General features: G+C 70.4%; 46 protein-coding genes and 1 riboswitch (1 of these 47 running past the window's edge). Of the genes, 34 read left to right on the forward strand and 12 right to left on the reverse strand.

The window, feature by feature from the left end:
• Window positions 1–95: 95 nt before the first annotated feature.
• The gene (locus tag IPN47_01225; GenBank protein ID MBK9406669.1) at window positions 96–2210 is read right to left on the reverse strand and encodes a pyruvate dehydrogenase; all 2115 of its coding nucleotides are present in this window, start codon (window positions 2208–2210) and stop codon (window positions 96–98) included.
• Between the two features lie 413 nt (window positions 2211–2623).
• Between IPN47_01225 and IPN47_01230 the strand changes: the two genes are divergently transcribed.
• The 7 genes from IPN47_01230 (at window position 2624) to IPN47_01260 (ending at window position 9311) form a co-directional block, all read left to right on the forward strand.
• Window positions 2624–3493 carry a HEAT repeat domain-containing protein gene (locus tag IPN47_01230; GenBank protein MBK9406670.1) on the forward strand — a complete coding sequence of 290 codons (870 nt, stop codon included), beginning with the start codon at window positions 2624–2626 and terminating at the stop codon, window positions 3491–3493.
• A 103-nt stretch (window positions 3494–3596) separates the two neighbouring features.
• Entirely contained in the window at window positions 3597–4952 is a 1356-nt protein-coding gene (locus IPN47_01235) for a peptidylprolyl isomerase (protein ID MBK9406671.1), read from the forward strand.
• Window positions 4953–5066: 114 nt separating this feature from the next.
• Entirely contained in the window at window positions 5067–5858 is a 792-nt protein-coding gene (locus IPN47_01240; protein MBK9406672.1) for a 2-(1,2-epoxy-1,2-dihydrophenyl)acetyl-CoA isomerase, read from the forward strand.
• A gap of 34 nt (window positions 5859–5892) precedes the next feature.
• The gene (locus IPN47_01245) at window positions 5893–7059 is read left to right on the forward strand and encodes a 3-hydroxybutyryl-CoA dehydrogenase (GenBank protein MBK9406673.1); all 1167 of its coding nucleotides are present in this window, start codon (window positions 5893–5895) and stop codon (window positions 7057–7059) included.
• Complete coding sequence (paaI, locus tag IPN47_01250) at window positions 7056–7511, forward strand: hydroxyphenylacetyl-CoA thioesterase PaaI (protein MBK9406674.1); 456 nt, start codon at window positions 7056–7058, stop codon at window positions 7509–7511. The genes IPN47_01245 and paaI overlap by 4 nt, the downstream gene beginning before the upstream one ends.
• Window positions 7504–8718 (forward strand): 3-oxoadipyl-CoA thiolase, encoded by a 1215-nt coding sequence (pcaF, locus tag IPN47_01255; protein ID MBK9406675.1) that lies wholly within the window; start codon window positions 7504–7506, stop codon window positions 8716–8718. Before paaI ends, pcaF begins: the two co-directional genes overlap by 8 nt.
• Complete coding sequence (locus IPN47_01260) at window positions 8715–9311, forward strand: transferase hexapeptide repeat family protein (GenBank protein ID MBK9406676.1); 597 nt, start codon at window positions 8715–8717, stop codon at window positions 9309–9311. The genes pcaF and IPN47_01260 overlap by 4 nt, the downstream gene beginning before the upstream one ends.
• Before the next feature lie 35 nt (window positions 9312–9346).
• Here IPN47_01260 and ggt read toward each other — a convergent pair whose 3' ends face one another.
• A complete protein-coding gene (gene ggt, locus IPN47_01265; GenBank protein MBK9406677.1) occupies window positions 9347–11185 on the reverse strand; it encodes a gamma-glutamyltransferase in 1839 nt (612 codons plus the stop codon).
• Window positions 11186–11327: 142 nt separating this feature from the next.
• Window positions 11328–11813, reverse strand: coding sequence for a hypothetical protein (locus IPN47_01270; protein MBK9406678.1), 486 nt, complete (start codon window positions 11811–11813; stop codon window positions 11328–11330).
• A 313-nt stretch (window positions 11814–12126) separates the two neighbouring features.
• Here IPN47_01270 and paaZ point away from each other — a divergent pair, with 313 nt between their 5' ends.
• The 10 genes from paaZ to infA all read left to right on the forward strand — a co-directional run bounded on the left by paaZ (window position 12127) and on the right by infA (window position 23566).
• Window positions 12127–14160: a phenylacetic acid degradation bifunctional protein PaaZ gene (gene paaZ / locus IPN47_01275; protein ID MBK9406679.1), complete on the forward strand. Its 2034-nt coding sequence runs from the start codon at window positions 12127–12129 to the stop codon at window positions 14158–14160.
• Window positions 14161–14264: 104 nt separating this feature from the next.
• A complete protein-coding gene (locus IPN47_01280; GenBank protein MBK9406680.1) occupies window positions 14265–15008 on the forward strand; it encodes a response regulator transcription factor in 744 nt (247 codons plus the stop codon).
• A 27-nt stretch (window positions 15009–15035) separates the two neighbouring features.
• A complete protein-coding gene (locus tag IPN47_01285) occupies window positions 15036–16532 on the forward strand; it encodes a DUF4118 domain-containing protein (GenBank protein MBK9406681.1) in 1497 nt (498 codons plus the stop codon).
• A 176-nt stretch (window positions 16533–16708) separates the two neighbouring features.
• The gene (locus IPN47_01290; protein MBK9406682.1) at window positions 16709–17914 is read left to right on the forward strand and encodes an aminotransferase class I/II-fold pyridoxal phosphate-dependent enzyme; all 1206 of its coding nucleotides are present in this window, start codon (window positions 16709–16711) and stop codon (window positions 17912–17914) included.
• A 138-nt stretch (window positions 17915–18052) separates the two neighbouring features.
• Window positions 18053–18958, forward strand: coding sequence for a zinc metallopeptidase (locus IPN47_01295; protein ID MBK9406683.1), 906 nt, complete (start codon window positions 18053–18055; stop codon window positions 18956–18958).
• Window positions 18959–18969: 11 nt separating this feature from the next.
• Window positions 18970–20163, forward strand: coding sequence for a P1 family peptidase (locus tag IPN47_01300; GenBank protein ID MBK9406684.1), 1194 nt, complete (start codon window positions 18970–18972; stop codon window positions 20161–20163).
• A gap of 159 nt (window positions 20164–20322) precedes the next feature.
• A complete protein-coding gene (locus IPN47_01305; protein MBK9406685.1) occupies window positions 20323–20955 on the forward strand; it encodes an OmpW family protein in 633 nt (210 codons plus the stop codon).
• 149 nt (window positions 20956–21104) lie between these two features.
• Window positions 21105–21578 carry a hypothetical protein gene (locus IPN47_01310; protein ID MBK9406686.1) on the forward strand — a complete coding sequence of 158 codons (474 nt, stop codon included), beginning with the start codon at window positions 21105–21107 and terminating at the stop codon, window positions 21576–21578.
• A gap of 125 nt (window positions 21579–21703) precedes the next feature.
• Window positions 21704–23101: a M20/M25/M40 family metallo-hydrolase gene (locus tag IPN47_01315; GenBank protein MBK9406687.1), complete on the forward strand. Its 1398-nt coding sequence runs from the start codon at window positions 21704–21706 to the stop codon at window positions 23099–23101.
• Window positions 23102–23320: 219 nt separating this feature from the next.
• Window positions 23321–23566: a translation initiation factor IF-1 gene (infA, locus tag IPN47_01320; GenBank protein ID MBK9406688.1), complete on the forward strand. Its 246-nt coding sequence runs from the start codon at window positions 23321–23323 to the stop codon at window positions 23564–23566.
• A 195-nt stretch (window positions 23567–23761) separates the two neighbouring features.
• On the opposite strand, the gene IPN47_01325 is transcribed toward infA, so the two are convergent.
• A complete protein-coding gene (locus IPN47_01325; protein ID MBK9406689.1) occupies window positions 23762–24346 on the reverse strand; it encodes a hypothetical protein in 585 nt (194 codons plus the stop codon).
• Window positions 24347–24631: 285 nt separating this feature from the next.
• Between IPN47_01325 and IPN47_01330 the strand changes: the two genes are divergently transcribed.
• The 5 genes from IPN47_01330 to IPN47_01350 all read left to right on the forward strand — a co-directional run bounded on the left by IPN47_01330 (window position 24632) and on the right by IPN47_01350 (window position 32240).
• A complete protein-coding gene (locus IPN47_01330) occupies window positions 24632–25288 on the forward strand; it encodes a 1-acyl-sn-glycerol-3-phosphate acyltransferase (protein ID MBK9406690.1) in 657 nt (218 codons plus the stop codon).
• Entirely contained in the window at window positions 25288–26151 is an 864-nt protein-coding gene (locus IPN47_01335) for a hypothetical protein (GenBank protein MBK9406691.1), read from the forward strand. The genes IPN47_01330 and IPN47_01335 overlap by 1 nt, the downstream gene beginning before the upstream one ends.
• 42 nt (window positions 26152–26193) lie before the next feature.
• On the forward strand, window positions 26194–28263 hold the full coding sequence (locus IPN47_01340) for a hypothetical protein (protein ID MBK9406692.1): 2070 nt from the start codon (window positions 26194–26196) through the stop codon (window positions 28261–28263).
• A 213-nt stretch (window positions 28264–28476) separates the two neighbouring features.
• The gene (locus IPN47_01345) at window positions 28477–31371 is read left to right on the forward strand and encodes a S9 family peptidase (protein MBK9406693.1); all 2895 of its coding nucleotides are present in this window, start codon (window positions 28477–28479) and stop codon (window positions 31369–31371) included.
• A gap of 341 nt (window positions 31372–31712) precedes the next feature.
• A complete protein-coding gene (locus IPN47_01350; protein MBK9406694.1) occupies window positions 31713–32240 on the forward strand; it encodes a hypothetical protein in 528 nt (175 codons plus the stop codon).
• 151 nt (window positions 32241–32391) lie between these two features.
• On the opposite strand, the gene IPN47_01355 is transcribed toward IPN47_01350, so the two are convergent.
• Complete coding sequence (locus tag IPN47_01355; protein MBK9406695.1) at window positions 32392–33168, reverse strand: oxidoreductase; 777 nt, start codon at window positions 33166–33168, stop codon at window positions 32392–32394.
• The gene (locus IPN47_01360; GenBank protein MBK9406696.1) at window positions 33161–33766 is read right to left on the reverse strand and encodes a sulfite oxidase-like oxidoreductase; all 606 of its coding nucleotides are present in this window, start codon (window positions 33764–33766) and stop codon (window positions 33161–33163) included. Before IPN47_01360 ends, IPN47_01355 begins: the two co-directional genes overlap by 8 nt.
• Before the next feature lie 251 nt (window positions 33767–34017).
• Window positions 34018–34121, forward strand: a riboswitch (TPP riboswitch).
• On the opposite strand from IPN47_01360, the gene IPN47_01365 reads away from it, so the two are divergent.
• Window positions 34113–36296: a TonB-dependent receptor gene (locus IPN47_01365; GenBank protein MBK9406697.1), complete on the forward strand. Its 2184-nt coding sequence runs from the start codon at window positions 34113–34115 to the stop codon at window positions 36294–36296. (Overlaps the previous riboswitch by 9 nt.)
• Window positions 36297–36392: 96 nt before the next feature.
• On the opposite strand, the gene IPN47_01370 is transcribed toward IPN47_01365, so the two are convergent.
• Complete coding sequence (locus IPN47_01370; GenBank protein ID MBK9406698.1) at window positions 36393–38183, reverse strand: M28 family peptidase; 1791 nt, start codon at window positions 38181–38183, stop codon at window positions 36393–36395.
• A gap of 205 nt (window positions 38184–38388) precedes the next feature.
• On the opposite strand from IPN47_01370, the gene IPN47_01375 reads away from it, so the two are divergent.
• From IPN47_01375 to IPN47_01385, 3 genes are all read left to right on the forward strand, one after another.
• Window positions 38389–40008 carry a D-aminoacylase gene (locus IPN47_01375; GenBank protein ID MBK9406699.1) on the forward strand — a complete coding sequence of 540 codons (1620 nt, stop codon included), beginning with the start codon at window positions 38389–38391 and terminating at the stop codon, window positions 40006–40008.
• Between the two features lie 99 nt (window positions 40009–40107).
• Window positions 40108–42024 (forward strand): ATP-dependent DNA helicase RecQ, encoded by a 1917-nt coding sequence (locus tag IPN47_01380; GenBank protein MBK9406700.1) that lies wholly within the window; start codon window positions 40108–40110, stop codon window positions 42022–42024.
• 50 nt (window positions 42025–42074) lie between these two features.
• The gene (locus IPN47_01385) at window positions 42075–42674 is read left to right on the forward strand and encodes a CbrC family protein (protein MBK9406701.1); all 600 of its coding nucleotides are present in this window, start codon (window positions 42075–42077) and stop codon (window positions 42672–42674) included.
• A 56-nt stretch (window positions 42675–42730) separates the two neighbouring features.
• Here the strand turns inward: IPN47_01385 and IPN47_01390 are convergent, their stop codons facing one another.
• Window positions 42731–42979, reverse strand: coding sequence for a hypothetical protein (locus tag IPN47_01390; GenBank protein MBK9406702.1), 249 nt, complete (start codon window positions 42977–42979; stop codon window positions 42731–42733).
• Between the two features lie 193 nt (window positions 42980–43172).
• Between IPN47_01390 and IPN47_01395 the strand changes: the two genes are divergently transcribed.
• The 4 genes from IPN47_01395 (at window position 43173) to IPN47_01410 (ending at window position 47070) form a co-directional block, all read left to right on the forward strand.
• A complete protein-coding gene (locus tag IPN47_01395; protein ID MBK9406703.1) occupies window positions 43173–43679 on the forward strand; it encodes a (2Fe-2S)-binding protein in 507 nt (168 codons plus the stop codon).
• 9 nt (window positions 43680–43688) lie between these two features.
• Window positions 43689–45935, forward strand: coding sequence for a xanthine dehydrogenase family protein molybdopterin-binding subunit (locus tag IPN47_01400; protein MBK9406704.1), 2247 nt, complete (start codon window positions 43689–43691; stop codon window positions 45933–45935).
• 176 nt (window positions 45936–46111) lie between these two features.
• Window positions 46112–46579: a nuclear transport factor 2 family protein gene (locus tag IPN47_01405; protein MBK9406705.1), complete on the forward strand. Its 468-nt coding sequence runs from the start codon at window positions 46112–46114 to the stop codon at window positions 46577–46579.
• An 8-nt stretch (window positions 46580–46587) separates the two neighbouring features.
• Window positions 46588–47070 (forward strand): nuclear transport factor 2 family protein, encoded by a 483-nt coding sequence (locus IPN47_01410; GenBank protein MBK9406706.1) that lies wholly within the window; start codon window positions 46588–46590, stop codon window positions 47068–47070.
• 35 nt (window positions 47071–47105) lie between these two features.
• Here the strand turns inward: IPN47_01410 and IPN47_01415 are convergent, their stop codons facing one another.
• Entirely contained in the window at window positions 47106–48008 is a 903-nt protein-coding gene (locus IPN47_01415) for a pirin family protein (GenBank protein MBK9406707.1), read from the reverse strand.
• Window positions 48009–48316: 308 nt separating this feature from the next.
• Here IPN47_01415 and IPN47_01420 point away from each other — a divergent pair, with 308 nt between their 5' ends.
• The 4 genes from IPN47_01420 to IPN47_01435 all read left to right on the forward strand — a co-directional run bounded on the left by IPN47_01420 (window position 48317) and on the right by IPN47_01435 (window position 53249).
• Window positions 48317–48811 carry a hypothetical protein gene (locus tag IPN47_01420; GenBank protein ID MBK9406708.1) on the forward strand — a complete coding sequence of 165 codons (495 nt, stop codon included), beginning with the start codon at window positions 48317–48319 and terminating at the stop codon, window positions 48809–48811.
• Window positions 48812–49043: 232 nt separating this feature from the next.
• Entirely contained in the window at window positions 49044–49703 is a 660-nt protein-coding gene (locus IPN47_01425) for an ABC transporter ATP-binding protein (protein ID MBK9406709.1), read from the forward strand.
• A gap of 2 nt (window positions 49704–49705) precedes the next feature.
• A complete protein-coding gene (locus IPN47_01430; GenBank protein MBK9406710.1) occupies window positions 49706–52069 on the forward strand; it encodes an ABC transporter permease in 2364 nt (787 codons plus the stop codon).
• Window positions 52070–52073: 4 nt separating this feature from the next.
• A complete protein-coding gene (locus tag IPN47_01435) occupies window positions 52074–53249 on the forward strand; it encodes an HlyD family efflux transporter periplasmic adaptor subunit (GenBank protein MBK9406711.1) in 1176 nt (391 codons plus the stop codon).
• 62 nt (window positions 53250–53311) lie between these two features.
• Here IPN47_01435 and IPN47_01440 read toward each other — a convergent pair whose 3' ends face one another.
• The 3 genes in view from IPN47_01440 to IPN47_01450 are tightly spaced (each overlapping or abutting the next) and all read right to left on the reverse strand, a layout consistent with a single transcriptional unit that may run on beyond the window.
• Complete coding sequence (locus tag IPN47_01440; GenBank protein ID MBK9406712.1) at window positions 53312–54061, reverse strand: amino acid ABC transporter ATP-binding protein; 750 nt, start codon at window positions 54059–54061, stop codon at window positions 53312–53314.
• Window positions 54058–55632: an ABC transporter permease subunit gene (locus IPN47_01445; protein MBK9406713.1), complete on the reverse strand. Its 1575-nt coding sequence runs from the start codon at window positions 55630–55632 to the stop codon at window positions 54058–54060. Before IPN47_01445 ends, IPN47_01440 begins: the two co-directional genes overlap by 4 nt.
• On the reverse strand, window positions 55605–57671 hold the 3' portion of the coding sequence (locus IPN47_01450; GenBank protein ID MBK9406714.1) for a hypothetical protein. 966 nt of this gene lie beyond the right edge of the window; 2067 of the gene's 3033 nt are visible here — the last part of the coding sequence; its start codon lies beyond the right edge, outside the window; its stop codon occupies window positions 55605–55607. Before IPN47_01450 ends, IPN47_01445 begins: the two co-directional genes overlap by 28 nt.

The raw sequence follows: 57671 nt of genomic DNA on the forward strand, positions 1-57671 counted from the left end.
TCGCGCGCGCGAGAGGCGCGTGACACGGCGCCTACGCACGCGCGAGAGGCGCGTGACACGGCGCCTACGCACGCGCGAGGCGCGCGACACGTCGCCTACGCGCGCACGAGCTGCTCGATGCGATCGGCGATCGTCGTCGCGGAGGGGAGCACGGCGTCGAGCAGGTTCGGATGATACGGCATCGGGACGTCGTCGACACACAGGCGCTCGACCGGCGCGTCGAGGAACCAGAAGGCCTCCTGCGCGAGCACGGCACCGATTTCCGCGCCGAAGCCGGCGGTCCGCGTGTCCTCATGCACGATGAGGCAGCGTCCCGTCTTGCGCACCGACTCGAGGACACGCGCCTTGTCCCAGGGCGCGATGGAGCGCAGGTCGATCAGTTCGACCGAGGCGTCGGTCATCGCCAGCGCGTCGACGCACCGATGCACCATCGCCCCCCAGCTGACGACGGTGACGTCGTCACCCGTGCGCAACGTCTTGCCGACCCCCAGGGGGACGATGAAGTCGTCGCCGGGATAACGGGCGCTGCCATCGCTGGTCATCAACAGCGAACGATGCTCGAAGAAGATCGTGGGGTTGGGCGATCGCATCGCCGCGCGCAGGAGCCCCACGGCGTCTGCGGCGTTGGACGGAATCGCCACCTGCCAGCCGACTGCGTGCGCCCACACCACTTCGGCGCTCAGCGAATGCCACGGATCGCCAACGTCCTTGCCGAAGCCACCCGGCATCCGCACGACGATGGGGGCGCAGAATCGGTTGGCGGTGCGCCACCGCATCGTCCCGGTGTTGTTGAGCTGCTCCGTGGCCGGATCGGCGTACTTCCTGAACTGGATCTCGGCGACAGGGACGAGGCCGGAAATGGCCAGCCCGACCGAGCGCCCGATGATCCCTTCCTCCGAGAGCGAGGTGTCGAAGACGCGCCCGGCGCCGAACTGCTTCTGCAGTCCTTCCGTAACGAGGTGCACTCCGCCCTTGAGCCCGACGTCCTCCCCGAAGACCACGACCTTGGGATTGACCTCGAGTTCACGTCGCAGCGTCCGGCGAATCGCCTCCTGGAATCGCAGATGCTCGCCGCCCTCCTGCGCCTCGGTGTTGCCCCCCAGTGCCGCGCGCTCTGCGGAGCTGAGCCCTCCCATCGCCTCGTCGGCGGGGGCATCGGGTTCGGCGTACAGGTGGCGCCGGACGGTGCTCCCCTGCGGCGCCGGTCGGCCGCGTGCGCCCGCGAGGCCGGCGGCGACGTCGCGCGCCACGTCGGCTTCGAGCGTCTCCCAGTCCGTCGCGCTCAGCTGCGCCGGGACCAGGAAGTCGCGCAAGCGCGGGAGCGGGTCGCGCGCGGCGTCGGCGGCGATCTGGGCGTCGGTGCGGTAGCCCTTCTGGTTGTCGGGGCCCGAGTGCGACGAGAGGCGCGGGACCGTCAGGCGCACGAGGGCGGGGCCGTGGCCGGCGCGCACGTGATCGACGCATGCCTTGATCTTCGTGGCGGCGTCGGCGGGGTCGGTCCCGTCGCCATCCTGCACGAACAGGTTGGAGAACGACGCCAGGTTGCGGGCGATGTTCCCCCCTGGCGTCTGCATGTCGCCACTCACGGAAATCCCGAGGTGGTTGTCCTCGATGTAGAAGAGCATCGGGAGCTTGAGCGTCGTCGCCATCGTCAGGGACGACCAGAAGCCGTTGGTGGCGACGGAGCCGTCACCGCCTAACGTGACGGCGATCGCACCCTGCCACGCGGCGTCGCCCAAAATGTCGCGATGGTAGGTGATGGCCTGCGCCCACCCGGCCGCCGGGGTGTACTGCGATCCCACGTCGCCGGCCATGGGGAGGACCTTGGGGCCGTGGCGGTTGGGGAAGTTGCAGACGACGCCGATGTCGCGCCCGTCGCTGAACCCCCCAGCCCGTCCGAGCGGGGAGCCGAGGGCGTCCTCGATGGACAGCCCGATCGAGAGGAGGAGAGGGCGCGAGCGGTAGTAGGCGCCGACACCGTCGTTGGCACTGGTGAGAAAGCTCCCCAGGATCGACTGCGCCATGTCGTGCCCGCGCGCCGAGAACTGGTACAGCACCACGTGGTCCTTCGGGACCTGGGCGCGATTGCGGTTGGTCTGCTCTTCGATGTCGTCGAGGGCGCGCGACACGAGGGTGTTGTACGCAATCCGGCGCCAGTCGAGGCTCGTCAGGCCGGAGCCGGATGCGTTGCCCTGATTGGGGGACGACATGGTCCCGTTCCCCTTGGAACGTCCGGCCGCGCGGGCGGTCGTCGGGGTGGGCGAATCCGGGAGGGGGGCGGTCTTGGATCGCGACATGATGGGCGACCGAATATCGAGAGGAGGGTGACGCGTCCTGCGGCGCCACCAGGCCTGAACGTGGGACGGATGGAAGCGACGGAAATCTATCGGGGAGGACTGCTCGAGGGAGCGTGACGAAACCGGGAGCGACGATGTAAACGGTGCCACCGCGGGCGGTGGCATCGACGGGTGGTGGGCACCCCATGGCGGTGGCCTCGACGGCGGCCGTTCGCACGCGGCCACGGCCACCGGTGCAAGTCCGCGCTCGCTGGTGCACATTTCGGCGCGTCGGCCCCGCATCGGGCGGGGAGGCGCGCGATCGACCCTCATCGCCCCGGTTCCGCATGACGCTGTTCGTTAGGCACGGTGCCCGCGCGACGACGCGCTGGCTCTCGGCCGTTTTCACGAGGTCCGTTCCACGCACGCTCGCCGCGTGGGGGGTGGTGGCGGCGCTGGCGTGTGCGACGCGCGCCATCGGCGCGCAGAAGGTCTCGCCGGTGCGCCCCGGGACTCGGCCGGCGGGGACGGGGGTGGGGGCCGCGGGAGCGAGCGGAGCCGCGCTCTCGGCGGCCGAACGCAGCGCCCTCGTCCGGGTGATTGCGGCTGAGGATGCGCGCCCTCGCGATGACGCAGGGACCGCCCCGATCCTGACGGCGCTCGGCGACAAGTCGCCGACCGTACGTCGCGTGGCGGTGCGGGCGCTAGGGCGGCTGCAGCGCCCGACGCTGCTCGATTCGATCACGCCGTCGCTCGCCGATGCCGACCCTCGCGTGCGTCTCGAGGCGGCCAACGCGATCGCCCAGGCGCTGCAAGGGCTGCGCAGCGCTGACGCGACCGCCGATCAACGGCGCGCTGCCATCGACAACGCCGTCGACGCCTTGGTGCGCACGGCGGAGCGCTTTCCCGATCCGGCCTTCCTGGGCGCGGCGGCCCGCACGCTCGGGCGACTGCCGTATGCCGATTCGGTCGTCCCGCGCGAGGTGGAGCGCGTGATCGTGGAGATGGGGGAGCGTCCCGGGGTGGGGGGGCGCCCGCTGGTGCGCGGCGACGCGCGGGTAGCGCAGGGGATCATGCACGGGCTCTACTCGCTGGCGCGCGCTCGGCGGCAGACCGGGGGGACGTCGCCGCGGGCGCTGGCGGCGATGCGCTGGGCGACGACGTTCGGGCTGGACTCGTCGGCCCCGCGGGCGGGGAGCCGCCGCCGCCGCCGGTGACCTGGGCCCCTCGGTCCGCCGGCTCGCGTACCTGGGACTCATTGCGGCTGGCGATACGTCGTCCGAACTCGTCAGGCGCGCACGCCAGGATGGCGACGAGCAGGTGCGGCGACTGGCGGTCGTGGCGTCGCAGGCGTTGCGTGACACGGCGGTACGTCGCGCGGTGGTCACGGCGTCGCTTCGCGATCCGTCGTTCGTGGTGCGCTTCGAGGCGGTGCGGGCTTATCGCACCCTGCCGTCCCCGCGCCCGTGCGCGCCGCTCATCGCCATGACGTACGATCCCAACCCGCACGTGCTGCTGGCCGCGATCGACGCGTTAGGCACGGGATGCGACGAGCGACAGGTGGCGGCCGACACGCTGCTCGGCGTCATCGACATGCGCAACACGCAGCGCGCGATCCGCCCCAAGGGGGGGACCAGCTGGCATCCGCACGCCCACGCGCTGGTGGCGCTGGCACGTGTGGCGCCGGCCACGGCGATCCCGCTGCTGCGCCGGGACGCCCGGCACCCGCTGTGGCAGGTGCGGCTCTATGTGGCGCGCGCCGCGGCGGCGGTGAAGGACACGCTGACGCTCAGCGCGCTCGCGTACGACACCAACGGCAACGTGCGCGAGGCGGCGCTCGCCGGGATTTCGTCCACGGTGGGACACGTGGCCGATCGTGTCTTCACCGCGGCGCTCGCGTCGACCGACTATCAGGTGGTGCTGCAGGCGGCCACGGCGCTCAAGGGGGCGCCGTTCCCCGACTCGGTGGTGCCGGCGCTCCTGGCGGCGTTCGACCGGCTGAGCGCGGAGCAGCGCGAAAACGCGCTCGATCCGCGCCTGGCGATCCTGGATCGGTTGGGCGAACTGGGGGGGCCGCGTCAGGCATCGCGGCTCGCCGCCTACGCCGCCGACTTCGACTCCACGGTTGCACGTCGAGCGGCGACGATCCTCGAGCGCTGGACGTTGCGGCGGGTGGCGGCGACGCCACGGCCGCTCCCGCGCCCCGGGGAGCAGGTTGCCTCGCTCCTGGGCGGAGAGCTTCGGCTGCTGGTGAAGATGTCCTCGGCGAGCGGGGGCGGCTCGTTCGTCGTGCGGCTCCTGACCGACGAGGCGCCGGTGACGGTCGCACGCCTCGTGCGCCTGGCGCGTGCGGGCTACTACGCGGGGCTGACCTTCCATCGCGTGGAACCGACCTTCGTCATCCAGGGGGGGAGTCCGGCGGCGACCGAGTACGTGGGGGATGGCCCCTTCATGCGCGACGAGGTGGGGCTCCCGAGCCACGTGCGCGGGACGCTGGGGATCTCGACGCGGGGGCGCGACACCGGCGACGCGCAGCTCTTCGTCAACCTCACCGACAACTTCCGTCTCGACCACGACTACACGGTGTTCGGCGAGATCATCCAGGGGCGCGAGGTGGCGGAGGGGATCATCGAGGGCGATGTGATCGAGCGGGTGGACGTGGTGCGGGCGCGGTGAGCGCGGCTAGGTTCCACCCATCGTCCCGCGCGGTTGGTCAGTGGAGGCCACTGGAGACCGGCGGGGCGCCGACGTTGGACCACACACGCGACCTTCGGCCACGACAGGCACGGCATGACTGAGACGGCAATCCTGCACGAGGTGTCGGGAGGGGTGATGCGCATCACCCTGAACCGCCCGGACGTGCTCAACTCGTTCCACATGGCGATGGGCCGTCAGTTGCAAGACGTGCTCGACCGTGCGGCGGACGACGGCGCGGTGCGCGCGGTGCTGCTCACCGGCGCGGGGCGTGCGTTCTGCGCCGGCCAGGACCTGGGGGCGGTGTCGCTCGACGACCCGGCGGGGCTCCCCGACCTGGGCGACGTGGTGCGCGAACTCTGGAATCCCATCGTGCGCCGGTTGCGGCAGCTGGAGAAGCCGGTGGTGGCGGCGGTCAACGGCGTCGCGGCGGGGGCGGGGGCCAACCTGGCGCTGGCGTGCGACATCGTCCTCGCGTCGCGATCGGCGTCGTTCATCCAGGCGTTCAGCAAGCTGGGGATCATTCCGGACAGCGGAGGGACCTTTTTCCTTCCGCGCCTCGTGGGGATGGCGCGGGCGACGGCCCTGACCTTCCTGGCCGAAAAGGTGTCGGCGCAACAGGCGGCGGAGTGGGGGATGATCTGGCGGGTCTGCGAACCGGAGGCGCTGATGGCGGAAGCGGAGGCGCTGGCGCTGCAGCTGGCGACGCAGCCCACGCGTGGCTTCGCCCTCACGAAGCAGGCGCTCAACGCGTCCGTGACCCACGATGTGGTCGCCCAGCTCGAGGTCGAGGAACAGCTGCAACGTGCTGCCGGGCGCACGCGCGACTTCGTGGAGGGGGTGCGCGCCTTCCGCGAGAAGCGGGCACCGGAGTTTCGCGGTGAGTAACGCCACGGGCGGTGCCGCCGAGACGGCGGACGGGATGGTGGTCGGCGTGGTCGGTGCCGGCGCCATGGGCTCGGGGATCGCGCAGGTCGCGCTGGCGCGCGGGCATCGCGTGCTCCTGACCGATGCCGTGTATGCGACCGTACGCCGGGCGCAGGAGGCGATCGCCGCCGGCCTTGCGCGGGAGGTGGAGAAGGGGCGCATGACGGCCGAGGCGCGCGACGCGGCACTGGCGCGCTTGCAGCTGGTGGAACCCGACCATGGCGTCGGCCCGTTCCGCGAGTGCGGGATCGTGATCGAGGCGATCGTCGAGAAGCTCGAAGTGAAGCAGGCGACGTTCCGGGCCATCGAACTCGTCGTCGCGCACGACTGCATTCTCGCGACCAACACGTCGTCGCTGTCGGTGGCGTCGATCGGCGGCGGGTGCGCGTCGCCCGAACGGGTCGTGGGCGTGCACTTCTTCAATCCGGCGACGGTGATGCCGCTCGTGGAGATCGTTCCCGGTGTGCGCACCGATCCTGCGGTGGTCGAGCGGGCGACGCGACTGGTGACGTCGTGGGGGAAGGTGACGGTGCGCGCGGCTGACACGCCGGGCTTCATCGTCAATCGCATCGCGCGCCCGTTCTACGGCGAGGCGCTGCGCATGCTCGAGGAGGGGGTCGCCGACGTCGCGACGATCGACTGGGCGATGAAGACGATCGGCGGCTTCCGTATGGGACCGTTCGAGCTGATGGACTTCATCGGCCATGACGTGAACTACATAGTGACGGAGAGCGTCTGGACGTCGATGTACTACGACGCGCGCTATCGCCCGTCCCTCACGCAGAAGCGCCTGCTCGAGGCGGGGCTGCTCGGACGCAAGCGGGGGCGCGGCTTCTACGACTACACCGACGGGGCCACGTCGCCGGCGCCGGTCAAGGACGAGACGCTGGGGACGATCATCTTCCGGCGCACGCTGGCGATGCTGGTCAACGAGGCGGCCGACGCACTCTACCTGCGAATTGCCACCGCGGCCGACATCGAGCTGGCGATGACCAAGGGGGTCAACTACCCCAAGGGGTTGCTGGCCTGGGGGAACGAGATCGGGCTCGAGAAGCTGCTGGAGCATCTCGAGGCGCTGCAGGCCGAGACGGGGGAGGATCGCTATCGCCCGTCGCCGCTGCTGCGCCGCATGGTGCGCAACGCCGACCGCTTCGCCCTATGACCGCTTCGACCAACGATCCGCAGCGACTTGCCGAGCGGGTGGTGGAGGGGATGATGGCCACCGACGCGCTCAGCCGGTGGCTGGGACTGGAGGTCGTCGCGGTGGCGCCGCGGCACGCGACCTGTCGCATGACCGTACGCCCCGAGATGGTGAACGGCTTTGGCGTGGCGCACGGCGGGATCGTCTTCTCGCTCGCCGACTCGGCCTTTGCCTGCGCGTGCAACACCCACGGCACGGTGACCGTGGCGGTGGACAACACGATCACCTATCCCGCGGCGATCCACCCCGGCGACGTGCTGACGGCGGTCGCCGACGAAGAAGCGGGCTCCAATCGACTGGGCTACTATCGCGTGGTGGTGACCAACCAGCACGACCGCGTGGTGGCGCTCTTCAAGGGGACCGCGTACAAGACGTCGCGCCCTCACTTTCCCGACGAGACCAGCCATGCGTGATGCCTTCATCGTCGACGGCGTACGGACGCCGATCGGCTCCTTTGCCGGCGCCCTGAGCGGCGTGCGTCCCGACGACCTGGCGGCGCTCACGATCCGCGAGCTGCTGCGCCGTCAGTCGCGCGTGGAGGGCGAGAAGATCGTCGACGTGATCCTCGGCTGCGCGAACCAGGCGGGCGAGGACAACCGCAACGTGGCGCGCATGGCGTCGCTGCTGGCGGGACTCCCGACCAGCGTCCCCGGGGAGACGGTGAACCGGCTGTGCGCCTCGGGGCTGAGTGCGGTGGCCAACGCGGCCCGTGCGGTCAAGCTCGCCGAGGGCGGGCTCTACATCGCCGGTGGCGTGGAGAGCATGTCGCGCGCGCCGTACGTGATGTCGAAGGCGACGACCCCCTTCGCCCGCGACGCGCAGCTCTTCGATACGTCGCTGGGTTGGCGCTTCGTGAATCCGGCGATGAAGGAGCAGTACGGGATCGACGCGATGGGGCAAACGGCCGAGAACGTGGCCGACCAGTGGAAGATCTCTCGCGAGGACCAGGACGCGTTCGCGTTGCGCTCGCAGCAGAAGGCGGCGGCCGCGCGCGAGGGCGGGCGATTCGTGGAGGAGATCGTCCCGGTGCAGGTGCCCGGGGCCAAGCGCGGGACGACGGCGGAGGTGGCGGCCGACGAGTTCATCCGCCCCGACACGACGCTCGAAGGGCTGGCCCGGCTCAAGCCGGCCTTCCGCACCGACGGCAAGGGGTCGGTCACCGCCGGGAACTCGTCGGGGATCAACGACGGGGCGTGCGCGCTGCTGCTCGCGTCGGAGCCGGCGTGCAAGGAGGAGGGGCTGTCACCCATCGCGCGGGTCGTGGCGGCCGGCGCGGCCGGTGTGGAGCCGCGCATCATGGGCATCGGACCGGTCCCGGCCACGCAACTGGTGATGCAGCGCTCCGGTCTGTCGATCGATGAGATGGACGTGATCGAACTCAATGAGGCGTTCGCCGCGCAGGGCCTGGCCGTCCTGCGCGAGCTCGGCGTGGCCGACGACGATCCGCGGGTGAACCCGAACGGCGGCGCGATCGCGCTCGGTCACCCGTTAGGCATGTCGGGGGCGCGGCTGGCGCTCACCGCGGCGCGCGAGCTGCAGCGGACGGGGAAGCGGTATGCGCTGTGCACGATGTGCATCGGGGTCGGGCAGGGGTTCGCGATGATCCTCGAGCGCGCGTGATCTACGCCTTCGACGGCATCATCCCGGTCGTCGACCCGACCGCCTTCGTCCATCCGCAGGCGGTCGTCACCGGGCACGTGACCATCGGGCGCGACGTGTATGTCGGTCCCGGGGCGGCGCTGCGCGGCGACTGGGGGGCCATCGAGGTCGCCGACGGCTGCAACATCCAGGAGAACTGCACCGTGCACATGTTCCCCGGTGTGACGGTCGTCCTGGAGGAAGGGGCGCACATCGGGCACGGCGCGATCATCCACGGCGCCCGCATCGGCCGCAACGCCCTGGTGGGGATGAATGCGGTGGTGATGGACAACGCCGTGATCGGCGCCGGTTGCATCGTCGGCGCCCTCTGCTTCGTCCCCGCCGAGATGCAGGTCCCCGATCGCAAGGTGGTGGTGGGGAATCCGGCGAAGATCGTGAAGGACGTCTCCGACGAGATGCTCGCCTGGAAGACCGAGGGGACCGCGCTCTACCAGGCGCTCCCGGCGCAGCTGCACGCCACGCTGCAGGGCGTGGATCCCCTGCGTGAGAAGCCCGCCGGCTGGGGGACGCGCCCGTTCCCCGCGCTCAAGCCCTGGAGCCGCACGAAGGAGTAGGCCGGGGCCGCGCCGTGGCCTACTCCTTCGTGCGGCTACCGCTTCGCGCGGCTACCCTTGGCTCGGGGGGCGCTCGCCTTCGAATCCGGTGTGCGCGTGTCGTTGGCTCCGTACGCGGTCCGGGTCGTCGCGTCGTACCAGATGCTGTGGGCATCACCCTGCGAGCGGACGGGGCCCTGTCGGATGACGTGCCCCATCGCCTCGAGTTCCTGCTTCGTGGAGTCGGGGATCGCGCCGGCCTCGTAGCGGGTCTCGTCGGGGAGCCACTGATGATGCAGGCGCGGCGCGTCGACGGCGGCGCGCACGGAGAGCTTGAACGCCGTCACCCCCAGCACGACGTCGAGGACGGTGTTGGGGATCGTGCGACCGCCGGGTGAACCGGTCACCAGGACGAGGGCGCCATCCCGGGCGACGATCGTCGGAGTCATCGAACTGAGCATGCGCTTGCCTGGCGCCACCACGTTGGGGGGGGTGCCGATGTCGCCGCGTGTGGACGTGTAGCCGGGCTTCTTGTTGAAGTCCCCCATCTCGTTGTTGAGGAGGAAGCCGGCCCCGCGCACCACGACCCCCGAGCCGTACCCGCCTTCGAGCGTGTAGGTGACCGAGACCGCGTTGCCCTCGGCGTCGACCACCGAGTAGTGGGTGGTCTGCATCGTCTCGCTCGTGCTGACCAGCGACCCGCCTAACGCCACCGAGTTGGAGGCCCGGTTGGGATCGATGCTGCGGGCGAGCGAGTCGGCGTAGCTCTTGGCGGTGAGGCGGTCGACCGGGATGGGGCCGAAGTCGGGGTCGCCCAGGAAGCGCGCGCGGTCGAGGTAGGCGCGGCGCGCCGCCTCGATGCGCAGGTGCAGGAAGTCGCTCGACGTGCGCGTGAAGCGCTCGGCGTTGAGCGCCTCGAGCTGGTTGAGCACTTCGAGCAGCACCGTGCCGCCGGAGCTGGGCGGCCCCATGGCGATGATCTCGTACCCCAGGTAGGAGCCGTGCAGCGGCGGTCGTTCCACGGCGCGGTAGTCGGCCAGGTCCTGCCTCGTGATGGCCCCGCCGTGCGCGCGCATCTGGGCGTCGAGGGAGTCGGCGATCCACCCGGTGTAGAAGGCGTCGGCCCCGCTGTCGGCGATGGTGCGCAGCGTGCGCGCCAGGTCCGGGAGCCGCAGCAGGTCACCGGCACGCCACGGTTTGCCGCCGCGCTTGCCGTACGCCGCGACCGAGGCGGGGAAGGGGGCGAAGGTGGTGCGCAGCTGTTCGTTGAGGTCCGCGGCCAGCGCACGGGAGAGCGGGAAGCCGCGCGCCGCGAGCTGTGCGGCCGGGAGGACGACGTCGCGCCACCGCAGCCTGCCTAACGCCTTGTGTGCCATCTCCATCCCCCGCACGGTCCCCGGAACGCCGGGGGCGAGCCAGCCGGAGTCGGTGCGGGCATAGGCGATGGAGCCGTCGGTGTTGAGGAACATCGTCGCGGAGGCGCTGCGCGGGGCCTTCTCGCGAAAGTCGAACGTCGTCGCCTCGCCGGTCGCCTTGCGCACGACCATGAAGCCGCCGCCGCCGATGTTCCCGGCCGACGGGTGCGTCACGGCGAGGGCGAAGGCGGTGGCGACGGCGGCGTCGACCGCATTGCCGCCGCGCGCGAGGACGTCGGCGCCAATGTCGGAGGCGACGTTGGAGACCGAGACGACGATCCCGCGAGTCGAGGCGACGGCGCCGGTGCCGCCGGGGGGGACGCGCGTCGCGGCCGGCACGGCGCGTGTTGTCGAGCGGGTGCCCTGCGCCGCCAGCGGGAGGGCGAGCGTCGTCGCGGCGACGAGGAGGGTGACGGCGAGGCGGGGACGCGAGGCGCGGCGAGCGAGGGCGCCCGACGGGGATCGATGCGGAATCGGCATGGGGAGACGATACCGCGAACGCCGTGGGGCGGCTACCAGACGGTGCACGGGCGCCCCGTGCTGGGTGCCGCCACGCGCCAGACGACGAACCGGTGGCCCCCCGAGGGGTGCCACCGGTCGACCTGCGTGTCGTGCTGCGGGGTTACACCTTCTTCATCCCCGTGTGGAAGTGTTCGTCGTTCGCGTGCTCCCAGTCCCACGCGCCATCGGGGTGATGCGTTCTCCAGAGGAAGCGCCCCATGACGAAGGCGCCGATGATGTTGCCGATCAGCCCGTACAGCCATGCGCCGCCACCGAAGATCGGGTTCTGCGAGGCCAGGCCGGTGAGGTTGAGCAGGATCAGTTCAAGGACGACGACCAGCATGATCAGGCCGAAGGCCAGCGATGGCTTCCTTTCAGCACCGTTGTACAGCCAACTCGCGACCATGCCGATGCCGATGACACCGATGTAGAGCGCCACCAACCAGGTGACGATGTGTGCCCCGAAGCCGCGCCCGCCGAAGCCGGCGCCTAACGCCTCGTAGATCCACGCCCCGATCAGCGCCCCCGTGACGCCGATCCGGTCGGTGAACGCGTCGACGGCGAGGGTCCACCCGGCAATCGCGGTGGCCCCGAGAGCGCCGGCCATTACGCCCTCACGGAGTGGATTGCGACTCAGCATTGAGCCTCCTGATGTTGAGGGGTCCACGGCCCCTCCCGGAGGTCGCCTCCTTCGGGCCACGCGCCGGGAGACACCGCACCTCCACGCTTGTGGTCGGACCTCTGCGGCAAAAGAGCGAAGCGCCGACGGCGTCGTACGGGATTCCGCCGCCCCCTGTCCGCCGGAGCGGCAACCCGACCGTTAACTTATCCCGCTCGGCGTGTCGACCGGAGGCGACTCCTGGTGTCCGCCGGCAGCCGGGAGCGTCCCCGCGCCCCCTCCCTCCACCGCCATTCCCCGCATGCGACTCCAGAACTTCGCCCTCGGCCAGTGGGTGCAGGGCACCGGATCCGCGACCGATCTCTTCCACGCCGTCACCGGCGACAAGGTGGCCGAAGCGAGCAGCGCCGGTCTCGACTTCCAGGCGATGCTCCACTACGCCCGCACCGTCGGCGGCCCCGCGATGCGTCGCCTCACCTTCCATCAGCGCGCGCTGATGCTCAAGGAGGTCGCCAAGTACCTCGGCGAGCGAAAGGAGGCGTTGTACGCGCTCTCCACCGCCACCGGGGCCACCAAGGCGGACTCGTGGGTCGACATCGACGGTGGGATCGGGACGTTCTACGTGTACGCCAGCAAGGGGCGTCGTGAGCTTCCGAACGAGACGTTCTACGTCGATGGCGGTGCGGAGGCGATCTCCAAGGGGGGGACCTTCGTTGGGCGCCACATCTGCGTCCCGCTGGAAGGGGCGGCGGTGCACATCAACGCCTTCAACTTCCCCGTCTGGGGGATGATGGAGAAGCTCGCGCCGTCGTTGCTGGCGGGCGTCCCCTGCATCGTGAAGCCGGCCACGCTGACCTCGTACCTGACCGAGGCGGCGTTCCGCATGATCGTCGAGTCGAAGATCCTCCCCGAGGGCGCCATCCAGCTCATCTGCGGGAGCGCGGGCGACCTGCTCGACCATCTCGAGTGCCAGGACGCCGTCGCCTTCACCGGGTCGGCGTCGACAGGGCGGATGCTCAAGGAGTCGAAGCGCGTGGTGCACAACGCGGTGCGCTTCAACATGGAGGCCGACTCGCTCAACTGCTCCATCCTTGGCCCCGATGCGGTCCCCGGCACCGAGGAGTTTGACCTCTTCGTCAAGGAGGTCGTGCGGGAGATGACGTCGAAGGCGGGGCAGAAGTGCACCGCCATCCGCCGCACGATCGTCCCCGACAACGTGATGGGCGACGTGATCGCCGCGCTGCGCAAGCGGCTGGGCGACGTGAAGGTGGGCGACCCCACCGCCGAGGGGGTGAAGATGGGGCCCCTCGCCGGACGCGCGCAGGTGCGTGAGGTGGGCAAGGCGGCCGAGGGGATTCGCGCGGGAGCCGAGGTCGTCTTCGGCGGTGCACTCGGTGCGCTGGTCAACGCCGACGCCGAGAAAGGGGCGTTCTATCCCATCACGCTGCTCGCCTGCAACACACCGTTTGCCAACTCGGCACCGCACGACATCGAGGCGTTCGGCCCGGTCAACACGGTGATGCCGTACGCCACCGTCGACGACGCCATCGCGCTGGCGCGCCTGGGGAAGGGGTCGCTCTGCGGGTCGCTCTTCACCGCCGACCACCGGGTAGCGCGCGACATCGTCCTGGGGACGGCGGCGTACCACGGCCGGCTCTACGTCGCCAATCGGCACAGCGCGAAGGAGGCGACGGGGCACGGATCGCCGCTTCCGCACCTGGTGCACGGGGGGCCAGGGCGCGCGGGGGGCGGTGAGGAGATGGGGGGGATGCGCGGCGTGATGCACTACATGCAGCGCACGGCGGTGCAGGGGGCGCCGGAGACCATCACCCGCATCACGAATGAGTGGATTCCGGGTGCCAACCAGCCCACCGACCGCATCCACCCCTTCCGGAAGTACTTCGACGAGTTGGAGATCGGCGACTCGCTCACCACGCATCGCCGCACGGTGACCGAGACCGACATCGTCAACTTCGCTGGCCTGAGCGGCGACCACTTCTACGCCCACATGGACGAGATCGCGGCGAAGGAGTCGATCTTCGGGAAGCGGGTGGCGCACGGCTACTTCGTCATCGCCGCCGCGGCTGGGTTGTTCGTCGACCCGGCGCCCGGACCGGTCCTGGCCAACTACGGCATGGAGAACCTGCGATTCACCAAGCCGGTCTATGCCGGGGATACGATCCAGGTGAAGCTCACCTGCAAACAGAAGACGCTGAAGGAGACACCGGCCGATGGCGTCCCGCAGGGGGTGGTGGCGTGGGACGTGTGTGTCAACAATCAGGAGGGCGAGATGGTCGCGACGTACACCATCCTGACCCTCGTCGCCCGACAGTAGCCCGAGACGGGCTGCGGGGCGGCGTCCGTCCCGTCGGCGTTCTCCCCGAGCGCCGCCGCTCGCTGTATCGTTCGCCACAGCCTTTGCGCGACAGGATGGGAGTCATGACTACGACAATTCCCGTTGGCCATCAGCGCTTCGTCGTTCCGACCGAGCAGTTGGACGCGTTGGTGCTCATCATCGACGACGAGCCGCAGATTCGAAAGGCGTTGGCGCAGGTGCTCGAGGAGCGTGGCGCTCGTGTCCTCGACGCCCCCACGGGTGCCGACGGGCTGGCGCTGGCGGCCTCTCGCATGCCCGACCTCGTCATCCTCGACATCGGGCTCCCCGACATGGCGGGGGACGTGGTCTGCCGCGAACTGCGCGCGTGGAGCCAGGTTCCCATCGTGGTGCTCTCGGCACGGCACTCCGAGGCGGAAAAGGTGCGGATGCTCGACCTCGGCGCCGATGACTATCTCACCAAGCCCTTTGGGTCGGCCGAATTGGTGGCCCGCGTGCGGGCGCACCTGCGGCGCGCGACCGTGGTCGAGAGCGACCTGCCGGCGGTGATTCGCGCCGGGGACATCGAGATCGACTTCCATCGACGCGGGGCCTTTCGTGGTGGCGAGCGGTTGCACCTGACGCCGCTCGAGTGGTCGCTGCTGCGCACCATGGCGACCCAGGCCGGGCGCACGCTCACGCATCGCCAGCTGTTCGACGCGGTGTGGGCGCGCTCGCACGGGAACGCCTCGCAATACCTGCGCGTGTTCATCACGGCGCTGCGGAAGAAGATCGAGCCCGATCCGTCGTCGCCGCAGCTGATCGTGACCGAGCCCGGCGTCGGTTACCGTTTCGAGGTTCCCCGCTAGGGCGGGGCGGGGATCGGGAGGCGGCGCATGGCCGGATCGTCACGGGACTCCCTCGAGGTGGAGCGGGGGACCACGCGCCTCGAGCGCCGGGCCTCCTGGTTGGGCGGGACGGTGGCGTTGCTCCTGTTCGTGAGCGTGATGGCGCCGTACCGGACGACGGTCGACGAGGTGCACGTCGTCCTCCCGATGCTGCTACTCATCCTGCTGGCGAGTTCGATTGGCGGGGAGCGACTGGGCTTCTTCCTGGCAGGCGTGGGCTTCGTCGCCATCGACGTGATCTTCCAGCCGCCGTTTGGCCGCTTTTCGCTCAACAAGCCGCACGACCTCACCGTCCTCATCTCGTTCTTCGTGACGGCGGCGGTGGCCACCCGCCTGCTGTCCCGGGCGCAGTACAAGGCGGCCGAGGCACGGCAGCGCAGCACCGAGCTGCAACGCATGGCCGACCTGGGGGCCGAGATGTTGTCGACCTTGAGTCCCGCGGCGGCGGTGGAGCGCGTGGCGGTGGCGATGTGCGAGCTGCTGGGGGCGGAGCGGTGCATCATCCGTCGGGGGAGCGGGGCCGATGGTGGGGAGGTGGTGGCGTCGGTCCTGGTGGCCCCGCACGACGTCGCTCGCCAGGTGCAACCCGAGGCGCTGCACTTCCCGCTGCAGGCCGATGGCCTCGTGATCGGCGACATGCGGGTGGAGGGCGTGTCCACGTCGTCGCTGCGCGGGACGCGCGCCACCACGTTGCGCGCCATGGCGCAGTACGCCGCGCTGGGGCTGGACCGCATGCGGCTGGCGGCCGATGCGTCCCACGCCGACGCGCTGCGCGAAGCCGACCGGATGAAGGACATGGTGCTGGCCTCCGTGTCGCACGACCTGCGCACGCCGCTCACCACCATCAAGCTGCTCGCCGCGTCGCTCGTCAGGCGCGGCGACGGCGCCGCGCAGCAGATCGAGGAGGAGGCCGACCGGCTGTCGCGCATGGTGGGTGACCTGCTCGACCTCTCGCGGGCGCGGGCGGGGGAGATGTCGCTCGCCCTCGACGTGAACACGCTGGAGGACCTCGTGGGGGCCGCCATGCGGCAGCTCGCTCCCCTGCTGGGCGATCGCCGCGTGCAGCGCGTGGTCGTCGACGACGACGGCCCGCTGGTGGGACAGTTCGACTTCGTCGCCTCCATGCGCGTGCTCGTAAACCTGCTGGAGAACGCGGCGAAGTATTCGCCCTCCGACGCGCCGATCGAGCTGGTGGCACGCCGCGGCGAGGGAGAACTGGTCATCGAGGTGCGAGATCGTGGGGCTGGGGTGGCCGAGGAGGATCGCGAGCGCATCTTCGCCCCGTTCTTTCGCGCCAAGCACCGGTTGGCCGACGTGGGGGGGGCTGGGCTGGGGCTGGCGGTCGCGCGCATGCTCGCCGAGGCGCAGGGGGGGCGGCTCAGCCACGAGCCGCGCGCCGAGGGGGGGAGCATCTTCCGCTTCACGCTGCGCGCCCTCGACGCGAGCTTCGAGCCGGTCTTCGACGAACCCGAACCGGCCAGCTGATCGGTCGGGGGAGGGGGCAGTCGAGCGGGGGGGGAGCGTGCGGGGGAGCGGACCGGGGATCCGGCGCCGCGATGCTCGGCGTCGCGCACCCTTCGGTGGCGCCGTGGCTCGGCTGGCGGGCTAGATTGCCGGGCAGTTCGCGTCCCGCCCGACCACCGACTCACCGTTCCCGTCGCGTGCCTCGATTCTCCGATCGATTCGGGCAGTTGCCCGCCTATCCGCTCGCCCACGTCCCCCAGCGCAAGCGCGAACTGCTGCAGGCGGGGGTTGATGTCATCGACCTCGGCGCGGGCGACGCCGACCTGGCCGCGCCTCCAGCTGCAGTCGATGCGCTCCAGCGCGCGGCGGCCGTCCCGTCGTTCGGGCGCTACGGCTTCGGGATCGGGCACGTCCCCTTCCGCGAGGCGATCGTGGCGTGGATGGCGCAGCGCTTCGGGACGACGTTCAACCCGATGACCGAGGTCGTCCCGCTCCTGGGGTCCAAGGAAGGGCTGGCGCACATCGCTTTCGCCTATCTCGGGCGCGGCGATGTCGCCGTGATTCCGGAGCCCGCGTATCAGGCGTACCAGGGCGGGACGCTGCTGAGCGACGCCACACCGCACGTGTATCCGTTGCGGCCGCGTACCAACTTCCTCGTGGAGCTCGAGGAACTCCCCGCCGAGGTGATCGCGCGTACGCGCGTGGTGTACCTCAACTACCCGAACAACCCGACCACCGCGATCGCCCCGCGCGACTACCTGGAGCGCGTCGTGCGCTTCTGTCGCGACCGCGACGTGCTGCTCGTGTACGACAACGCCTACTCCGAGCTCGCCTTCGATGGCTACGTGCCGCCGTCCATCTTCGAGGTGGACGGGGCGCGCGAGGTGGCGATCGAGTTCCACTCGCTGTCGAAGACGTACAACATGACCGGGTGGCGGTGCGGCTGGGCGGTGGCCAAACCGGAGATTGCCGGGGCGCTGGCCAAGGTCAAGACCTTCGTCGACACCGGGACGTACATGGGGATCCAGGCGGCAGGGGTCGCGGCCATCGAGAGCTGGCGCGACTTCGTCCCGGGCAACGTGGCGATCTTCCAGGAGCGCCGCGACGCGGCGGTCGCGGCCTTTCGCGCGGCGGGGTTCGCGGTGTCGTCGCCCGCCGCGACGATGTACCTGTGGATCCCCCTCCCCGAGGGCATTCCGAGCAAGGCGTTCGCCGATCGCCTCATGAACGACGAAGGGGTGATCGTCCTCCCCGGCTCGGGCTTTGGTGCTGGCGGGGAGGGGTTCTTCCGGATCTCCTTCATCGTGCCGCCGGCGCGGCTGGCGGACGCCGCGCAGCGCGCGGGGCGAGTCCTCGCCCGGATGCGCGACGAGGGAGCGTCCGCCCCCGATCGCACGGGGTAGTATCCTGCTCGAATGGGGTCCCCCCCCCGTGCGCGGGGTGAGCACCCCGCTCGCCCCCTCTGAGGGGGACGCGCCCGTCGGCGCCGCACCGTCGCCGTCACACTGCCTCAACAGCCAGACCTGAACCAGGAGCAAGGGATGCGTATCAACCCGCGTGGACGCAGCGAGAACCTCGAGGATCGTCGTGGGGCGTCGAGCGGCGGCGGTGGTGGGGGTGGCTTTGGTGGTGGTGGTGGCCTGGGCGGCGGTGGACGCGGCTTCGGCGGCGGGAAGCTGGGCCTTGGCGGCATCGTCATCCTCCTCATCCTGAGCGCGGTCTTCAAGCAGGACTTCCTCGGACTGGCCGGCGGCGGTGCGACCGCGGTGCAGCCGGCGCCGTCGGCCGAGGCGGCGCCGATCAACGATCCGCAGGAGGAACCGCTCGTCCTCATGGTCTCCGCGGTGCTCGACAGCACGCAGAGCATGTGGTCGCGCGTGCTCCCCGAACTCGGCGCGGAGTATCGCGACGCCAAGCTCGTGCTCTTCCGCGACGCCACGGAGACGGCGTGCGGCTATGGCCAGTCGGCGACGGGGCCCTTCTACTGCCCGGGCGACGAGAAGGTCTACATCGACCTTGCCTTCTTTCAGGAGCTGCGCGATCGCTTCAAGGCCCCGGGCGACTTTGCCCAGGCGTATGTGCTCGCGCACGAGATCGGGCACCACGTGCAGAACATCCTCGGCACCAGCGGCAAGGTGCATCGCGCCCAGCAGCGCGCCAGCGAGTCGGAGGGGAACGCACTGTCGGTGCGCCTCGAACTGCAGGCCGACTGTTATGCGGGGGTCTGGGCCGCGACGGCGGCGCGGCAGGGGATCCTCGAAGCGGGTGACGTGGAAGAGGGACTCGGTGCAGCGTCGGCGGTCGGCGACGATCGCCTGCAGAAGATGGCGACCGGGCGGGTGAGCCCCGAGTCGTGGACGCACGGGTCGTCGGCACAGCGCATGGAGTGGTTTCGCCGCGGCTTCGACGGCGGCGACGCGCGCCGCTGCGACACCTTCTCTCGCTGACCCGGCGTGTGATGCGCCCTTCATCTCGTCGTGCGCTGGCGTTAGGCGGCGCGCTCTCCCTTCTGCTCGCGCCGCGCATGGACGCACAGACTCCACCTTCCGCTCCTGCGGCGCGTGCGCGCGCCCGCGACCTTGGCGTGGCACCGGGGATCTTCCGCCCCGGCGTGCAGAACGCGATCACCGACGTTGCGGGGGTGCGTGTCGGGCAGGTGACCGTCGTGGAGGGAGACCGCGTGCGCACGGGGGTGACGGCGATCCTGCCGCACGACGGCAATCCGTTCCTCGACCGCGTCCCGGCCGCGCTCCACGTCGGCAACGGCTTCGGCAAGTTGCTCGGCGTCTCCCAGCTGCGTGAACTGGGCGAGCTGGAGACGCCGATCCTGCTCACGTGCACGTTGTGCGTGTGGAAGGCGGCCGACGCCATGGCAGAGTGGATGCTGGCGAAACCTGGGATGGAGGGGGTGGGCTCGATCAACCCGGTGGTGGGTGAGACGAACGACGGTGGGCTGAACGCGATTCGCGAGCGGGCCATTCGCCCCGAGCACGTGCGGCAGGCGCTGGAGTCGGCGAGCGGCGGCGCGGTGGCCGAGGGGGCGGTGGGTGCTGGCGCCGGAACGATCGCCTTCGGGTGGAAGGGAGGGATCGGGACGTCGTCGCGCGTGCTGCCCGCGACGTTAGGCGGCTACACGGTGGGCGTCCTCGTGCAGTCGAACTTCGGCGGTGTGCTGCAGGTGATGGGGGCACCGGTGGGGAAGGAACTCGGGCGCTTTTCCTTCAAGGGCGACGTCGACGCCGAGCGCGGCGACGGCTCGATCATGATGGTAGTGGCCACGGACGCGCCGCTCTCGGACCGCAACCTCGAGCGCTTGGCCGCACGGGCGATTATGGGATTGTCACGCACCGGGTCGGCGGCGTCGAACGGGAGCGGGGACTACGTCCTGGCGTTCTCGACGGCGACCGGCGTGCGGCGCCAGCTCTCGCCCTCAGGGGGGCCGGCGGGGGGGAGCAACGTTCGCAAGCTGGACGACCTCGCCAACGACGCGATGTCGGCGCTCTTTCAGGGCGTGGTGGAAGCGACGGAGGAGTCGATCTACAACTCGCTGTTCGCCGCGATCACCGTCACGAGCAACGGTCGCACGGTCGAGGCGCTCCCGCTCGATCGCGTAAAGGAAATCCTGAGGAAGTACGGGGTCGCCGGACGGTAGCGCCTCACCTGTCGGCGCGTCGCGGTCTCGCAAGCGGCATTGCACCTGACTCGGCGCGGCGGCCACTCCCACACAATTGGCTGGCATCACCCCACCCGTCCGGGTGGGGTGTCGTCGTATTCATGAAATGCTTCGAACCCTTTCACCTCTGGAGCATTCATGAAATCCCGCTACGTCGTAGCCTTGCTCGGCGCCCTGGCGCTCGCCGCCGCCCCCTCTGCCGCGCAGCAGCCGGCCGAAGGGAAGTTCCTCGTGCGCCTTCGCGCCCTCTCGCTCACGCCGGCCGACAAGTCGGACGCGATCCCGTCGCTCTCGGTGCCGACCGATGCCATCACGGTCAGCAGCAAGATCTTCCCGGAAATCGACATCTCGTACTTCTTCACGAAGAACATCGCCGCGGAGCTCGTGCTCACGTATCCGCAGCAGCATGACGTCGAACTGTCGGGGACGAAGATCGGGACGTTCAAGCACCTCCCGCCGTCGCTGCTGCTGCAGTACCACTTCCTCCCGGATGCGACCTTCCGTCCGTACGTCGGCGCCGGCGCGAACCTGACGCTGATCTCCGATGTGCAGCTGGCGGTTCCGGGCGTTGGCGCGCTGGACCTCGAGGACTCGAGCGTTGGTGTGGTCGGGCAGCTGGGTGCCGACATCAAGGTCGGGCCGAAGCACTTCCTCAACATCGACATCAAGAAGGTGACGATCGGCTCCGACGTCCTGACCGGTGGCAGCAAGGTCTCGGCGGTGAAGGTCGATCCGTTCCTGGTGAGCGTCGGCTTCGGGATCCGCTTCTAGCCGACCGTCGGCCACGGCCGACCAGACGGGCTAGCTTGAGGGGCGACACGCGCGATACCGCGCGCCGTGTCGCCCCTCTCCTCGTTGGCGCGATCGTCCATCGCGGCGCGGGGTATGAACGCGGGTCACCTCCTCCCCCCGGAGCCCACATGCCGAGGACCCGTCGCTGGCTGTTGCTGCCGCTGTTGATGTGCGCCGCCTTTCCCGCCGCCGCGCACGCGCAATCGCGCGCGATCTCGCTCTGGTTAGGCGCCGGTCGCACGGTGTACAAGGACTCGATCTCGTTCTCGCCGCGCAATCTCGACGCACATGGGGCAGTGCAGCTCGACCTTCCGCTCTTCCCGGTGGCGCTGCGCGGCGACGTGACCTTCGCGGGTGGCGACTTTCGCGAGGGGCGCCGCAACGTGATCGCCAGCGCTGTCGTGCCGTTGCGGCTGCCGGTGATCCAGCCGTATGCGATGGCGGGGTACGGGATCTACGACTGGGGGAAGGGCGGGGAGGAGCGCGGCCTCTCGTACGGGGCCGGGGTGCGCCTGCAGCTTGGCGGCCTGGGGCTCTTCGGCCAGCTGCGGCGCCACGAGCCGCTCGACCGCTCCGTCGCGACGCTCGGCGTGGTATTCTAGTCGCACAGCGAATTGGCGCGCTCGCCCGTTCCTGTGGAGTCGCGCCTCGACGGCCCGACTCCCGAGGCGTCGCGCATCGCGCGCGGGTTCTCCCTGGCCATCACGCCCCCGCACCCCGTTCCGTCATGCCGATCGTCCGTTTCTCCGCGCGCCGGCACCACCGCGTGCTCGCCGCGGCGTGCGCCGTGGCCCTCGTCGCCCTGCCGCTGCCGGCGCAGTCCGTCGCTTCCCGCTACAAGGCCGTCGCCGATCGCATCATCGCGGAGTCGATGCGCGACAGCGCGGCGTGGAACCGCGTCGCCCTTCTGACCGAGACGCACGGCCACCGGCTGAGCGGGTCGCCGCAGCTGGAGCGGGCGATCGACTGGATCATCGCCCGGATGAAGGAGGATGGGCTGGACAACGTGAAGGGCGAGCCGGTGATGGTGCCGCGCTGGGTGCGTGGCGAAGAGTCGGCCGAGATGATCCTGCCGCGCCGGGCACCGCTCCCGATGCTGGGGCTGGGTGGGAGCATCGGGACCCCCGCGTCGGGGATCACCGCCGAGGTGATGGTCGCCTCTTCGTTCGCCGATCTGGAGAAGCGCGCCAGCGAGGCCAAGGGAAAGATCGTCCTCTTCACTTTCCCGTGGACCAACTACGGGGAGACCGGCGCCTACCGCCGGCAGGGGGCGATAGCGGCGGCCAAGGCCGGCGCGCTCGCGTCGCTCATTCGCTCGGTGACGCCGTACTCCATGCGCACCCCGCACACCGGGTCGATGGCCTACGACACGACCGTGCGAAAGATCCCGCACGCCGCCCTCGCCCCCGAGGATGCGGACATGATCGCGCGCATGGTGGCGCGCGGAGAGAAGGTCGTCGTGAAGCTCACGATGTCGGCGCAGACGCTCCCCGACGTGCAGTCGCGCAACGTGATGGGGGAGATCCGCGGGTCGCAGTTCCCTGACGAAGTCATCGTCATGGGCGGTCACATCGACTCGTGGGACGTGGGGCGTGGTGCGATGGACGACGCCGGCGGCGTGGTGGCGGCGTGGGAGGCGTTGCGCGTCCTCAAGCGGCTCGGCCTCACACCCAAGCGCACCATCCGCGTGGTGGGGTGGACCAACGAGGAGAACGGCATGCGCGGTGGCAACGCCTATCGCGATGCGCACAAGGCGGAGCTGGACAACCACCTGCTGGCGATCGAGTCCGACGGCGGCGTCTTCAAGCCGCTGGGCTTCGGCTTCACGGGACCCGACGCCGCCTTCGCCACGCTTCGCGACATCGGCAAGCTGCTCGACCCGATCGGGGCGGGGCAGATCACCAAGGGGGGCGGTGGCGCCGACATCGGGCCCATCATGGCGCTCGGCGTTCCCGGGATGGGGCTCAACGTGGATGACTCGCGCTACTTCTGGTTCCACCACACCGATGCCGACACGGTGGACAAGCTCGACCCTCGCGAGGTGGCGCAGTGCGTGGCGACGTTGGCGGTGATGACGTACATCGTGGCCGACATGCCTGAGCGCCTGCGTCCGGCGGGGCGCTGACGTCGGGGCGCTGACGTCGGGGCGCTGACGTCGGGGAGCACACCACCGCTTGGGGGATTTCGACTCCCTTGCACGCCCTGAAAGTCGTCCACAGTTTCAAGCGTTCCGATTTCGGGCGCGACTTCGGTCGCGCCCGTTTTCAGTGATCCAGGCGACGGGTCGTCCGGGAGGAGTGTGCCCCGGCCTTGGCCGCCGGTTCGCCGCAATTGCGAGGTGTGGATGGCCAAGCAGGAAGCGATCGAACTCGAAGGGACCGTATCGGAAGTGCTCCCCAACGCGACGTTTCGCGTCACGATCACCGGGGGGCACGATGTGCTCGCCACGTTAGGCGGGAAGCTGCGCCAGCACCGCATCCGCATTCTCGCGGGCGACGCGGTGCGGCTGGAGGTGTCGCCCTACGACCTCGCGCGCGGCCGCATCACCTTCCGCTACAACACGGGCCGCGCCCAGCCGAGCGGCGGCTAGATCCGACGCGTCGCTCCCCGCACCGGCCGCCCCGACGTGCGGCCGGGCGATCGGGTGTCGCGCGCTTTCGTGCCTTCTTGCGTTCGTGCGCTCGCACCGGCGCCCGGCGCGCTACGATCACTCTCGACATGTCCCGCGTTTGTGGCGCGCGCCGGCCGCCCCGTCGGCGGGCCCGCGTCTCGGTTCATGACCCGGTCAGGTCGCGTCGGCGTCGAGCACCGATCGTCCGAGCAAACCGCCGATCGCGAGTACGACGAGGAAGACCAGGCCGCCCAGCGCCAGCATTCCGAACGACTGCGAAAGCGCGCGTCCCGTGGGCAACTGCGACACGAGGAGCGAGTCGATCGCCACGCCATCTATCGCCGCGGTCGTTTCGAGCCGCACGAGGAACTCCCCGTCGTTTGGGGCCACGACGGTTCCGAGCGTCTGCCGGATGCGATCGTTGCCGACGTCGCGCGCCGGCTGTCCCGTGGGCGACGCGGCGATGGGCGTGGCGGCGCGCGAGTTGATGTCGATGACGCGCGCGCGGTCGAGGGGGAGGCGCGCCAGTCGTGCGCGGTCGCCGACGACCTCCACGCGGTAGCGCCGCCCGCCCTCGAGGGTGAGGTGCAGGTCGCCGCCCAGCGGCGCGGCCGCCACGAGCGTCGCCGTTCGCCCCGCGTCGGCACGGCGCGCTTGCTGCCGGAGGAGGACGATCCCGCCCGTCGCGATGGCGACCAGGAAGTAGAGCAGCCAGCGCCGGGCGAGGCGGTCGCGCCATGGCGTCCCGTCGCGGCTCATTCCGACCACCGCCTAACGAACGTGGTGCCTGCTCGCGCGGGCGCCGGGCGCCGGCCGGGGCTCCGGCGCGCCGCTGGCATAGTGCGCTTGCGCGCCGCTGGCATCGTGCGCTGACGCGCATCGGGCAGGGTGCACCCGAGCGGGGCGGTGTGGTGTGCGCATCGCAGGTCGCGACGATCGGAAGACGGCATGCGTGAAAGTGGCGTCGCCGTGGGCTACTTTACAACCGCTGGTGCGCGTCGCCGAACCTCGAGGCCTTGCCTCGCCCCGCCTTCCGCCCGACGAATGGACGCCTCAGACGCCCCCGCTCCCCCCCTCATCGACATCGCCGAACGCGAGGCACCTGGGACCCCCCTGCTGCCCACGCTCCCCGCCAGCATCCCGAGGCGCGGCAGCTCCGTGACGTGCCTCATCGGGCGCGTGGGACTCCGCCTCTTCGGCTGGAAGGTCATCGGCAACTTCCCCGACCTGCCCAAGGGGGTGATCATCGTCGCCCCGCACACGTCCAACTGGGACTTCATCGCCGGCTTCTGGGCGTACCTCGCCCTCGACCTGCATTGCAACTGGTTCGGGAAGCACACGATCTTCGCCTGGCCATTCGGGGGACTGTTCCGGCGCTTTGGCGGGATCCCGATTCATCGCGAGAGCAAGTCGGCGACGCAGGTGGTCGACCTGTTCGCCGAGGAGTTTGCCAAGCGCCCGCAGATGTACCTGGCGATCGCACCCGAGGGGACGCGCAAGAAGGTCGCCGAGTGGAAGAGCGGCTTCTATCGCATCGCGATGCGCGCGAACGTCCCCGTGATCCCGGTGGCGCTGGACTATCGCCTGTCGCGCGTGATCCTTGGTGCGCCGTTCACCCCGACGGGGGCGTGGGAGCGCGACATCGTGCGCATCAAGGCGCTCTTCGACGGCATCACCGCGCGGATCCCGGACCAGTTCTAGTGGCCGGGCGCCGCCTGCGGCTGACGGCTGGCGCGGGCGGCGCGCGCCGGCGGTGCCGCGGGGCGGGGTTGCTGCTGGCGGGGCTCCTCGGTTGCCGCGATCCCCGACCGGCCATCCCGGCGCAGGGCGCCACCCTGGGCCAATGGGTGTGGAGCGCGCGCGATTCGTCGCTCCTGGTCGCGTCGCGGAGGGAGTTCCCGGCGCTGCGCGCCGGCGTCTGGCTGGCCACGCTCTCGCGGCGCGGCGACTCGCTGGTGACCGCCCTCGGGCGCCCGCTCGACGCCAGCGTCGGGGCGGACGCGTCGGTCGTGATCCGCCTCGACGACTCGTTCTCGACCTGGTGGGGAACGGAGTCCCCGGACACCCTCGCGGCGCGCCTCGAGCCCCGCATCGCCCGCCTGCTGCAGCTGGCGGAGCGCGGCGGCGGGGCGCGCCCCGTGCAACTCGACCACGACGCGCCGGTGGCGCGACTCGCCGAGTATGCGGCGCTCATCGCGCGCCTTCGCCGACCGGGCGGGGTCCTGCACGATCACCCACTTTGGATCACCTCGCTCGTGGCGCACCTGGCCGACCCGGGCTACGGCGCCCGCTTCCGCCCGCTGGTCGATGGCCACATCATCCAGCTCTTCGACACCGGTGAGCGGCACACCATCGCGCGGGAGCGCGAGCTGCTCGCGCGCGCGGAGCGGGCGGCGATGCCGTTCCAGCTGGGGGTTGGGGCGTTCGAACGGCGCCTGACGAGTGGCCCGACGACGCACCGCGCCTGGTTCGACGTGCTCCCCCGGGCGGAGGGCTCGCGCTGGTATCGCGGCGCGTGGATCTTCCCCGGCGGCGCGGCGTACCGCACGTACCTGCACCGCTGACGACCCAGGCACTGCATGACGAGGCTGCACCCCGTGAGTCCCATGCCCCGCGTTCCCCAGTCGACGTCCTCTGCGTCGCCGCATCGCGCGCCCGGACGACGATGGCTCGCCGCGCGGGCGCTCGCTGCGCGCACGACGTGCCTCCTGGTCGCCCTCGCCGTGCCGGTCTATCCGTGTGGCGGACCGGAGTTCTACGAGATCGACGCGCCGCTCCTCACCGCCGACGCGCATCTGCAGGCGGTCGAGGTCGTCGATGACTTCGACTTCCGTCCTCGCGCCGAGTTGCGCTTCCTCTATCCGTTTCTCGCGGCGGGCACGCCGCGCGCGAGCGCGATGTGGTCGCATGCCTACGCCGACGGTGCCTGGAATCGTCCCGCGAAACTCGACACGTTGGAGGCGCTGTCGCTCGAAGGGCCGGTCGCGGCGTTCGAGCGCGCGGGGGGAGGTGGCGACGCGCGCGAGCTGTCGCGCACCGCTCGCGCCCTGGTCGACGCCGCGCTCGACCTCCCGGCGGTGGTGGCCGACGAGTATCAACCGTCGGTGCGTCGCGCGGTGGAGGCACTGGAACTGCTGGCGGCTCCGGGAGGAGCGTCGGCCCTGAGGCCGGCGGTCGTGCAACGATTGTATTCGGCCGACTCGCTGCCGGCGCCGGACACGCGCGCGCTCCCCGCCGTGGCGCAGGAGGCGCTCACGGTGCGCGCCCTCGCCCGCGACTCGCTCCCCGCGTGGGGCGAGGCCCACCCGCAGTCGGCGCGCGCCGGTTCGCTGCAGTTCGTCGCATTGCAGCTGGCGATGAAGCGCGGGATCCCCGACGGATGGGCGCACGACATTCGCGACTCCGTCCCCGCGGAGCGCTGGCGTGACTTCTCGGCGATGCACGACGCATGGATGCGGCGCTTTCCCCAGCACCCGCTCGCCCCGTGGGTCACGCTCTCGCGCCTCCGCCTGGCCTTCCTGGCGGGCGACACGGCGACGGCCTGGAACACCGCCCTCGCGATGTATGGTGCACACCCGCCGCGCGCCCTCGACGAGATGCGCTACCTCCTGCGGCAGTCGATGTACCCCCCGTCGCTGGACGACCCGCGGATCGACGACGTGCTGCGCGCCGCCCTGCTGGGTGAAGTCCGCATCGACGGCGAACGCTGGCGACGCGAATGGGATCGCGCCGCGACCGCGAGCGCGCCGTGGGCGCTCGCGACGCGCGACCGACTCATGTGGCACGCGGCCCGTGATTCGACCAATGCGCTGCGATTGCCGCCCGCCGCACTCCGCGCCCCCGCGGCGGCGTTGACCCCGCTGGGCGGCGTGTTGCGGCTGGTCGCCCTGGTGCGTGCGGGGCGCGTCGCCGAGGCGATCGCGCAGGCCGACTCGCTCGGCCGCGATTCGTTGGCGAGCGATTCGCTCGTTGCCCCGATGCGGATCCAGCTGCTGCTCGCGGCGCGGCGCTGGCGCGATGCCCTGGATGCCCCGGGCATCGACCCGTCGGCGCGTCAGTACCTGGTCCGAGTCCTCGCCCCCGATTCGGTGCTGGCGTCGCTCGCGCGTGGCGGCAACCCCGCGCTCGCGCTCGAGGCGCGGCGCACCACGGCCACGCGTCTCGCGGCGCTCGGGGCGTGGGGCGCCGGCGCTGCGGCCTTGGGGCCACGCGAGTCGACGAAGGCCACGGCGTGGCGACGCGTCCAACCGCTCGCGGCCGACAGCACGCTCGCCGGTCGACTCGCCTTCGCGCGCTACATGCGCGCCCAGAACGGGAAGTTGTTCTGGGGGAACGACAAGGTCTGGTACCGTTCGCTCAACTGGCGGCTGCGTTCGGTCGGCGACACGGTGTACCGCGGCTTCAACCCGATTCTTCCATGGAGCGCCGACGACGAAACGCGCGCCATCGGGCGGCACTTTCGCGACGGATTCGAGATGTATCACGCGATCAAGGGCTATGCCGACTTCCTCGCACGCGCGCCACGCTCGGATGCGCGTCGTGCCGCGGCCCTCCGCGAGGCCAACCTGACGTACAATTGGTTGGTGAACTGGGACAACAACAACTCGCCGTTCTGGGCCGACGCGCTCGAGGCGGAGGGGATCGGACGGACGATTCGCCAGGCGGGGCGGCGCTAGCCGGCGTCGTCCCCCGGCCGGCGGACATCCGGCATCCGTCGTTTGTCGCCCTTCGCTCTGGTCCTTCCGCGAGTCGCTCGTCAACTTCTCCGGGCCCGTTGGGCGCGCGGCAGGGCGCGCGCCCCCGACGCCAGGTCATCGGCGCCGGCGATCGCTGGTCGTCATGCCAACCGGGGTGGTCACATGTGGTACGCTCGTTCCCGTCGCGCGGTGATGCCGCGTGTCGTCGCGCTGCTGGCCGGCGCTTCCGCCTTCCTCTCGCCGGTCGCCGCGCGCGCGCAGGGGACGCCCACGACGTCCGCGGCGTCGGGCGCCCGCGGCCCATTGCGGGAGCTCGACCCGTCCGACGTCGCGTTCTGGAAGACGATTCGCAACGCGACCACCTCCTTCGACGGCAAGTGGTTCGCCTACGTGCTCGCCCCTAACGAGGGAGACGCCGAGGTCATCATTCGCCCCACCGCCGACGGGGGCAAGGAGTGGCGCTTCCCCATCGGCGAACCACCGGCAGCGGCCGGCTTCGGAGCGGTAGGGGAGCCGCCGCTCGCGATCTCGGGTGACGGGAAGTGGGCGCTGTTCACCACGTATCCCAAGTCGGTCGAGGCCAAGAAGCTCCGCAAGGACAAGAAGCCGCTGCAGAACGGCGCCGTGCTGGTGAACCTCGCCACTGGTGAGAAGCGCGACTTCGAGAAGGTGCGTCGCGCGACCTTCGCCGGCGAGCGTCCGAGCTGGGTCGTGATGCATCGCTATAACGCGGAGGGCACCAACGCCGCCGAGATGATCCTGGCCGACTTGCGCAGCGGGACGCTGAGCACCGTGGGAGGGGTCGGTGAGTTTGCACTCGACGACAGCGGCACCTGGCTCGCGTGGTCGAGCGAGACGAAGGACCTCGTCGGCAACGGCCTGCAGCTGCGGAATCTGGCAACCGACGTCGTGCGCACGCTCGACAGCGAGAAGGCGCTCTACCGCCGCCTGGCGTGGAGCGACAGTGGGCTCGCGCTCTCGGCACTGCGCGGGCGGCCGGACAGCGCCGCCAGCGACACGGCGTACGCGGTGGTGGGGTGGCCTAACGCCACGGTCGCGGCGCCGAGCAAGGTGACGTATGCGGCGGCGTCCGACTCAACCGGCTTTCCGCTGGGGATGCGGATCTCGCCCGATCGGGCCCCGCGCTGGGCGACCGATCGCTCGGCGCTCTTCTTCGGGATTGCCACGCGTCGCACCGGCCCTGACTCCAAGACGCCGCGCCCCGACGTGCGCCCGGTGGCGGGGGTCCCCGGGGCGATGCAGACTCCGGCGGGGGTCGGTGGAACCGACGACGACCTCCCCTCGCTGGTGATCTGGCATGGCAAGGGCGACCCGCGGCTGCAATCGCAGCAGCAGGTCGAGGAGCAGCGCGACAAGACGTTTTCGTACCTCGCCGAGTATCGCGTGACGGAGCGGAAGTTCATCCGGCTCGCCGACGATGAGGTCCGCGACGTGACGCTCACCCCGCGCGAGCGCTTCGCCGTGGGGAGCGATCGCCGGGCCTACGAGCGTCGCGATGCGATCGATGGCGGTCAGCGGCGCGACCTCTACGTCATCGACCTCACGACGGGGGCGCGGACGCTGGCGGTGAAGAGTGCGCGCTGGAACTGGCAGCCGTCGCCGGATGGTGCCAAGGCGCTTTACTACGACGACGGCCACTACCACGTGTACGACCTGGTGGCCAAGGCGACGCGCAACCTGACGGCGGGGGCCCCGACGACGTTCGTCGACACCGAGGATGACCACAACGTCGACCGCCCGCCAGTACAGCCGTTAGGCTGGGCGAGCGACAACCAGCACGTGCTCCTGTTCGACAACTGGGACGTGTGGAAGGCGCCGGTGCGCGGCGGGGCGCTGGTGAACCTGACCGGCAACGGGAAGAAGGACCGCATCCGCTACACGCGCCGTCTCGTCTTCAACCCGAAGGAGAAGGGGATCGACCTCGCGCGCCCCATGTACCTGCAGACGTACGGCGAGTGGACCAAGAAGGAAGGGCTGTCGGTGGTCACGCCGGCCAGAGCGGGGGCGCAGTCGCTGCTGTGGGACGACGCCAAGTACTTCGTCTCTCGCGCCCGCGATGCGGAGACGTGGGTCTTCACGCGGCAGACGGTGAAGGACTTCCCGGACTACTGGGTGAGCGAGAAGACGCTCGCGTCGCCGCGCCGCCTCACGGAGGCCAATCCGCAGCAGAAGGAGTTCGCCTGGTCGTCGGGGGCGCGCCTGGTGGACTATGTGAGCGACAAGGGCGACACGCTGCAGGGGGCGCTGTACCTGCCGGCCAACTACGAGCCGGGCAAGCAGTATCCCACGGTGGTCTACATCTACGAGAAGCTGTCGCAGGGGCTGCACCAGTACGCCGTGCCCAACGAGACGCGCGCCTTCAACCCGAGCATCTACACGTCGCGCGGGTACGCGGTGCTGCAGCCCGACATCGTCTACAAGCTCAACGACCCGGGGATGTCATCGGTGTGGTGCGTGGTGCCGGCCGTGAAGGCGGCGATCGCGACCGGGATCGTCGACCCGACCAACGTCGGGTTGCACGGGCACTCGTGGGGCGGGTACCAGTCGTCGTTCCTGGCCACGCAGACCGGGACGCTCTTCAAGAGCATCGTGACCGGCGCCCCGCTCACCGACATGGTGAGCATGTACGCCTCGATCTACTGGAACACGGGGACCGCCGACATGGCGATCTTCGAGAGCTCGCAGGGGCGCTTCAAGGGAAGCGTGCAGGAGAACATGGAGGCCTACCTCCGCAACTCGCCGGCGTTCCATGCCGACCAGGTGCAGACCAAGCTGATGATCCTGCATAACGAGAAGGACGGCGCGGTCGACTTCAACCAGGGGATCACCTGGTTCAACCACCTGCGCGAGCTCGACAAGGACGTGATCCTGCTGCAGTACGTGGGCGAGAACCACGGGTTGCAGCTGCCGAAGAACCAGAAGGACTACACCATCCGCATGCGCGAGTACTTCGACCACTACCTCAAGGGGGCCCCAGCCCCCGATTGGATGGTGAACGGGGTCCCGCGCCTCAAGATGGAGGATCACCTCAAGAGCCGGCAGAAGAAGGACAAGATCGCCTCCTGAGTCCGTGGCGGCCCCGGCCGACGAGCCCCGCGGGGCGGCGTGCGGGCCAACCGCTCGCCATGCGTGACGAGGCGCAGCACGACGTGAAGGGCCGTCCCTCGGGGCGGCCCTTCACGCGTCGTGGTGCCGGGAAGCCCACTGCCGGGAGTTAGGGACGTACACCACGCCCCGCGTCGACGGCAGCGCCACTGCACGTCGTCGCCTGTCGCTCCCTGTCACGCCCCGGCGGCGCTCCGTCCCCGCGGTGAATCCCGGCGCGCGGCCGTGACGTCTGACCGCATACGACGCCGGCGCACGCAAGGTGACGTGCGACGACGATTCCCTATATGGAGGTTCCCGCCATGCGCCCTGCCTTCCGCTATCTGTTCAGCGCGATCGCCCTTTCCGTGGCCGCTGCTCCCGCGCACGCCGACCAGGCGATGGTCGCCCTCGGCCGTGTCCCCGCCGCCGCCACCCTCCGCCCGGCCCCGGACACGGTCAAGCTGCAACGCCTCCTCGCCGAGGCCGACGATGCCAGCGTCAACGGGCGTGATGCCCAGGCCAAGCGCATCTACCGCACCCTCGCGCAGGAGCAGCGATCGGCCAACGTGTACGCCGGCACCGCGCTCTGGCGCCTCGCCGCGATGCAGCTCTTCACAGGCAAGACGATGGACGCGGCCCGGACGCTCGAGGAGACCGCGGCGGAGGCGGCGCGCTTCGGCGATCCCAGCATGGAGCTGCGCGCGACCTTCGAGGCGGCGATCCTGTGGCAGAAGGTGAAGCGCCACGACCTCGCGATGACGCACCTGGAACGCGTGCGATGCCTGTTGCAGTCGCCGGTCATCGACGACGAGATCAAGCGCTCCATCGAACGTCGCATCGTGGACTGACGCACGAGTCGTGGGGGCCGGCGCCGCGCCGCGCCCCCACGCGCTCAGCGTGTCGCCTAACGCGGGTCGGGCGGCGCAACGCACGGCGCTCGTTCCAACGCAGCACTCGTCAGGCGAGCCGCCCGCCATGTCCGGGCGCGAACGTCGTCGATCAGCTCCCGCCGTAGCGTTCGGTGCGGATTGACTGCGCCGGGACGCCGGCCCCGACCAGGAGGTCGGCGACCGAACCCACGAATCGCTGGGCACCGCACACGAACGCGTGCCGTACCGGCTCGCCCAGGCGAGCCATCATCTCGGCAACGATCGATGCGTCGATCCGCGCGGCGAAGTCGGACGATCGGCGCGGTGCCTGCCGCGTGAGGGCGAAAGAGACGACGAGGCCCCGTTGCGCCTGCTCGTGTGCCAGCAGCTCCTCCCCAGCGATGACATCCTCCCAGCTGCGGGCCGAGTAGAGGAGCGCCATCGGTGATGGTGCGGTGACGTGCGCCCGTTGGCGCACCATCGAGAGGAACGGCACGACCCCCGAGCCGCCAGCCGCAAGGAACACCGCCCCCGGTTCCTCGGGGCGCCAGGCGAAGTGCGAGGCGGAGGGACCACGAATCTCAACCGTGTCGCCGGCGGCGGCGACCTCGTGGAAGAAGGGAGAGACCTCGCCATCCCCCAGCAGCTCGATCACCAACTCGAGGGTCCCCTCGGCCGCGGGGGGGGACGCGATGGAGTAGCTCCGGTGCGTGCGGTATCCGTCCTCCGCGGTGAGGCGGACGTCCGCGTGCTGCCCGGCGAGAAAGGGGCGCCATCGCTCCGGTCGCAGCGTGACACTCACGACCCGGCTCGTCAGGCGACTGACCGCCGTGATCGTTGCCGGCTGCCACGGCTCGCGTGCGACGCTCGGCGCGCGCTCGCCCGTCGTGCTGGCGCCGTCAGTCATGGGTGAAGCGCTGTTCGCGCCACGGATCGCCGTACATGTGATAGCCACGCAGCTCCCAGAAGCCCGCCTCGTCGTGCGCGGTGAACTGCAGCCCGTGGATCCACTTGGCCGACTTCCAGAAGTAGAGGTGCGGGACGACGAGGCGCGCGGGGCCGCCGTGATCGGCCTCGAGAGGCCGGTCGTCGAAGTGGGTCGCCACCATCGCCTTTCCACCGATGACGTCGGCGACCGGGACGTTGGTCGAGTAGCCGTCGTACGAGTGCGCGAGCAGGTAGGCGGTCGGAGCTGCAATGCCGGCCGCGGCGAGGATGTCGTCGACCAGCACCCCTTCCCATCGTGTGTCCAGCTTGGACCAGGTGGTGACGCAATGGATGTCGCGGGTATAGCGCGAACGAGGGAGCGCGTTGAACTCATCCCACGTCCACACCTGCACCGGCCTGGGACCCACCTTGAGCGTGAACGACCAGTCCGCCGTCGCGACGTGAGGCGTCGGCCCCGCCGAGAGCACGGGAAAATCGGGGACGAGATGCTGTCCAGGGGGAACGCGGTCGGCGTGATCGCTCGCCGGTCGTCGTCCAACGAAGCCGCGGGTGGCCATCGAGAAGTGCTCCAGTGAGTGCCCGAGGAAGCGTGCCGCGGATGATGAGCGCGGGGCGGTGCGTGCGGGGCGGTGCGTGCGGGGCGGTGCGTGCTCGGCGGTGCTTGGTGGTGCGCAGATGGCATCACCACGCTCCATGCCTGATCAATACGTCGGGGCGACAAAGCGTTCGCGTGGTGTGCGGCACGCGGCACCGGGCGCGCTGCTCGGTCGAGGGCTACCGCCGACCGGGAGCAGGCGGTTAACGTACGCGCACATGACCGGGGTGCCGGCGACGCGAGTGATCGTCGGCTGAGAGAGTCCCGTAGAACCTGATCCGGTTCGCACCGGCGTAGGGAGTCCAACGATGTCCTGCCTGCCTTGGGCGCGCCTGTCGCGCCTCGCGCGCTCGTCGCGCCCCGCGCGCTCGTCGCGCCTCGCGCGCCTGTCGCGCACTCCTCGTCTCTCGCGTGCGTGGCGCCTCGCTAGCTACGCGATTGCCCCCGCGCTTCTCCTCGTCGCCGGGCCGGCCGCCGCTCAGGTGGTCGATACGCTCCGCGCCCGCGGCGATAGCGCGCGCGCCGACAGTGTGCGCCGCATCGAGCGCGTCCTCGTGACCGCCATCCGTGCCTCGGACGCGGCCCCGATCGCCCAGACGACGATTCCCGCGGTGACGATCCGCCAGCGACAGTTCGGCCAGGACGTTCCGCTCCTGCTCGTGGGGGCGACGCCGGCCCTGAGCGCCCACACCGAGACGGGGACCAACTGGGGCTACAGTTACCTGCGCTTGCGCGGCATGGACCAGACGCGGATCAACATCACGATCGATGGCATCCCGCTCAACGACATGGAGGACCAGGTCCTCTACTTCGCCAACTTCGCCGACCTGATGTCGAGCGTGCAGTCGGTGCAGGTGCAACGCGGCGTGGGGACGAGCAGCGCTGGCACGGCATCGTTTGCCGGATCGGTCAACTTCGAGACGATGCCGGTGGCCCGGCGCGAGGGCGGCGGCGACGTGCAGCTCCAACTGGGATCGTTCGGCGCGCAGCGTGTCAGCGCCGGCTTTTCCTCCGGGCTGCGCGGCCCGGGGGGACGCCTCGCCGTGCAGGGGCGTGCGGGAGTCCTGCGAACCGACGGCTATCGCGAGCACAGCGGCGTGGCGGGGGGCGCGGCGCGGGTCGGCGCGGGATGGTTCGGCGACCGCACCATCGTCAAGCTCACCGCCCTGGTGGGCGTGCTCTCCGACACGCTGTCGTACGTGGGGGCCACGCGCGCCGAACTCGCGACCAATCGCCGCTTCAACCCGCTCGCGCCGGATGAGCGCGACCGATTCGGCCAGCAGATGGTGGCGCTCGCCTATACGCGACTTGTCAACGAGGGGACGTCGCTCAACACCACCGTGTACCGCAACTCGGCGGCGGGGAGTTACGACTATTTCGACGGCGCCGATCGTTACCGCTTCAACCTCGATCACACGTGGTATGGCGTCACCAGCGCCATCAACCACCAGCGTGGCGCATGGCGCCTGCACGCCGGCGTCAATGCCAACGACTATGCGCGTGACCATCGCGGCTACTTCCAGCCCAGCACTACGCTGTACGACAACACCGGGTACAAGTCGGACGTCAGCGGATTCGTGAAGGCCTCGTACGACGTCGGGCGCGTGCGCTGGTTCGCTGATGTGCAGGGGCGACACGCGTCCTTCCGCTACGCCCCCGACGCAAACGCCGGGATCACCGAGCGCTCCATCGACTGGGACTTCCTCAACCCCAAGGCGGGGCTCACCATGCGACTGGGGGAGGGGGTGAGCGCCTTCGCGTCCTTCGGTGCGACGACGCGTGAACCGGCGCGCAGCGACCTGCTCGCCGGCGACGATGACCTCAACGCCACCAACGTCGACGACTACGGCGACTTCACGCGCGTGCGTCCCGAGACCGTGCGCGACTTCGAGGCCGGCATCATGCTGGCGCGCGCCTCGTTCGACCTCGCGGCCAACGTCTACAGCATGGATTTCCGGAACGACATCGCGCGCATCGGCGCCCCCACCGCGTCGGGGGCGGTGCTGCGGCGCAACGTCGGTGAGAGCTACCGCCGTGGCGTCGAGCTCGATGGCAGCTGGCGGGCCGCCCCCCGCGTCACGCTGGGCGGCAACCTGGCGTGGAGCACCAACCGCATTCGGCAGTTCACGGATTCCTCGCGCGGGACGCCGGTCGTGCGGCGCAACGTGCAGCCGCTCCTGACACCGCGCTTCATGAGCACGCAGCGCGCCGATGTCGTCGTGGCGCGCTCGCTCACCGTCTCGGCCGAGGGGCGCTTTCAGTCGCGGGCGTACCTGGACAACACGAACAGCGCCGACCGGGTCCTCCCTTCGTACTACACCCTCGATGCGACCGCGCGATGGACGCGCTCGCGCTACGCCCTCACCGTGCGCGGCGTCAACCTCGGCGACTCGCAACAGTTCGGCAGCGGCTCGGTCTCGTCGTCAGGCACGGTGCGCTACTTCGTCCTCCCCGCGCGCAGCGTCTTCGTCACGGCGGACGTGAGCTGGTAGCCGCGCGTCTATCCTCGGCGGCGCGGGAACACGAAGAACGGGCGGCGAGGACTCGAATCCTCGCCGCCCGTTCCGTCATGCCATGCCCAACGAGCGTCAGGGGACCGTCGGGCGCGGTGGCTTGGCCGGGCGCGTCCCGTTGATGCGCGGGCGAGGTCCGTTGGCCACTTCGACCGTGAGGTCGCGGATGTAGTTCGTGATGCGCGCGTAGTGCGGGTAGTCGATGAACTCCGGCTCGTCGGTCCGCTGGTGGTAGTCGCCGTGCAATCCCGTGAAGAAGAAGGCGATGGGCACGCCCTGCACGGCGTAGTTGTAGTGATCGCTGCGGCCGTAGATGTTGTTGTAGCCGGTCCAGGAGAGCGTGGAGTCGTACTTGTAGTCGAGGGTCAGCGCCTTGGCCTGCTTCGTGTTCACCGCCGCGACGGTCTCACCCAGGTCCTTGGAGTCGAAGAACGACCCGACGACGCCGAGGTAGTCGGGGGAGCCGCCGGGAAGGTCGCCCTCACGCCCGCGGCCGATCATGTCGATGTTGAGCTGCGCGACGATCGAGTCCATCGGCACCGTCGGGTTGCGCGTGAAGAAGGCCGACCCGATCAGCCCCGCCTCCTCGCCCGTGTGCCAGACGAAGAGCGTCGAGCGCTTCGGCTTCACCTTCTGCGCCTGCAGGAACTCGGCGATCTCGAGGACCGCCATCGAGCCGGAGCCGTCGTCGTCGGCGCCGTTGTTGATGGAGTCGAGGCGCGCCACGGGGTGCACGCGGCGGACGGAGTCCATGTTCACGCGGATCGCCGCCAGCTGCTCCGCGTTGAGTGCGACCATCTTGTTGGCGAGGAGGCGCTTGTTGCGCTCGTTGTTGAACGCCTTGAGCGAGTCCTTGTCGACCGGCGTGTTGAAGCCGACGTGGTCGTTGTGCGCACCGATCGCGACGTACTGTCCGGCGAGCGCCGGATCGCTCCCCGGGAGGATGGCGACGACGTTGCGCGCGTAGTCGCTCGGCAGTTCGACGAAGTCGAGCGACGCGGTGACCGAGCCGCCGCGCGTGCCGAGCGGGAGCGCCTCGACCGACTGCGTGCCGAAGAGGCGTGCGGCCGCCGACTTCGTCAGGCGCAGCGCTGCCTGTGGGGCGAGCTGGTCGAGCTGTTGCTTGAGCAAGGTGAGGGAGTCGGTCGCCGCCGCCGGTGCGCCGGGGCGTCCGCGCCCAGCGGCCAACTGCGTCGCGACCGCCGGTTCGTTGATCGCGCGTCGCTGCGCCGGCGTGAGCGCGTCGAGGTCGACCGTGGCCACTGCGACGGCTGATCCCAGTCGCGAGGGCGGGGGCGGGGCGAAACGCGCGGGCGGACCGCCGCGCGCTGCCGCGCTGCTCGGTGCGGGGAGGACGACGACGAACTTCCCCGCCGCCTGTTCGGCGCTGATCTGCCGCGTCGTGTCGCCCGCGACGCCGCCGAAGACGACTTCCACCCCCGCGATCGGGCGCGGGGCGCGCGTCCCCGGGACCGCCACCCAATCCACTTCCCACTGCAGCGGGTTGCCGCTGACGGTGAGGCGCGAGTGGTCCGTGAACTTGCGCAGGTGATACGGCAGCACCTGGAAGAAGCTCCCGTTGTCACCAGCGGGGACGAGTCCGAGGCGCTTGAGCTCCGCGGCGATGTACGCCGTCCCCTTGGCGTTGCCGGCGCGTCCCACCTGCCGCCCCTGCATCGAGTCGTCGGCAAACTGGTACAGGCGAATCTGGAGGTCGCGCGGCGTGATGGCACTCGTCGTCGGCGCGGGTGTGAGCCGGGCGGGGTTGCCGTACTCGTTGAGTGCGGGACGCCGTTGCGCCTGCGCGCTGGCCGGGAGGCACGCCGCCGCAAGGACGAGCGCAGCGAAGAATCGGGAAGTCGACATCTCGTCGGGTTGGTGTGGGAGGGAGGGAAAGCTGTGGGGAGCCGTGATACGACGCTACCTGCAGTACGCTGCCCGGGAGTCGGGCGCTGGATGTGGCGAGGATCGGGGCCCCGTCGTGCCGCCCTCCGACGACGATGCTTGTCCTCGTGCACCGTGTCCGGCAACTTGCGAGTCCTCCTTCGACCTCTCGCCCGCGTCACGCGCCATGCTTGCCCTCCGCTCCGCCGCAGCGCTCCTGCTCCTCGGGGGCGTGCTCGCCCCCGCAACGGGGCGGGGGCAGGCGTCGCCCCGGTACGACCTCGTCCTGGCCAACGGCACCATCGTCGATGGCACCGGGGCGACGCGGCAGCAGGGCGACATCGCCATCGTCGGCGACCGGATCGTGCGCATCTCCGCCGCGCCGATTCCGCGCGAGTCGGCGACGCGCGTGCTCGATGTGCGCGGCCTCGTCGTCGCCCCCGGCTTCATCGACATCCACGCGCACGCCGGCACCGCGATCGCCACCGATCGCTTCGCCGAGAACTTCCTGCGCCAGGGGATCACCACGACGATCGCGTCGCTGCACAGCCAGGATGAGCCGTGGCCGCTGGCGCCGTATGCGTCGGCCCTGCGCTCGGCGCCTAACGTCGGCTTCTTTGCCGGACACACGTGGATCCGCAAGCGCGTCATGGGGCTCGCGAATCGCCCCCCGTCGCCTGACGAGTTGGCGCACATGGTGGCCCTGGTCGACTCGTCGATGCAGCAGGGGGCGTTGGGGTTGGCGACCGGGTTGGAGTACGTCCCCGCGACCTACGCGACGACCGACGAGGTCATCGCCCTCGCGCGGCCGGCGGCCCGCTACGGCGGGATCTACATCACCCACATGCGCGACGAAGGACCGCGCACGCTCGCATCGTGGGGCGAGGTGATTCGCATCGCGCGCGAGGCCGGGATCCCCGCGCAGGTGAATCATCACAAGGTGACCGGCGCCGCCCAGTTCGGCTGGAGCACGCGCACCATCGCCCTCCTCGACTCGGCGCGCGCCGCGGGGCTCGACGTGTCGCACGATGTCTATCCCTACACCGCCTTCGCCTCGTACTCCGACCTCCTCATCCCGGCCTGGGCGCTGGCGGGCGGGACCGACTCGTTGCGCGCGCGCCTCGCCGACCGCGCCACGCGCGCGCGCATCGAGCGCGAGATGCTGGCCATCTTCCCCGAGCAGGCCGGGGCCGGTCTCGCCAGCGTGCAGTTCAGCACCATCGAGTCGCAGCCCCAGTTCGCGGGGAAGACGCTCGCCGACTTCGTGCGGGCGCGCGGCCTGGCGCCCACGCTGGCCAACGGCGCGCGCGCCGTGCTGGAGTTGCAACTGGCGGGAGGGTTCCTCGCGATCTATCACAGCATGGATGATCGCGATGTCGAACGCATCCTGCAGCACCCGCTCGCGATGATCGAGAGCGACGGCGACGTGGTGGGGCTGGGGATGGGCTTCCCGCACCCGCGCAGCTACGGCGCCTTTCCGCGCGTCCTCGCGCGGTATGTGCGCGAGCGCGGCACCCTCACGCTCGAACAGGCGATCCACAAGATGACGCAACTCCCCGCGCAGCGACTCGGCATCGCGGACCGTGGCGTGCTGCGCGAGGGCATGGCGGCCGATCTCGTCGCCTTCGATCCGGCACGCATTCGCGACGTCGCGACCTATACCGATCCGCACCACTACTCGGTCGGGGTCGTGCACCTCCTCGTCAACGGCGTCCCGGTGCTCGAGCGCGGGAGCCTGACGGGGGCGCTGCCTGGCCGTGCGGTCCTCGGGCGCGCACGTCTGGCGTCACCGCCGGCGTTGCGGTAGTGAAGGCGCGCCTCTCGCCACCTCGCACCGCCGCGATTTCGTACTGATGTGCACTCGAATGGTTGCGAGGCACTGCGACGATTCGTGAACTTGCGGGCGATGTCCCACCCCGCGCCCGCACCGCTCCCCGATCTCGACGCCGCCCTCCGCCGCCTCGGCTACGACGCCTTTCGCCCCGGCCAGCGCGAGGCCATCGAGACCATCATCAATGAGCGGCGCCTCCTCCTGGTCGCCCCCACCGGCGGCGGGAAGTCGCTGATCTACCAGCTCCCGGCGACCGTGCTCGAGGGGACCACCCTCGTCGTGTCGCCGCTGGTCTCGCTCATGCACGACCAGGTCGCCGCACTCACCGCGCGCGGCGTCAACGCCACCTTCCTGGCGGCCACGCTGGACAGCGAGGAGATCCGCCGGCGCATGTCGGCGTTGGCCCGCGGCGAGTTCCAGATCGCCTATGTCGCCCCGGAGCGCCTCGCCTTCCCGGGCTTCCGCGCGCTCGTGCGCGAGATCAACTGTCCGCTCGTGGCCATCGACGAGGCGCACTGCATCTCGGAATGGGGACACGACTTCCGCCCCGACTACCTGCAGCTGGGCGACCTCGTCGCGGACCTGGCCGATGCACGCGTGATGGCCTGCACCGCCACTGCGACGCCGATCGTGCGGGACGAGATCCTCGCCCGCCTGGGGCTCGGCGCCGACACGCCACAACTGGTGCGCGGCTTCGCCCGCCCTAACCTGGGGTTGCGCGTGCACGAGGTGCGGAGCGGAGCCGAGAATGCGCGGGTGGTCGACGCGGCACTCGCCGAGGCGCTGGGGTCGCCCAAGGCGGCGCGTGGCGCGGCGATCGTCTATGCCCCCACGCGCAAGCGCACCGAGGAAGAGGAAGAGCGCCTCGCCGACGAGGGGTGGCGCACCGCCGCGTATCACGCCGGACTGTCAGGCGACGTGCGCGAGCGCGCGCAGCAGCAGTTCCGCGATGGCGACATCGACGTCATCGTCGCCACCAACGCCTTCGGCATGGGCATCGATCGCGCCGACGTGCGCGCCGTGGTGCACCTCGCGCCGCCGGGATCGATCGAGGCGTACTACCAGGAGGTCGGGCGCGCCGGGCGCGACGGGGCCGACGCGATCGGGGTGCTGTGCATTGCGCCTGGCGACCTCCCGTTGCGTCGCCGCTTGCTGGAAATGCCCAACGAACTCGGCGAGGTGGACCAGGCGCGCGTCCAGCACCGCTGGTCGCTCTTCCTCGAACTCATGCGATGGGCCGAAGGGGGGAGCTGCCGTCACGATGCCATCCTCCGCTACTTCGGCGACGAGGCCGAGACGCTCGCGGGGTGCGGCCGCTGCGACACCTGCACCGCACTCGAGGAGCCTAACGCTGCCGACGCCGAGGAGACGGCGATTGCGGTGCGCAAGGCGCTGAGCGCGGTGGCGCGAACCCACAACCGGTTCGGGCTGCAGGCAGCGGTCAAGCTCCTGGCGGGGCTCCCCGACCCGCGCCTCGAACGATCGGGGCTGCACGAAACGCGCACCTTCGGCGCCCTGCGCGGGCGCAGCGAGGAGTGGATCACCGCGCTGCTGCGCCGCTGCGTCACCGCCGGGTGGGTCGACTTCACCGGGGGCGATCGCCCCATGGTCGCCCTCACGCCGGCGGGGAAGGGCGTCCTCTTCGGCACCGGCCCGGTCCGGCTCCTCCTCCCGAGCGACGCCCCTCGGCGCCCGGCCGAGCGCACGCGCGGCGCCGCTGCCGGACGTGGGACGCGACCGCGCCCCGAGGTCTCCGCGCTCTCCGAAGAGGATGCCGCGCTCTTCCAGGCGCTGCGCGCCCGGCGTCTCGAACTCGCGCGCGCGGAGCACGTGCCGCCCTACGTCGTAGCCAGCGACCGCACGCTGCACGAAATCGCCGAACTGCGGCCGCGCACGCTCTCGGCCCTCGAGGGGATCTACGGCATCGGGGCGGCCAAGGCGGCTCGGTACGGTGAGGCCCTGATCGACGTGGTGCGAGACGCGGTGCGCTAGGACGATCGTCTCTTTCGTCGCGGCTCGGCGGGAGGGCGGTGGACGGTCGCGTGAATCCGCGCGATACTGGACACGTCTTCCTCGGTCTCGGACTCATGAGCGACGCGACTCCCGCACTGCCGGCTTTTCGATACCATCCCGATCCCGTCGCGAGCGGGAGCGTCGTGCCGTCGACCGATCGCTGCGCCTGTTGTGGCGCGGCGCGCGGGTACGTCTACGTCGGCCCGGTCTACGCCGAAGACGACCTCGATGACGCGCTCTGCCCGTGGTGCATCGCCGACGGTGAGGCGCATCGGCGCTTTGGGGCCACGTTCGTCGACAGCGAGGCGTTCGACGCCGACGCCGAGCCGGTGCACATCGACGCGATCGTCGAGCGCACGCCGGGTTTCAACGCGTGGCAACCGGAGCGCTGGCCGAGTTGCTGTGGCGAACCGGCGGCCTTCGTGACCCCGGCAGGAATCGGCGACATTCGCGCGCGCTACCGTCGACTGGAAGGCGCGCTGATGACGTACATCGTGCACGAGCTCTCGATCTCCGGCGGCGCTGCAGGACGTTTGCTCGAATCGTTGACGCCTGATGGCAGTCCCACCGCGTACATCTTCCAGTGCCTGCACTGCGACGGCATGCCGGTGTACGTCGATCACGGGTAGCCTGCTCGGACATCGACGCACGCCCCACGTCGCCGCGTGCTCCACGGGGCCGCTCCTCAGCCGACGAGTAGGTGCGGCGGGTCGCCCGCCCGGTACTCGTCCATCCACCAGTGAGGGTCGTTCACCGCGAGATGTGTCACGCCGTCGGGGAGGACGACCGGTTTCTGCCGGAACGGCTCGCGAAGCTGCACGACCAGGCTCCCCGGTACGGGGAAGTCGCGCCCGACCTCTCGGATCGCGTTGCCGGCGGCGAGCTCGACGTCCAGAAGGAGGCGGAGCGCGGGGTGCAGGTCGGGAGGGATCATGCCGCAGTGGGTCCGGGACCCGGAGAGGGCTGAGGGAGCGGGACGTGGCGGAAGATGCGCGCCGCGGCCGACGCCCGCACCCCGTCCTGCGGTGGTCGCGTGTTGTCCCCGCCCCCAGCGCCGAGCGCGCCGAGCGCGTAAGATTACCGCGGGCAGCATCCCTCCGATCGTCCCCTTCCAGCCCCGTCCCACCATGGCGTACACACTCAAGGTCAACGGGAAGACCCACACGGTCGACGTCCCGGCCGACATGCCGCTCCTGTGGGTCCTGCGCGACGTCCTCGACCTGAAGGGGACGAAGTTCGGCTGCGGCATCGGGCAATGCGGCGCCTGCACCGTGCACAAGGACGGCGCCCCAACTCGCTCGTGCCGCACCACGGTCGCGGCGTCGGTCGGCGCGAATATCACGACCATCGAGGGGATCTCCCCCGACGGAACGACGCTCACCGCGCTGCAGCAGGCGTGGGATGAACTCGACGTCCCGCAGTGCGGTTACTGCCAGGCCGGGCAGCTCATGGCGGCGACGGCGCTCCTGGTGAAGACGCCCAAGCCGACCGACGAGCAGATCGACGCGGCGATGAACGGGAACATCTGCCGGTGTGCGACCTACCTGCGCATCAAGCAGGCGATTCACCAGGCCGCCGGGTCGCTGCAGCACACCACCGTCCCGACCGGCCGGTCGGGCGACGACAACGCATAAGGAGGCGCCATGGACTCGCTCAAGAACTCCACGGGGCGCCAGGAGCCGACGGGCGTCGATCGCCGCGACTTCCTCCGCGTGTCGGCGATCGCCGGTGGCGGACTGCTGCTCGGCGCGTACATCCGCCCCGCGGAGGCGCTCGCCGGCACCGTGGCCGCGTTGCACCCGACGGCGACCGCCGATGTCTTCGCGCCGAACGTCTACATTCGCCTGACGCCCGACGGCAAGGTGACCATCGTCAACAAGAACCCCGAGATCGGCCAGGGGATCAAGACGATGCTCCCGATGATCATCGCCGAGGAGCTGGATGTCGACTGGGGCACCGTGACGGTCGCGCAGGGTGACAGTGAGCCCGACAAGTACGGGCAGCAGTTTGCCGGTGGGAGCACCGCCACGCCGATGAACTGGGACGAGCACCGCCGCGTCGGCGCCGCGGGGCGCCAGATGCTGGTCGCCGCCGCCGCCGCCAAGTGGGGCGTCAGCGCGACCGAACTCACGACCACGGCGGGGACGGTGCACCACGCGTCCTCGGGGCGGCGTATCGGCTACGGCGAGCTGGTGACCGCGGCCGCCGCCCTCACCGCCCCCGACCTCAAGACCGTCACCCTCAAGAACCCCAAGGACTTCCGCATCATCGGGAAGTTCACCAAGGGGGTCGACAACGCCAAGGTCATCACCGGCAAGCCGCTGTTTGGCATCGACGTCTCCGTACCGGGGATGAAGTACGCCATCTTCGAGAAGTGCCCGGTGTTCGGCGGCAAGGTCAAGTCGGCCAACGTCGACGCCATCAAGGCGATGCCGGGGATCAAGACGGCCTTCGTCGTGGAGGGCGGGACGGCGCTCAACGGCCTGCTCGGCGGCGTGGCGATCGTCGCCGACAGCTGGTGGTACGCGCAGAAGGCGCGCGCGCAGCTGCAGGTCACCTGGGACGAGGGGACGACTGCCACGCAGGGGAGCGACAGCTTCGCCGCCAAGGCGGCGGAGATCGCCAAGGCCGCGCCGTTCAAGACGCTGCGCAAGGACGGTGATCCTGACGCCGCACTCGCGACGGCCGCCAAGGTCGTCTCGGCGTCGTACTTCTATCCGTTCATTTCGCACGCCACGCTCGAACCGCAGAACTGCACGGCGTCGTTCAGCAACGGCACGCTGGAGGTCTGGGCGCCGACGCAGAATCCGCAGCCGGGGCGCCAGCTCGTGGCCAAGACGTTAGGCATCGAGGAGAAGGCGGTCACCATCCACATGACCCGCTGCGGCGGCGGCTTTGGCCGGCGCCTCAGCAACGACTACATGGTGGAAGCGGCCTGGATCGCCAAGGAAGCGGGGGTGCCGGTCAAGCTGGTCTGGTCGCGCGAAGACGACATGCGCCACGATTTCTACCGCCCGGCCGGCTGGCACAACCTCACGGCCGGTGTCGACGCCGCGGGGAAGATCGTCGCCTGGAAGAACCACTTCGTGTCGTTTGGCGAAGGGGAGCGTTTCAGCGCCAGCAGCGGGATGGCGCCGACCGAGTTCCCGTCGCGCTTCATCGCCAACTTCCAGTACGACAACACCAACATCCCGTCCGGCGTCCCCACGGGCCCGCTCCGCGCGCCGGGGAGCAACGCGCTGGCCTTCGTCTTCCACTCGTTCATCGACGAGCTGGCGGAAGCGGCGGGGAAGGACCCGGTCCAGTTCCGGCTCGACTTGTTAGGCGACCCGCGCGTCGTCGCCAACCCCGACGGGAGCGCGGCCTACGATGCCGGGCGCATGCGCGGCGTCCTGGAACTGGTCGCCGAGAAGTCGCAGTGGGGGAAGGGGAGCCTGCCCAAGGGGACGGGGCGTGGGGTCGCCTTCCACTTCAGCCACCGCGGCTACTTCGCCGAGGTGGTCGAGGCGAGCGTTGCCGCCAACGGGGCCGTGAAGGTCCACAAGGTCTGGGTCGCCGGCGACGTCGGCAACCAGATCATCAACCCGAGCGGCGCGGAGCAGCAGGTGCAAGGCTCCGTGCTCGATGGGCTCTCGGAGGCGATGACGCAGGAAATCACCGTCAAGGCCGGGCGCACCGAGCAGGGGAACTTCAACCAGTACCAACTCCTGCGCATGCGGCAGGCGCCGCCGGTCGAGGTGCACTACCGCATCACCCCGTTCTCGCCGACCGGCATGGGTGAGCCGGCGCTCCCGCCGGTCGTCCCGGCGCTGTGCAACGCGATCTATGCGGCGACGGGCAAGCGGGTGCGTACGCTCCCGCTGTCCAAGAGCGGCTTCCGCTGGGCCTAACGCCAACGGAGGATGCGGGCGAACGCGCGAGGGCGACCGGCAACGGTCGCCCTCGTGGCGTATGGGTCGGCCTTCGGTGGCCGCTGGCTCACCGCGCGAACGGTTCGTCCCTCGGCGCTGGCGCCGCGTGTGGTGCGAATCCATGATCTCCCCTCATCACCCACCGTCTGGACCTTATGCGCCTCCATCGTTTCGCCCTCCTGTTCGTCGCCGCCACGTTCGCGCCGGTCGCCGCGCTTGCCGCACAGGACTACGCTCCGGCGACGGGACAACCACCGTCGGTCCAGCTCCCCGCCGCGCTCGCGCGGGTGTTGCGCGACTACGAGCGCGGCTGGCGGGCTGGCGATGCCGCGGGGGTCGCCGCGCTCTTCTCGGAGGACGGGATGGCGCTCCCCAACGGGCGGCCGCCGGCCCCCGGCCGACCGGCGATCATCGCCGCCTATCAGGGACCGGGGGGCGATCTGCGGCTCCGCGCCCTCGCGTTTGCCACGGCGGACTCCGTGGGCTACATCATCGGGGCATATCGCTACGGTGACGGCACCGGCGACCTGGGCAAGTTCGTCCTCGCCCTCACGCGGCGCGGGACCGGCCCGTGGATGATCGCCGCCGACATCGACAATACCAACGCTCCTTCAGCCCGTTAGGCAACCGCATGGCCGACCGTCGCGCCGCATCCCATCCCCGGTGGTCACCAGCCGCGCGTCGCTGGGGCACCGCGCTCCTGCTCGCCGCGGGCGTTGCGGCCCTCGCCCCCGTCGCCGGAGCCCAGTCGCCCGCCGAGCAGCGATTGTTGCGCCTGACGGAAGCGCGCGTGGCCGCCGACTTCACCGCCGACCGCGCCTCGCTCGACACCCTGCTCGCCGCCGACCTGACCTATGCGCGGTCGAGCGGCGTGCTGGACGACAAGGGCAAGGTGCTCGCCGAGGTGGGCCCCGGCGGTCCATACGCGCTCGACTACCTCACGCCGGATTCGCTGCACGCGCGCTCGTATGGCAGCAGCGGTGTGGTGACCGGCATCCTGCGCGTCAAGCTCAAGGCGCAGGCGACCCCGTATCGCATCCGGTTCACCGACGTGTGGGTGGAGCGGGGCGGGCACTGGCAACTCGCCGCGTTTCAGGCGACCCGGCTGCCCTAGCGCGACCGCCGTCGCCCCCCTCCGGGCGCCATCGCCTAACGCGTGATGAACGATCCGTCGCGCAGCTCCTGCATGGCCTGGCGCAGTTCGGCCTGCGTGTTCATCACGATCGGCCCATACCAGGCGACCGGCTCCGCCAGCGGGCGCCCCGACACCAGGAGGAAGCGCACGCCCTGTTCGCCGGCGCGCACGACGACCTCGTCGCCCCGGTCGAACGTGACCAGCGATCGATCGCCGGCCTCCTCGCGGACCGGGGCGTCATGCGAGTCCGCCCCCTCGGTCAGCACGCCGAACGGATCCGAGGCATCGCGGAACGAGGCGCTCCCCTCGAACACGTAGGCAAAGGCGTGGCGCGTGACCTCAACCGGGAGGACCTTGCGACGCCCGGCGGGGATCCGGACATCGAGATATCGTGGATCAGCGGCGATCCCTTCCACGGGGCCACGCTGCCCCCAGAACTCGCCGCACACGACGCGCACGCATGTGCCGTCGTCGTCGATGATCTCCGGGATGTCGCGCGACGAGACGTCCTGGTAGCGCGGCGTCGTCATCTTGAGCGACGAGGGGAGGTTGGCCCAGAGCTGGAAGCCGTGCATACGTCCGGTCGCGTCGCCGTGCGGCATCTCCTGGTGCAGGATCCCGCGCCCCGCGGTCATCCACTGCACGTCGCCACCGCCTAACGACCCGGCGTTTCCCAGCGAGTCGGCATGGTCCACCGTCCCCGCCAGCACGTAGGTGATCGTCTCGATCCCGCGATGCGGGTGCCACGGAAAGCCGCGCAGGTAGTCCGACGGGCGCTCGTTGCGGAAATCGTCGAAGAGCAGGAATGGATCCTGGGCCTCCGGATCGTGGAAGCCGAAGGCGCGATGCAGCTTCACGCCGGCCCCCTCCATGGTAGGAAGGGCGGGGGTGATGCTCGAGACGGGGCGGATGGACATGGCCGGCGAGGGAGGGGGACTCACGAACAACGACGCGCGGGATCGGACGGGCACCATCGGTCAGAATGGCCGCTCGCCGACCTCCGAACGCTAGCGCCGCGCCCGGGAGCCGTCCAATTCCCGGCGCCATCGCAACGACCGTCCCCCGTGAACAGATGGCCCGATTCTCGCCTGTGATCCATGTCACGTTCTCACGCCGGCGCTCCCTCGTCGCGCGAATAGCGCGCGCCGACGGCGCGGGCCGATATCGGCCGCCAACGTCGCGTGCTCCCATCGCCTTTGCCGGGCGTCATCTGGACTCCCTCGCTGTGATCCGAATCCTCCCGCGACCGCTCGTGCTCGCACTCGTGGCACTCGCCCTGGCGACGGCCTGCCACCGCGGCGCCCCTGCCGTGACACGCGTTGCGCCGCTGCAACTTTTCGGCGCCGAGCCCGACCTCATGCCTGCGCTCGGCTTCGAGCCCGTGGCCGGCGTGCTGACGGTTTCGGCCCAGCACCCCGTCTTCGTCACCGTTGTCGAGGTCGATCCTGCGACGCAGGCACGCGATGTCGTCTTTCCCGAGACGGGGGCCACGCCACTGCGCGTCTCGGGGGAGATGTCGCTCCAGCTGGCGCTGCAGCGCCGAGGGGCTGCGCTGCCGGCGCGTGGAATCCTCGTCATCGCCTCTGCCGACTCGCTGGTCGTCCCGTTGTCGCGACAGGGAGGCGCGCCGTGGTCCATCCCCGACGAGATGCCCGGAGCCTGGGCGGCGGTGTACGTCTGGACACCCTCACGCCTGTCGGCCGTCGGCCGGGGGCGCTGAGCTGTCAGGGGCGCGCTGACCAGCGCGTCGCGCGGGGCCGACAGACGCTCCATATCCCGCCTTCTAGCCTTGTTTAGGTGATGGAGGGAGCGTGGCGAACATATCCAACGACGGACTGCCTGAGGCACCGAGCGTGGAATCGCCCGACGGGTCACCGACGCCCGGGACCCTCGGGTCCGGCCCCACGCGACCGGCGATCTTCCACGCCCGCGCCCTCGCCAAGACCTACCGCATGGGGGATGTCGACGTCCACGCCCTGCAGGGGGTCGATCTCGACCTCTTTCCCGGCGAGTTCGTCGTCATCCTCGGTCCCTCGGGCAGCGGCAAGTCCACGCTGCTCAACATCCTCGGCGGATTGGATGCGCCCACCTCCGGCGACGTCCACTTTCGGGACCACGACCTGGTCGCCGCGTCCGAAGCCGAACTCACGCGGTACCGGCGCGAGCACGTCGGTTTCGTCTTCCAGTTCTACAACCTCATCCCCAGCCTCACCGCCCGCGAGAATGTCGCGCTGGTGACGGAGATCGCCGACCGACCGATGACGGCCGAGGAGGCGTTGGCGCGCGTCGGGCTCACCGAGCGCCTCGATCACTTTCCGTCGCAGATGTCGGGCGGGGAACAGCAACGCGTGGCGATCGCCCGTGCCCTCGCCAAGCGCCCCGACGTCCTGCTCTGCGACGAGCCCACGGGAGCGCTCGACGCCGAGACCGGGATCATCGTCCTCGAGGCGCTCGCCGAGATCAATCGCGAGATGGGGACCACGACCGTGGTCATCACGCATAACGCCACGATCGCGCAGATGGCGCATCGCGTCCTGCGCATGCGCAGCGGGCGCATCGTGGAGGAAGTGCGCAACGCCGTGCGCGTTCCCGCCCGGTTGCTGGAGTGGTGACCATGCGAGCGCTCACGCGGAAGCTCCTGCGCGACGCCTGGCACTATCGCGGGCAGATGACGGCGATCGCGGCGGTGGTGGCATGCGGCATCGCGACCTTTGTCGCGCTGCGCAGCATGCACGGGCACCTGCGTGGCTCCCAGCGCGCGTACTACGCGTCGGCGCGCTTCGCCGATGTCTTTGCGCCGGTCCGCCGCGCGCCGCTGCGCGTGGTACAGGAGCTCCAGGCGTTGCGAGGTGTCGCGAATGTCGACGCGCGCATCGTGGCCGACGTGGTCGCCGACGTGCCGCGACTCGCGGAGCCGGCGGTCGTTCGACTCGTCTCCGTGCCCGTGCCGCGGACGACGTCGCTCAACGAGGTGCACCTGTCGGAGGGGCGCTGGCCGGTGCCGGCGAACGAGGACGAGGTCGTCGCGTCGCGCGCCTTCGCGGCGGCCAACGGACTCGCCCTTGGCGACTCGATCGGTGTCGTGCTCAACGGGCGTTGGCGGTGGCTGCGCATCGTTGGGACGGGTGTCTCCCCCGAGTACGTGTACGAGATCGCCGCGGCGAGCCTCTTTCCCGACAACCGCCGGTTTGGGGTGCTCTGGATGGGGCGCGCGTCGCTGGCCGCCGCCTTCGATCTCGCGGGGGCCTTCAACGACCTGGCCCTCACGCTCGCGCCGGGCGTCGTTCCGGCGTCGGTGCTCGAGGCGGTCGACACGCTGCTCGCCCCGTTCGGCTCGGTGGGTGCGTATCCCCGCGCCGATCAGGTGTCGCACCAGTTCCTCGAAGGTGAGATCGACGAGACGCAGGTCACGAGCATCATCCTCCCCGCCATCTTCCTTGCCGTCACCGCCTTCCTGCTCCACGTGGTGCTGTCGCGACTGGTCGGGATGCAGCGAGAGCAGATCGCCACGCTCAAGGCGTTCGGCTACGGGAACGTCGCGATTGCCCGCCACTACCTGGCACTGGCGATGGTCCCGGTCGCGGGCGGCGTCGTGGCGGGAACGCTCTTCGGGCTCTGGTTCGCGTCGCGGCTCGCCGTGGTGTACGCGCGCTTCTACCAGTTCCCCTCGGCCGCCTTCGTGCCGGACTGGACGATCGCCGCGGCGGCCGCCGCGATCGGCGTCGGGGCGGGAGTGCTTGGCGCGTTAGGCGCCGTGATGCGCGGGGGCTCGTTGCCGCCGGCGGAGGCGATGCGCCCGGAGGCGCCGGCGCGCTTCCGGCGCGGAGCCCTGGAGTCGCTGCTGGCGCTCGTGACGCGCTCGCCACGACACGCCATCGTGGCGCGAAACCTCGCGCGACGTCCGGGCAAGACGGTTCTCGCCATCGCGGGGTTGGCCCTCGCTGGCGGGCTCGTGATCGCCACGCAGGGGATGTTCGACGCGGTCGACTTCATCAAGATGCTGCAGTTCGACGTCGTCGAGCGTGGTGATCTCACCGTCACCTTCCGCGAGCCGCAGCGGGCACAGTCGGTGCGCGACATTGCGCGAGAGGTCGGTGTGCTCGAGGCAGAGGGCTTTCGCGTCGTCCCGGTGCGCGTGCGGCACCATGCCGCGACGTATCGCACCGCGATACTCGTCTATCCCTCCGACGCGGCGCTTCGACGCGTCGTGGCGATGGACCGCTCGATCCGCCGCGTGCCGGCGGAGGGGATCCTGCTCTCCGAATCGCTGGCCCTGCGCATCGGAGCCCGGCGCGGCGACCAGGTCCAGCTCGAGTGGCTCGAGGGGACTCGGGCGGTGACCACCGTCATCGTCTCCGGGACAAACCGCGACATGCTCGGCTCCGCCGCGTACATGGCGCCCGATGCCATGCAGCAGCTGCAGGGCGGCGTGCCGCTCTACTCCGGCGCCATCGTGCGCGCCGATCCCCGTCGCCTCGACACCCTGTATGCTCGCCTCAAGGCGATGCCCGCGGTGAGCGGTGTCGCGGTCCGGCGCGCCATGCTCGACAGCTTCGAGCGCACGATCGCCGAGAGCTTTACGATTTCGCTCGCCTTCACGCTCGGATTCGCCTGCGTGATCGCGGCCGGGATTGTCTACAACGGGGCGCGCGTCGCGCTCTCGGAACGCGGGCGCGAGCTCGCGAGCCTGCGGATCCTCGGCTTTACCCGCGGCGAGGTCGCGGGGATGCTGCTCGGTGAGCAAGCGGCACTCACGATCGCGTCGTTTCCGGTCGCCTTCGCCGTGGCGTACGCCTTCAGCTGGCTGATCGCCGCGCGCTTCGAATCGGCGCTGTTCCGGATTCCGATCGTGGCGCGCCCCGCGACCTATCTTTTCGGTGCGGTCGCGGTGTCCATCGCCGCCGTGCTGTCGGCGATCATCGTCCGCCGACGCATCGATCGGCTGGACCTCGTGGCTGTCCTCAAGACCCGGGAGTGACCCCATGCGCGTGACGCGAGCGCAGGTGCTGTGGATCGTTGGAGCGGCGGCGGCGGTGGGGATCGTCGTCTGGCGCCTCCGTCCCGCACCGCTCGAGGTGGAGATCGCCCCCGTGACCGTGGGGACGCTGCGGGTGACGCTCGAAGAGGATGGACTCACCCGCGTGCGTCATCACGTCGAGATCGCAGCGCCGGTGAGCGGGCGCGTCGACGAGAATCGCCTCGCCGCCGGCGATTCGGTCGAGGTCGGCGGTGTGGTGGCCACGTTGCATCCGTCGCCGCTCGACCCGCGTTCGCGCGCCGAGGCGCAGGCGCTCGTGGCGCAGGCCGCGAGTCGAACGCAGGAGGCCCGCGCACAGGTGCAGCAGGTGCAACTGCTGCTCGACGAGGCGCGCCGCGATCGCGTTCGCGCCCGTCGCCTGGCCACGGAAGGGGCGTTGCCCGATCGGGAGCGCGAGCAGGCCGAGGCGCTCGTGCTGGCTCGCGAACGGGAACTCGACGCGGCCAACGCGCGCGTGTCGGCGGCGCGCGAGGGGGAACGGGCGACGCGCGCGACGCTCCTCGGCGCCGATCCCGGTGGACGCGCGGCGGGCGTCCCGGTTCTGGTCCGGTCGCCCATCCGTGGTCGCGTGCTTCGTCTCTTCGAGGCGCACGACCGCGTCGTCGTGGCCGGCACGCCGTTGGTCGAGGTCGGAGACCCGGGGAGCCTCGAGGTGGTCAGCGACATCCTGTCGCGCGATGCGTCGCACGTGGCGGTGGGGATGCGCCTTGAGGTCCGCACGTCGGGGCGTGCTCCCATCGTGGCGCACGTGTCGCGCGTGGAGCCGGCGGCCTTCACCAAGCGTTCGGCGCTCGGTGTCGACGAGCAGCGAGTCAACGTGATCGGGACCTTCGAAGCCCCCGTGTCGGGGCTTGGAGACGGCTTCGAGGTCGACGTGAGCATCATCCTGTGGGAGGGCGCGCAGGTGTTGCGCGTCCCGTCGGCGGCGCTAGTGCCGCTCGACTCCGGGTGGGCCGTCTATCGGGTCGAGGACGGAGTGGCACGACGAGTCCCGGTCACAATCGGCCGCCGCGGGGCCCGTGAAGTCGAGCTGCTCGGCGGCGTCTCGCCGGGCGCTCTCGTGATCGTGCGCCCGGATGAGCGGGTCCGCGACGGTGGGCGCGTGCGCGCGCTCCCCTAACGCTTCGCTGCACAGCTGCTACGGCTCTTCTGAGCGGTCGCGAACGCTTTGCCGACGCCTTTCTATCGCTCCGCCGGCGCGCTCAACAACGCCCGCGTCGCCGTGTGCTGCGGCTCCGTGAGCACTGTCGCGGCGTCGCCGTACTCCACGAGGACTCCCCTGGCGAGGACCGCCACGTGGTCGGCGAAGTTGCGGGCGAAGTCGACGTCGTGCGTGGAGATCAGGAGCGCGCGTCCCGAGCGGGCCAGCGTGCGCAAGGTGTCACCCAACGAGCCTCGCCGGGCGGGATCGAGTGCCGACGTCGGTTCGTCCATGAGGAGGACGAGCGGGTCGGGGGCCAACGCGCGGGCGATGGCGACGCGTTGTGCCTCTCCGCCCGACAGCTCGCGCGGGAGGGCGTGAATGCGCTCCAGGACCCCCAGCGACGCGAGCAGCTCGCGCGCCACCTCCTCGGCGCGCGCCTGGGGCCAGCCTAACGCGTGCATCGGTGCGAGCGTCAGGTTGTCGAGCACCGTGAGGTGTTCGAAGAGGGCATGCGCCTGGAAGACCATCCCGACCTTGCGTCGCAGCGGGCGCAGGCGTGCCTCGCCCGGGAGCGCGCCCGGCGCGAGGGTGACGTCGCCGATGCGAATGTGGCCGGCGCTGAACGGCTGCAGTGCGGCAATCGACCGCAGCACGGTCGACTTGCCTGCACCGGAGACTCCCATCAGCGCGCAGATCTCGCCGGGGGCGACGTCGAGGTCGACGCCGCGCAGCACCTCCTGGTCGCCACGCCGCGCGGAGAGGCCGCGGATTTCGAGCGGTGCGCTCATCGCGGGCTCCACCGGCGCTCGAGCGAGCGCGCCGCGCGCGAGAGCGGGAGCGACAGCGCCAGGTACAGCGCGCCGCACAGGACGCCGGGGATGAACCAGCTCCCGATGTTGGTGGCGTAGATCGCCGTTTGCTTGGTGAGTTCCACCACGGTGATGACCGAGACGAGCGACGAGTCCTTGAGGAGTGCCACGAAGTCGTTCGTCATCGGTGCGAGGGCGAGGCGAAAGGCCTGCGGCCCCCGCACGAGGCGCAGCACCTGCAGTTCCGAGAGCCCGAGCGTCCGCGCCGCCTCCAGCTGCAACGGGGCAATCGACATCAGGGCCGAACGATAGATCTCCGACTCGTAGGCGGCGTAGTTGAGACCGAGCCCGATCACCGCCGCCAGGAAGGCGGGGAGGCGCACGACGCCTGACAGTCCGTAGTACAGGACGAAGAGCTGCAGCAGGACCGGCGTCCCGCGCATCACCTCCACGTACGCCGTCAGCAGTAGGCGCACCGCGGGAGGGCCGTAGACGCGCCCCGCCGCGATCGCCACGCCCAACGACACCGCCAGCAGCATGGCCAGGCAGGAGAGGACGAGCGTGAGGCCGGCGCCGCGCAGGAGGGCGGGGATGTAGCGCGCGATGCTCGATGCCGAAGCGGTTGACGGCTCGGGACGAGTCGCGGCCGAATCGGCGAGCACGCGCTGGAAGAGCGCCGCCTGCTCCTCATCCCAGACGTCCCACCGCCGGAACGTCGCCTCCAGCGAACCGTCGCGCATGCGCGCGCGAAGGACCGCGTTGGCCGAATCGCGAAGCGCGCTATCGCCCTTCGCGAAGATGGCGATGTAGTGGCCGCGCGCGAACGCGTCGGGTTGGATGAGAAAGCCGCCGATACGCTTGAACGAGCGCTCGGCGATGATGTGGTCGAGCAGTACGGCGTCGAGCCGCCCCTCGACCAGGTCGGTGTACGGGTGCACGTCGTCGTCGTAGGAGACGGCGACCAGCCCCGTGCGCGACTGTTCGGCCAGTAGCATGCGATACGCGAGCGTCGCCCCCAGCGTCCCCACGCGCCGGCCGGCGAGATCATCCAGCGAACGATAGCGCGCGCTGTCGGCCCCGCGCACGGCGAGCACCTCGCGGAACTCGAAGTACGGCAGCGACGGGCTGTGCCGCTCGTGCAACTCCGGACGGTCCTCGACCCCCGACAGCCCCACGTCGAAGTCGCCCCGCTCCACCGAGGCGTCGATCGAAGCAAAGGCCACCTGGACGAACCGTGGCGTGCGTCCGAGTCCCTTGGCGATCATCTCGGCGATCTCGACGTCAAAGCCGCGCATGCTGTCCGGGTGCGCGGGATCGGCCTCGACATACGGGGCGCCGCCCTCGGCATCGCCGCCCCACCGCAGCACGGTGGTGCGCTCGCCGTCGGTTGGCGTCGACGGCCGGCCGCACCCCGCGAGCGTCATCGCGAGCGCCAGCACCGTCACCCGGCAGGCGACGGTGCGCGCGCTGCGCACGACCGGCACGAGCAGCGCGCGCGCCGCGCGCCTGCAATCCATCATCGTCAGGAGCGCGTCCCTAACGCCAGCCACCGGCTCCGCAGCGTCGTGAGCACGGTCGGGAAGTAGCCCATCTGCGAACGCTGGTCGGTGGTGGGCGGCTCCGAGACGCGCACCGTGTTGCCGTAGAGTGCGGCGATGCGCTGCACCAGTTCTGCCGCCGTCTCGGCCACGTCTCGCGCTTCCGCCAGGCGACGCTCGTCACGCGGCGAGGTCGCGTCGAGGCGTTGCACCTCGATGCGCGCCGAGTCGCTCAGCGCTGACGCCTCGCGATACAGGGCGGCGATGCGGTCGAGTGACGCCGTCCACTGCTGGCGCGCCAGCGGCGTGAGGCGCACGCGCAGGTCCTCGCGCACCTCGAAGCGCCGGGTCACCAGCGCCCCACCGAGGGAAAGGCGTGCCTCGTACATCCCCGGCGTCGCCCAGCGACCGGGAAGGCCGCCGCCGAAGCCCTCATCGTCATCGCCACCGCGCCCACGGCGCAACTCGGGGTGACGCAGGTTCCACACGGCGCGCACGACCCCTCCGTTGCTCCTGGCGGTCAGCGGCACGCGCGCGACTTCCGTTCCTGCGGCGGTGTGAATGGCGATCGTCGTCCCCGCGGGAACCCCGTCGCGAGCCCACACGTCGATGATCGCCCCCACCGGCGGATTTTCCCCGCGGAAGACCATGTCGCCGGCGTGCGCCTTGGTGCTCGCCATGCGGTTCATCGAGGCCGGGGCGATCGAAAAGAGGTGCGCGGCCGACTGGCGCACGGCGGGGGTCATCTCCTGCAGGGCATGTACCTGGTCGATGATCCAGACGCCGCGGCCATGCGTGGCCAGCACGAGGTCGTTCTCGCGCGGCTGCACGACCAGGTCGTTGACCGGGACGGTCGGCATGCCGCCATCGAAGTACGACCAGTGCGCGCCGCCATCGAGCGTCACGTAGAGCCCGAACTCGGTGCCGAGGTAGAGCAGCTGCGGATTGCGCGTGTCCTCCACCACCACGTGGATGGCGCGCTCGGGCGGGAGGTCGCTCGCGATCGAGCGCCAGGTCGCGCCATAGTCGGTCGACTTGAAGAGATAGTTGGTGTAGTCGTTCGCCTGGTGGCCGTCGAAGGCGGCGTAGACGGTCCCCGCCGCGAAACGCGATGCCGCGAGCGAGGCGACCCACGTTTGCTTCGGCACGCCGGGGAAGTGCGGCGTGAGGTCGATCCAGCTGCGTCCGCCATCACGCGACCGCTTCACGTTGCCGTCGTCGGTCCCGACGTACAGCAGGCCCGGCGTCCGGGGCGACTCGGCGAAGGCCGAGGTGGTCGGATAGTACGAGACGCCATCGTCGAGCGAGAGCGTGTGCTCTTCCGGTGGCTGCCCCATGATGCGGAGCGTGCGCCGGTCGACGCCGGTGGTCGGGTTTCCTAACGAGCGCCACGTGTCGCCACGGTTGTTGCTCGTCCAAAGCAATGCCATGCCGGCAAAGACGGTGTTGGGGTCGTGCGAGGAGATCACGAAGGGAGAGTTCCACCCGGCGGGCGGGATCTTCTTTCCCACCTTGGGATCGGGGGCCCCCCAGTTGCCGAGCTTTGGTCCTTCGCCTTCCTTCACGGTCGGGCGCAGGTTCTTTGCCTCACGCGTCTGCACGTCGACGCGCGTGATGCCGAGATACTGCGACGACGAGTAGACGGTGCGATTGTCGGTCGTGTCGATCACGTTGTGAAAGCCGTCGCCGCCACCCACGCGGTACCAGTCGTCGTTGAGGATCCCCTGCGTGGAGAAGGTCTGGCTCGGCCCGCACCAACTGCCGTTGTCCTGCAGGCCGCCGCAGACGAAGTACGGCGACGACGTGCTGGCCGAGACGTGGTAGAACTGCGACACCGGAAGCGAAGCCACGTACAACCACTTCTTCCCGCGGTCGTAGCTGATCCCCACACCACCGTCGTCTCCCTTGATGAGGTGGCGCGAGTCCTTCGGATCGACCCACACCACGCGGTCGTCACCGTGCAGCGTCTGCCTCGGCTCCACGAACGTCTTGCCGCTGTCGTCGCTCACAGAGTACTGCACCATGTAGATGCGGCTCTGGTCGCTCGGGTC

The organism is Gemmatimonadota bacterium, assembly GCA_016719105.1.
In the GTDB taxonomy this organism is placed as follows: Bacteria; Gemmatimonadota; Gemmatimonadetes; order Gemmatimonadales; family Gemmatimonadaceae; genus SCN-70-22.

Bases quoted from the DNA above. Each gene is read 5' to 3' on its own strand.
- IPN47_01245 (MBK9406673.1), top strand. From the start codon at position 5,893: ATGGTGGTCGGCGTGGTCGGTGCCGGCGCCATGGGCTCGGGGATCGCG.
- IPN47_01410 (MBK9406706.1), top strand. From the start codon at position 46,588: ATGGCCGACCGTCGCGCCGCATCCCATCCCCGGTGGTCACCAGCCGCG.
- IPN47_01310 (MBK9406686.1), top strand. From the start codon at position 21,105: ATGCCGAGGACCCGTCGCTGGCTGTTGCTGCCGCTGTTGATGTGCGCC.
- IPN47_01415 (MBK9406707.1), bottom strand. From the start codon at position 48,008: ATGTCCATCCGCCCCGTCTCGAGCATCACCCCCGCCCTTCCTACCATG.
- IPN47_01375 (MBK9406699.1), top strand. From the start codon at position 38,389: ATGCTTGCCCTCCGCTCCGCCGCAGCGCTCCTGCTCCTCGGGGGCGTG.
- IPN47_01350 (MBK9406694.1), top strand. From the start codon at position 31,713: ATGCGCCCTGCCTTCCGCTATCTGTTCAGCGCGATCGCCCTTTCCGTG.
- IPN47_01225 (MBK9406669.1), bottom strand. From the start codon at position 2,210: ATGTCGTCCCCCAATCAGGGCAACGCATCCGGCTCCGGCCTGACGAGC.
- pcaF (MBK9406675.1), top strand. From the start codon at position 7,504: ATGCGTGATGCCTTCATCGTCGACGGCGTACGGACGCCGATCGGCTCC.
- ggt (MBK9406677.1), bottom strand. From the start codon at position 11,185: ATGCCGATTCCGCATCGATCCCCGTCGGGCGCCCTCGCTCGCCGCGCC.
- IPN47_01270 (MBK9406678.1), bottom strand. From the start codon at position 11,813: ATGGCCGGCGCTCTCGGGGCCACCGCGATTGCCGGGTGGACCCTCGCC.
- IPN47_01360 (MBK9406696.1), bottom strand. From the start codon at position 33,766: ATGGCCACCCGCGGCTTCGTTGGACGACGACCGGCGAGCGATCACGCC.
- infA (MBK9406688.1), top strand. From the start codon at position 23,321: ATGGCCAAGCAGGAAGCGATCGAACTCGAAGGGACCGTATCGGAAGTG.
- IPN47_01370 (MBK9406698.1), bottom strand. From the start codon at position 38,183: ATGTCGACTTCCCGATTCTTCGCTGCGCTCGTCCTTGCGGCGGCGTGC.
- IPN47_01330 (MBK9406690.1), top strand. From the start codon at position 24,632: ATGGACGCCTCAGACGCCCCCGCTCCCCCCCTCATCGACATCGCCGAA.
- IPN47_01395 (MBK9406703.1), top strand. From the start codon at position 43,173: ATGGCGTACACACTCAAGGTCAACGGGAAGACCCACACGGTCGACGTC.
- IPN47_01400 (MBK9406704.1), top strand. From the start codon at position 43,689: ATGGACTCGCTCAAGAACTCCACGGGGCGCCAGGAGCCGACGGGCGTC.
- IPN47_01295 (MBK9406683.1), top strand. From the start codon at position 18,053: ATGCGTATCAACCCGCGTGGACGCAGCGAGAACCTCGAGGATCGTCGT.
- IPN47_01240 (MBK9406672.1), top strand. From the start codon at position 5,067: ATGACTGAGACGGCAATCCTGCACGAGGTGTCGGGAGGGGTGATGCGC.
- paaZ (MBK9406679.1), top strand. From the start codon at position 12,127: ATGCGACTCCAGAACTTCGCCCTCGGCCAGTGGGTGCAGGGCACCGGA.
- IPN47_01325 (MBK9406689.1), bottom strand. From the start codon at position 24,346: ATGAGCCGCGACGGGACGCCATGGCGCGACCGCCTCGCCCGGCGCTGG.
- IPN47_01440 (MBK9406712.1), bottom strand. From the start codon at position 54,061: ATGAGCGCACCGCTCGAAATCCGCGGCCTCTCCGCGCGGCGTGGCGAC.
- IPN47_01425 (MBK9406709.1), top strand. From the start codon at position 49,044: ATGGGGGATGTCGACGTCCACGCCCTGCAGGGGGTCGATCTCGACCTC.
- IPN47_01230 (MBK9406670.1), top strand. From the start codon at position 2,624: ATGACGCTGTTCGTTAGGCACGGTGCCCGCGCGACGACGCGCTGGCTC.
- IPN47_01340 (MBK9406692.1), top strand. From the start codon at position 26,194: ATGCCCCGCGTTCCCCAGTCGACGTCCTCTGCGTCGCCGCATCGCGCG.
- IPN47_01380 (MBK9406700.1), top strand. From the start codon at position 40,108: ATGTCCCACCCCGCGCCCGCACCGCTCCCCGATCTCGACGCCGCCCTC.
- IPN47_01430 (MBK9406710.1), top strand. From the start codon at position 49,706: ATGCGAGCGCTCACGCGGAAGCTCCTGCGCGACGCCTGGCACTATCGC.
- IPN47_01305 (MBK9406685.1), top strand. From the start codon at position 20,323: ATGAAATCCCGCTACGTCGTAGCCTTGCTCGGCGCCCTGGCGCTCGCC.
- IPN47_01315 (MBK9406687.1), top strand. From the start codon at position 21,704: ATGCCGATCGTCCGTTTCTCCGCGCGCCGGCACCACCGCGTGCTCGCC.
- IPN47_01390 (MBK9406702.1), bottom strand. From the start codon at position 42,979: ATGATCCCTCCCGACCTGCACCCCGCGCTCCGCCTCCTTCTGGACGTC.
- IPN47_01345 (MBK9406693.1), top strand. From the start codon at position 28,477: ATGCCGCGTGTCGTCGCGCTGCTGGCCGGCGCTTCCGCCTTCCTCTCG.
- paaI (MBK9406674.1), top strand. From the start codon at position 7,056: ATGACCGCTTCGACCAACGATCCGCAGCGACTTGCCGAGCGGGTGGTG.
- IPN47_01285 (MBK9406681.1), top strand. From the start codon at position 15,036: ATGGCCGGATCGTCACGGGACTCCCTCGAGGTGGAGCGGGGGACCACG.
- IPN47_01355 (MBK9406695.1), bottom strand. From the start codon at position 33,168: ATGACTGACGGCGCCAGCACGACGGGCGAGCGCGCGCCGAGCGTCGCA.
- IPN47_01280 (MBK9406680.1), top strand. From the start codon at position 14,265: ATGACTACGACAATTCCCGTTGGCCATCAGCGCTTCGTCGTTCCGACC.
- IPN47_01435 (MBK9406711.1), top strand. From the start codon at position 52,074: ATGCGCGTGACGCGAGCGCAGGTGCTGTGGATCGTTGGAGCGGCGGCG.
- IPN47_01405 (MBK9406705.1), top strand. From the start codon at position 46,112: ATGCGCCTCCATCGTTTCGCCCTCCTGTTCGTCGCCGCCACGTTCGCG.
- IPN47_01300 (MBK9406684.1), top strand. From the start codon at position 18,970: ATGCGCCCTTCATCTCGTCGTGCGCTGGCGTTAGGCGGCGCGCTCTCC.
- IPN47_01365 (MBK9406697.1), top strand. From the start codon at position 34,113: ATGTCCTGCCTGCCTTGGGCGCGCCTGTCGCGCCTCGCGCGCTCGTCG.